This is a genomic window from Aeromonas sp. FDAARGOS 1411, assembly GCF_019047125.1.
Taxonomy (GTDB): Bacteria; Pseudomonadota; Gammaproteobacteria; order Enterobacterales; family Aeromonadaceae; genus Aeromonas; species Aeromonas veronii.
The window spans coordinates 2,358,211-2,415,200 of sequence record NZ_CP077214.1; the positions used below are offsets into that span (position 1 = coordinate 2,358,211).

The window sequence follows — 56,990 nt, forward strand, 5'->3', positions numbered from 1 at the left end:
GAATAATGCGCGAGAAGGCCTGAAACACGGCGATCTCCTCGGTACAGGGGGAGCGCAAGTCCTCCTCCAGCAGTGCCCGCCCCTGCTCGTCCAGGGCTGCTCCCTTGGTGGCCAGCACCTGGGCACGGTAACGTTCGGTCTCGGCATGGGGGTCGATGCGGCTCACCTCCAGATGGGGCAGACTAGCTGCCAGCGTCTCGCTCAGGTGCGCGGCGGGATCCGAGGTGGTGAGGTGCACCGGCAAACCGCGGCTCGCCAGTTCCACCGCCACGGCGGCAGCCAGGGTGGTTTTGCCTACCCCGCCCTTGCCCATCAGCATGATGAGGCCGTGACCATCGGCGGCCAGCTCGTCCACCAACGAACTCAACTCGGGCTGGGCTGGCTTGACAGTGGAGTGTGCTGTCGGGGATTGGGCGGCGCTTCCCTCTGATTGCAGCAACAGGCGCAAACTGTCGAGCCCCACCAGATTGGTGGCCAGCAGCGGGATATGATCCTGCGCCAGCCCCTTGATCCCCTGCGGCATCTGGGCGAGAGCCTGTTGCTCGCGCTGCCAGAGCGCCATTGCCAGCGGATCTCCGGCAATGGCGCCTTCGGGGAAGAGGCCATTGATCACCAGTTGCTGGTTCAACAAGCCGATGGCGGCCAGCTCCTCGTGGGTGCGAGCCACTTCCCGCAGAGTGGATTGCTGGGCCCGCGCCACCAGCACCAGCCTGGTGCGAGCAGCATCAGCCAGCGCAGCGACCGCCTCTGCATACTGGCTGCGCTGCTTCTCCAGCCCCGCTAGCGGGCCCAGGCAGGAGGCATCCCCCTTGCCCTGTTCCAAAAATTCGCTCCAGGCGCCCGGCAATTGCAGCAGCCGGATGGTGTGGCCGGTTGGGGCCGTATCAAAGACGATATGGTAATACTCGGCCAGCAGCGTTTGGTCGGTCAGCAGCGCAGTGAATTCGTCAAAGGCGGCGATCTCGGTGGTGCAGGCGCCGGAGAGCTGCTCCTCGATGCTGCGCACCACGCTCTCGGGCAACTTGCCGCGCACCGGCCCGACGATCCGCTCCCGATAAGCTTTGGCCGCCGCGGGGGGATCTATCTCCAGCGCCGACAAACCGGGCACAGCGGCGATGGCGGTGACGCGATTGCCGATCTCGGTGGCAAACACCTGCCCCACGTTGGAGGCAGGGTCGGTGCTGACCAGCAGTACGCGCTTGCCAATATCACAAAGAGCCACCGCACTGGCGCAGGCCAGCGAGGTCTTGCCCACCCCGCCCTTGCCTGTGAAAAAGAGAAACGGCGGTGGATTGGTCAGAAAATGGTACATAGCCTCTCCCGAATGGTGCGTCACGACTCAGCAGCAACCGCTGCCAGAGCAGCAGCCGCCCTTGACGATCCCCTTGATGGCCGCTTGCGGCGCAGGCAGCCCGGCATAACGGGCCAGCTCGCTGCGGTTCGGGTAACGGCCGGTCAACACCACCTGCCCCTCTACCAGCACCAGTGGCAACCCCTCCTCCCCGGCGTGGGTCAGAAAAGCGCTGACGGCAGGTGTCTCGGCAAATTGCATCGGCTGCTGGGCCAGATTGAAACGCTCGATGGCAACGCCCTGCTCCTTGGCCCAGGCAAGGTCGGATGCGAAGGTGACCAGTGCCTGATCAACCTCGGTACCGCAGACACCGCTGGAGCAGCAGAGGGCGGGATCAAAAATCTGAATGGAGGACATGGCATTACTCCTTGTTGCAGCAGGGCTGCGCAGGCAGAACATGGGGGGAGCAGGCTGACTCGGCACGCATCACGCCGCACGCCTCGGGATGACCGGCGCAGCACTCCTCGGTGAGGTAGGCGATCACATCCAGCATCAGGGGAATATTGGCGCGGTAGCGCAGAAAGCGCCCCTCCTGCTCCACCGACAGCAGACCAGTGTTGAGCATCGCCTTGAGGTGAAACGAGAGGGTATTGGGGGCAATATCGAGCTCGCTGGCCAGTTCACCGGCGACCCGCCCCTCCAGCCCGGCCTTCACCAGCAGCCGCCATACATCGAGCCGGATGCCGGATGCCAGCGATTCAAAGACCTTGGTGGCCATCTCTTTGTTCATCTTCACTCCCCTTGGTGCGACCTTTCACTTCAACTATACAAGAATTATTGAAATGATCAAGATATGTACCGAAGCGAAGATACGAGGTTCTGGCATCAAAGCGGGCCGACTGGAGAATCGACGAGTGAACAACAATCGCGGATGACCACACAGGGTTCATCGCAGATAAACAGACGCCCTCCAGAGGGAGGGCGTGTATCAGACAGTCAGAGCTGTCGGGGCAATCAGACGAACGCGTGCCTTACTTGGCAGCTGGCACAGCGTTGAAGGTGAGCAGGGCCGCCTTGTTGGCATCGCTCAGAGTCAGCTGGTTGCCGTTGATGGAGTAAGTTGCCACCTTCTCCAGCTTTTGCAGGAACTCGGTCTCTTTGTTCATGGCGTCGCCGATGCACATCATGCGAGTGGAGCCCATGGCACCCAGCGTCAAGACACCGTCACCCTGCTTGGTGATACCGCCAAAAAAGCGGTTGCAGCCGCCCTTGCCCGCCACCTTGCCGTCAACCACTTGCAGGGTGAAGGTATCGCCGGTGGCGCCTTGCAGCTGCCAGCTGGATGCTTGCAGTTGAGCCATGCTGGAACCTGTTGCCATTGCGCAGCCTCCCAGTGCCAGCGCGGCCAGCAGAGTCAGTTTCTTGTTCATGGATTCACCTCTTAATGATTAGAGCCATCAATACGGCAGCCTGTTTAACATGGCTGGCGCCCATGCCAAAGGATTTTATTGTGATCTCCCTTCACTTTACTACCAGCTGGCATGTGCCATGCTTAGGCTCAGTTCCGGACCCAGGGAGGGGAAACGAATGGTCAAATCACTCATCATCACACTGCTTGCAACCTGCGCCAGCATGGCTGTTCAGGCCGCCGACTGGGCAGTGGTTCAGCCGCAATCCAACCCGTCTCTCTATGTCAAAAGTTACTCGGGTGTGTTGCTCAATGGCCATAGCCATCACAGCGACAGTTTTGATCTCTGGCTGGTCAATAGCGGCTATCAATATCCGGTGGTGGATGATGTGACCCTCTTTATGGAAGCGGGCCCGGCGGTGGCGGATCAGAATCGCACATCCGGTTTCAATATGAGTTCGGGGGTACGCTACCAGCTCTCTCCGGCATTCAATATCGGCAGCCAGATCAAGCATCTCGATCTCAACAAGGCCAGCACCCTGCTGGAGCTCAACTCCAGCCTGCTGCTGACCCCCAGACTCTCCCTCACAGCCAACTACGGCGTCAGCGCCATCACTGCCGATCAGGCGCTGAGTCTGGGGGTCGGCTTCAATTTCTGATGATCACAACAGCGGCGTGGCGCTCACCACCACGCCGTTGCGATCCGCATAGACATAATCCCCTTCGTGGATGGTCACACCGGCAAAGCTGACCACAGCCCCAATCTCTCCCAATCCTCGCTTCTCGGTCTTGACCGGACAGGCCGCCAGCGCCTTGACCCCGAGCGCCAATGTCGCCAGGGTGCCCACATCCCGCGCCGCGCCGTGGATCAGGATCCCCTCCCACCCCTGCTCCACCGCCTTGACCGCCAGTTGATCGCCGAGCAGCGCACGGCGCAGCGAGCCGCCGCCGTCGATCACCATCACCTTGCCGTGACCGGGGCGGCTCACCAGATCCCGCACCAGACTGTTGTCTTCATAACAGGAGAGCGTTACGGCGCGACCATAAAAGAGGGCCTTGCCGCCAAAATCCTGAAACACCGGGTCGGCCACTTGCAGCAAGTCGCCATGTTGATCGCAGAGGTCGGGCAGGAGATCCAGCATGATTTGATTCCTTTCAGATATATGAAGGTGTTCATTCTTTCATCAGGCAAGGTTTCTGGCAATCCAGAAGGATTCAATATTGCCCAGACAAGCTGCTGATTTATCCGTCAATACTGGTGTCAGCCAGAGCTGGCCATCCTCCACCCAGTAGATAGCGTTCTGGCCAAAACGGGCAGCCAGCTGACAGGCTTGTGGCAGGGATAGCGCCACCGCCAGCGATGACTCCTGCCAGCGTTCGTCCGGGTCAGATCCCCAAAACGGCCCCACCACGGGCACCTGCAAATCCACGGTCAGATGGCGCCACAGCGCCCGTTCCCGCCGCATATTGTGTCGTTGTGTGACCCACTGGCTGGCCGGATTCCAGGCTGTGATGATGGCAAAGGCAGACCAGTCTGGTGGCTCAAATGGCGCGATAAAGCAGATTTTCTTGTAGTTTTCCCACAAATTCATGTCAATCACATGTTACATTCCATTACATTTTGTAGGGGCGAAAACCCGGTTCAGGCCAAGTATGATGCTGCTGTACCAGGGTTTGACCTATATCAAATCAGAGTTAAAAAGTTGCTATCTGACGGCAAAGAGTGTTGTTATGCTCCTGTTAACTGATAAAATGCGGCCACTTTCGTAATGGACGACCTTTCCAGGCTCTGCTCGACCAGACTTGTCGGGAACCTATAAGTGGCACAGGGATACTTGCCGGTACTGATGCCTAATTCGCGATATTCCGACCTGACTCTCATACCCAGGATGACGTAATAAATTTTCAGGATCAGTCAGGAAATCGGTTTGAAACGCCAAAGAGTGTTAAATTTAAGATAATTAACTGATAAGAATCTGGGAATACTCATGCAAACACCACACATTCTGATCGTCGAAGACGAGCTGGTCACACGCAATACCCTGAAAAGCATTTTTGAAGCCGAAGGCTACATCGTGCTCGAAGCCAACAACGGCGACGAAATGCATCAGGCCCTCACTTCCCACACCATCAATCTGGTGATCATGGACATCAACCTGCCGGGCAAGAACGGCCTGCTGCTGGCCCGTGAGCTGCGTGAGAACGACAACATCGCCCTGATGTTCCTGACCGGCCGTGACAACGAAGTGGACAAGATCCTGGGTCTGGAGATCGGCGCCGATGATTACATCACCAAGCCGTTCAACCCGCGCGAGCTGACCATCCGTGCCCGCAACCTGCTGAGCCGCACCATGAACGTGGCTGCCGGTGGCGAAGAGAAGAAGCTGGTTGAGCGCTACCTGTTCAACGGCTGGGCGCTGGATATCAACAGCCGCGCACTGGTCAGCCCGACTGGCGACATGTTCAAGCTGCCGCGCTCCGAGTTCCGCGCCATGCTGCACTTCTGCGAAAACCCGGGCCAGATCCAGACCCGTGCCGAGCTGCTGAAGAAGATGACAGGCCGCGAGCTCAAGCCCCACGACCGTACCGTCGATGTGACCATCCGTCGCATTCGCAAACACTTCGAAAGCGTCAACGATACTCCGGAGATCATCGCCACCATCCACGGTGAAGGCTACCGTTTCTGTGGTGAGCTGGAGCAGGAATAAGCTCCCGCGACGCTGTTGATCTGAAAAGGCGCCTTGGGCGCCTTTTCTGTCTCTGCGGTTTGCCTTAAAAGCTGAGAAACGGTGAGCGTGACGTCGAACGGCGCACAGGATAGATGAAAAACGAAAAGCCCACTCGCAGGAGTGGGCTTTTCGCTTTGAAGCTGGAGCGGGCAGCGGGAATCGAACCCGCATCATCAGCTTGGAAGGCTGAGGTAATAGCCATTATACGATGCCCGCCTGGCATCTGAAATTTGGAGCGGGTGATGGGAATCGAACCCACGTATGCAGCTTGGGAAGCTACCGTTCTACCATTGAACTACACCCGCGTCAGGGCTCCTACTATATGCATTTTGCCGCCGAGCGCAATGGCGCCTTTGCCACTTTTTTCAATAAATCAATCTGTTCGGACAAGGATTGAACAGACGGTTGCTTTTTCAATCAAACATTTTCAACACAGATAATTTACAAGGTTGCCAAGGCCAAACGGCAAGGATAGTCTTGCGCCACTCGACGCGAGGATGGTGGTAATGGATAAAAAAACGCAAAAACGTCTCTATGGCTGGTTGCGCAAGCAATCGAGTCACGGTCGCCGCTGGATCACGATATCCATCGCTTTTGGCCTTGGCCAGGGCATTCTGATGGTGGCGCAAGCCTGGCTGCTGGCGACCCTGTTGCACGGCTTTATCATCGAAGGCTCAACGCCTGAGCAATCCATCACGTTCTTTATTACCCTGCTGCTGGTGACGCTTGGCAAAGCGGCGCTGGCCTATGGCCGCGAAGTGGCCAGTTTCAAGGCGGGCAGCGCGGTGCGCCAGACCATCCGCCAGCTGGTGCTCACGCGCTTGAGTCGTCTCGGCCCTGCCTATATCCAGCGCCGTCCGGCCGGTAGCTGGGCCAGCCTGTTGCTGGAACAGATTGAAAACATGCAGGATTTCTTCTCCCGCTATCTGCCGCAGATGGCTATCGCCGTCTTTATTCCGGTGGTCATTCTGGTTGCCGTGTTCCCGGTCAACTGGGCGGCAGGTCTGATCCTGCTGGGCACTGCGCCCCTCATCCCCATCTTTATGATCCTAGTGGGTGTGGGCGCCGCCGATGCCAACCGCCGCAATTTTCAGGCGCTGGCCCGTCTCTCCGGCCACTTCCTCGATCGGCTGAAGGGGCTGCGCACCCTGCAACTCTTTATGCGTACCCAGGCAGAAGGTGACGCCATTCGCGACGCCTCGGAAGATTTTCGCGAGCGCACCATGGAGGTGCTGCGCCTGGCATTTTTGAGCACCGCCGTGCTGGAGTTCTTCGCCGCCATTTCAGTCGCGCTGGTCGCCGTCTACTTCGGCTTCTCTTACATCGACCATCTGAACTTTGGTAGCTATGGGGTCAAGGTCACCCTCTTTACCGGTCTGTTCGTGCTGTTTCTCGCCCCCGAGTTCTACGCCCCGCTGCGGGAACTGGGTGCCCACTACCACGCCAAGGCGCAGGCCATTGGCGCTGCCGAGCAGCTGCTGGAATTCCTCGAAGCCGAGGTGAGCGAACCGGCCGCAGGCACGGTGCCATTCCATGCCGACAGCCCGGTCAAGGTAGAAGCCAAAGGACTTGAAGTGCTGAGCGCCGAAGGCAAGGTGCTGGTCGGCCCCATCGACTTCACCCTGGAAGCCGGTTCACGCACCGCCCTCATCGGCGTCAGCGGCGCAGGCAAAAGCTCGCTGGTCAACGCCCTGCTCGGCTTTGCCCCCTATCGCGGTGAGCTCAAGGTCAACGGGCAGGAGCTTGCCACCCTCGACATGAGCCAGTGGCGCCTGCAACTGGGCTGGCTCTCGCAAAACCCGCAGCTGTTCCACGCCTCCTTGCGCGATAACCTGCTGCTGGCCAAGCCAACGGCCAGCGATGCCGAGCTGGAAGATGCCCTGAAACGGGCGCAGGCGTGGGAATTTGCCATGGAGAAGGGGCTCGACTATCCGGTCGGCGATCAGGCCGGCGGCCTCTCGGTCGGTCAGGCTCAGCGTCTCGCCCTGGCGCGCACCCTGCTCAAATCGACCCAGCTGATGGTGCTCGACGAACCGACCGCCAGTCTGGATCGCCACTCCGAGCGCGCCATCATGACCACCCTTGAGCAGGCGATGGCTGGCCAGACCCTGCTGATGATCACCCACCGCCTCGACCAGCTTACCAAGATGGACAAGATAATGGTGCTGGCCCGCGGCCAGCTGGTGGAGCAAGGCAGCTTCCAACAATTGAGTCAGGCGGATGGGCCTTTTGCCCGCCTGCTCTCCCAACGTTCCGGAGGTTCTCTCGATGAGTGATCTGTTGCCGTTTCTGCGCCTCTATCGCCAACACTGGCTCAGCCTCACCATTGGTTTGCTGCTGGCGCTGGTGACCCTGGCCGCCGGCATGGGGCTGCTCTCCCTCTCCGGCTGGTTCCTCTCCGCCGCCGCCGTGGCAGGGATGACAGTTGCGACGACCCATGCCTTTAACTACATGACCCCCGCGGGCGGGGTGCGCTTCTTCTCCATCGTCCGCACAGCCGGTCGCTGGGGTGAGCGGGTAGTGAGCCACGACGCCACCTTCAGGGTACTGACCCGACTACGGGTCTGGTTCTGGCAGAAACTCTCGCCGCTCTCCACCGGTACTCTGGCCGGTTTCCGTCAGGCGGATCTGCTCAACCGGCTGGTGGCCGACATCGATGCGATGGACCACGTGTATCTGCGGCTGATCACCCCCATAGGCGCGGCCCTGCTCAGCACCGCCGGACTGGTCTTCTTCCTGTCGTTTTTCGACAGTCGTCTCGCCCTCACCCTGGGTGCCATTCTGCTGTTTGGCATGATTGCCCTGCCGCTGGTGTTCTACTTCCTCGGCCGTCGCCCCGGTCAGGCGCTGATTGCCGAAAAATCGACCCTGCGTACCCGGATGGTGGACTATCTGGATGGTCAGGCCGAGCTGCAGATGTTTGCCGCGGCTCCCAAGGCGCTGGTTGAGCTGCAACAGGCCGAACAGGCGCTGCTCGCCGCACAGGCCCGGATGGCCAAGGTGAGCGGGCTGGCCAACTTCTCGGTGCAACTGCTGAGCGGCTGGACCCTGACCCTGATGCTCTGGCTGGCCGGCCATGGGGTGGCGGGTGCTGCGCCCGACCCCATGACCGCATTGATGGTCTTTGCCACCCTGGCAAGCTTCGAGGCACTGATGCCGTTGGCGGGGGCTTTCCAGCACCTCTCCACCAGCCTCACCTCGGCACGCCGCCTGAACGAGATCCTGCAAGAGGCAAAAGCCCCCGAGTGGGGCGACGAGCAGACCCACGCTACCGCTGGCGCGCTGCAGATCAATGACCTCTATTTTGGCTACCCCGGCAACCCCCAGCCGGTGCTGCGTGGCTGCACCCTGCAACTGCACGCCGGTGAGAAGCTGGCGCTGCTGGGCCAGACCGGCTGCGGCAAATCGACCCTGATGGGGCTGCTGACCCGGGAGTGGAGCCCGCAGGCTGGCAAGATCCTTCTCGATGGCAAGCCGCTCACCGACTATAGCGAAGGGGCGCTGCGCGCCTCCATCTCGGTGGTGAGCCAGCGGGTGCACCTGTTTGCCGATACCCTGCGGGGCAACCTCAAGCTGGCCGCCCCGACCGCCACTGACGAGCAGTTGATTGCGGTACTGACCCAGGTCGGACTGGCCAATCTGCTGGAAGATGAGGCGGGCCTCGACGCCTGGCTCGGTGACGGCGGCCGCCCCCTCTCCGGTGGTGAGCGTCGCCGTATCGGTATCGCCCGCGCCCTGCTGCACGATGCGCCGCTCTGGCTGCTGGACGAACCGACCGAAGGGCTCGACAGTCAGACCGAACGGGAGATCATGGATCTGTTGTTCAAGCTCGGGGCAAATCGCACCTTGCTGCTCATCTCCCACCGCCTGCTGGGGATGGAGCAGATGGACCGGATTGCCCTGATGGAAGAGGGACAGATCCGCCTCTGCGCCCCTCATGACAAGCTGCTGGCGGATGATTACTACCGCAGCCTCTATCAGCGGCTGGCTCCGGTTTGATATCAGGCTGATGGGGGTCACACCCTGACAACAGGGCGCAAAACGGGGCTGGTCGCCGCAGGCGGCTGGCCCCTATAATGTCCCCCTCATTATTCAACAAGATGCCGACATGGAGCGCCTGCGCATTTCTACTGTCCTCATCACCGACACAAGATACGAGACGATGAAACGCCTGATCCTGATGATGCCCCTGATTGCCTCCGGCTGTGCCAACTACGCCTTCAACAGCAATCTGGATAAAGAGAACTTCGACGAATACTTCAAACCCGGTAGCGTGCGCATCTATGAACAGGATGAGCTGGCTGACCTCAACTACCTCTACCTCGGCACCATCGAGGGTGAATCCTGCCAGGCCGATGCCAACCAGCCGGTGCCCAACGCCGGTGAAGCACGCACCCTGGCCCGCCGCCGCGCCGCCGACATGGGCGGCAACGGCGTCACCATCGACAAGTGCGCCGAGTTCAGCGACACCCCGGGCTGCCTGAAACAGGTGATCTGCTACGGGCAGGCGCTGAAAGTGGCCGAAGAGAAGTAACCGCTGTCATGGCCCTCGCTATCGTTCGCCTTGGCAGCCCGCGCCTGCCCGATGAGGGGCTGCGGATCGGCACGGTGCGCCGCCCGCCCCGCGGCGTACCCAAGAGCGAATTTGCCAGCCAGCATTGGTACGATGTCTGGTTCCCCAATCTGGCCCCCAGCAGCGAAACCATGAAGCTGGGGCAGGCAGCCGAGACACCCGCCCAATGGGCGGCGTTTGGCAAACAGTACAAGGCCGAGATGGCGCAACCTGCCGCCAGGCATGATCTGGCGCTGCTGGCCGCCCTCTCCCACACCACCAATCTGTCGGTGGGTTGCTACTGCGAGCAGGAGTCCCGCTGCCATCGCACAATTTTGAAAGAGCTGCTGGTAGCCGCGGGGGCCGCCATCCGCTAACTCGGCGAGCGACAGCGATGGGATGGGGAATCGCGTCAGCCTGTATTCGGCAACCATCAGACATTGGATAGAGAGAGAGGGCATCCCGCGGGCTGCCCTCTCTCGTTGTATTCACACCTGCCGCGCCACGCTTGGTAGCAGCGTCTCGATGCACCCTCTCTTATTGCAGACTGGGCTCCAGCAACTGCTGCCGTAGCGCAGTCTCCTCGGCCTGAGTCATGGCATGTTCCGCCACCTCGGCGGCAGGCTCGATGGCCAGCCAGTGGGCAAGATCGGCGGCGGTCTCCTCCAGCGGCCGGAAGTTCAACCCGTGGACGATGGCCGCCTCGGCGCTGACCGAACCATAACCGGCAAACTCCGCCTGCGCGCAGGGCAGCAGGGTGGGATAGCTCTGCCAGGGCTCGATACCGGCCGCCATAAGGGTCGACCAGGGCAACCACTCGGGCTGGATGGGGCGGGCGGGCTGCAACCGGGCGCTCAGCCGCTCCAGCCAGTCGCAGAGGGTAATGCCGGGCTTGAGCAAGTTGAATGTGCCCCCCAACTGCTGCTCGGCGGCCCGTAACACAAACTCGGCGCAGTCGCGCACATCGAGATACTGCAAGCGATCCTCGCCACTGCCCGGCAGCAACCAGGGCCCGCCCTGCTGCACGCGCTTAATCCACCAGGCCATGCGACCAGTGGGATCATGGGGGCCGCACAGCACGCTCGGGCGCAGGATGCAAAGCCGCTCGCCCCAGTGGGCGCGATACTCCTGCTCGCACAACACCTTGAGCGGGCCATAGTCAGTGGGCATTTCACCTTCGGGGATAGGGTGCAGCGGCGCAGACTCATCCATCCCGAGCAGTGAGAAATCGCGATAGACGCTGATGGTGGAGATAAAGATCAGCCGCGCGCAGCGCCCGAGCAAGGCGGCCGAGAGGCTTGCCGCCTGTTCGGGGCGATAGCAGCAGGTATCGATGACGAGATCCCACTGCAACCCGGCCCCTTGCAGGGCGCTCAGGCTCTTGTCCCTGTCGCCGGTGAGCTGCACCAGATCGCGCCAGTCCGGATGCTGGTGCAGGCCGCGGTTGAACAGAGTCACTTCATGGCCCCAATCCAGTGCCAGCGCGGTGAGGTGGCGCCCCAAAAAGCCGGTGCCACCGATAATCAGCAGTTTCATCCCTCTCCCTCCCCCTTCGGCGCGAGTGCGCACATTTCATCCTGACACGCCAGTTGCCTCCACCCTACGCAACTTGGCGCGCGGGCACAGCCCCCGACTGGCCGGGATGGGACAGGGATCACGGCAGCGCCGCAGAAAAGGGCGTATCGAGGCCAAGCCTGCGTTTTGGGGCTGTCTGTGCTAAATTGCCGGGGTTTTCAGTCAGGATCCGCCATGAAGTTCGAAATCGACACCCTCGGGATCATCCGCTCTCCCTACAAGGAGAAGTTCGCCATCCCCCGCCAGCCCGGTCTGGTCAAATCGGCCCGCGCCCGCCTCGAGCTGCTTCCCCCTTACGATCAGCCGGATGTACTGCGCGGCATCGAGCAGTTCTCCCATCTGTGGCTAAGCTTCGTGTTTCACCAGACCATGGCGCAGGGCTGGCACCCGACAGTGCGCCCGCCGCGCCTTGGCGGCAACGAACGGGTCGGCGTCTTTGCCACTCGCTCCACCTTCCGCCCCAATCCCCTTGGCCTCTCTGTGGTCGAACTGCACGGGGTCGGTCGCGAACGGGGCAAGCTGTGGCTGGAGCTAGGGGCGGTGGATCTGCTCGATGGCACCCCCATCATCGATATCAAGCCCTACATTCCCTATGCCGACAGCCTGCCGGATGCCCGTGGCGGCTTTGCCCCGGACGCGCCCACCCCGCCGCTGGCGGTGAGCTTCAGTGCCGAGGCAGAGCAGCAGTTGCAACCCTGGCTCAAGGCCCATCCCGAGCTGCGCCAGCTGGTGAGCGAAGTGCTGGCACAAGATCCGCGCCCCGCCTACAAGAAGGGCAAGCCCGATGAGAAGGAGTACGGGGTGCGGCTGTTTGACTGCAATGTCCGTTTTCGCATCAGCGAGCCGGATTGCGTGGTGCTGGCCATCGAGCCCGCCTGAACCTGGGCGGGCCGACATCACTGATGCTATTTCACGCCGTCTTCACGTCACAAGGGGCTTAATGAGCCTGTAAATTGTGTGGCATTGATCAGACTATCCCCCCGGTTACCAGTGATACCATGCAGACAGCAGAGGGCATCTCCTCTCTGACTGATGCCAGCGGCAGGCTATCGATGTATGGCAAGCATGGTAGCTCTGCTGTTGCCGCCAAAGGATCTGGCCTCGCCCCGACACGTTTGAGTGCGGGGATGCCACACGGATGTGACAGTACTTCGAAGGAACAAACCTATGCTGATGAACAGTGAACAACGTTACGGCACCCTGAATATCGGGCTGCACTGGCTGACCCTGTGGGCCATGATCGCCGTCTACGCCCTGATCGAATTTCGCGATATCTTCCCCAAAGGGGACCCTGGCCGGGATCTGATGAAGGAGTGGCACTTTATGCTGGGGCTGCTTATCTTCGCCCTGGTGTTTGTCAGACTGGCGCTGCGCTGGATGAGCCCGACACCCCGTATCGTGCCCGAGCTCTCCCCGGTCATGCACAAGCTGGCAAAACTGGCCCACCTCGCCCTCTACGGTTTTCTGATTCTCACCCCGCTGTTTGGCTGGCTGCTGCTAAGCGCCGCGGGCAAGCCCATCCCCTTCTTCGGGCTTGAGCTACCGGCCCTGCTCTCCCCCAGTCCGGACCTCAAGGGGCTGATCAAGGAGGTGCACGAGACGCTGGGTAATATCGGTTACGCCCTGATCGGCCTGCACACGGTGGCGGCCCTCTATCACCACCATATTCTCAAAGACAACACCCTCACCAATATGCTGCCGCCACGCCGCAGCTAACGGGTGACAGAGAAACGCAGAGGGGGCCATCGTGGCCCCCTCTCTGTTTTCCTGAACAGCACGCTGGCAAAGAGCATCACGCCTGCTTGACCAGCTCCTCGGTCGGCTTGCCTTTCGGCTCGTGCGGCAGCTTTTTCACATTGTTCTTGCTCTCCGGCTGCTTGCTCTCTGGCGATCGATTTTCAGACAAGGCTTGCAACACGGGATCGGCCTTGCCGGCCACGGTGGGCTGGGACTGGCCAACAAAGTTGCCGCCTTTGCAGATGGAGAGACTGCCCCCCTTGAAGATCCCCTGCATCTTGCCGCTCTCCAGGATCTCCACCTCGGCGGAGGTACAGGTGCCTTCCAGCAGACCATTTATGATCACGTGGGGCGCACTTACCTCCCCCTCAACGCTACCACCCTGCATGATGCGCAGCACACCACCGATGAGCTGGATGGTGCCATTGATCTGACCGCGCACCTCCAGATCCCCCTCAACCTGCAACTCGCCCTTGAAGCGGGCACCGGCTGCAATCACAGTGGCCCCGGCCGACCCAGTAGCCGCACCACCTTTGTTTCTTCCAAACATCCGTACTCTCTCCACCAACCACACAAGCAGAACCAGCGGCATCGGCGCCACTGGCCACAGAAAACAGGGCGACCCCAGCACGTAGAGCAGCAAGGCAGCCCCCCAGCAGAGCCAGACAATATAGAGGAGGTCGCTGCGCTCACGCTGTTGCAGTCGCGCCAGCAGCCTCCCGGCCATCTCTCTCATCACATCAAACCTTTTGCAGCATGGCTGCCGACCAGCATGCCATCGACAACCCGGACCATGGTTAAACGACCAGTTGGCGCGAACTCTGAAGTCCCACTGATTCAGTCCCGATACAGCCGGGATGCATTAGGATTCGAATTGACTCGAAGCGACATACACTTTCTAATTGACAGCTTGGATCCCTATGACCGCTCACATCATGAAAATTCTGTTGGTCGAAGACGACAAGCTGCTCAATCACCACCTCTCCTCTCTGCTGACTGAAGCCGACAATCAGGTCTACAGCACCGACCAGGCCGGGATTGCACTGCACTACGCCGCCGACTATCCCATTGATGTGGCCATCATCGACCTCGGTCTGCCCGATATGGACGGCCTGCAACTGATCCGGCAACTGCGCGAACGGCAGATCCCCTTCCCCATCATTGTGCTGACCGCCCGTGGCAACTGGCAGGACAAGGTCGAAGGACTGGAAGCAGGTGCTGATGACTATCTGGTCAAACCGTTCCAGAAAGATGAGCTGCTGGCCCGACTCAATGCGCTGGTGCGCCGCAGCGCCGGTTTTATCTCGCCCAAGGTGAAGGCCGGTGATTACGAGCTGGATCTCTCCCGCAAGGAGCTGACTATCGCCGGTGAAGTGGCGGTGCTCACCAGCTTTGAATACCTCATTCTGGAGTACCTGATGCGCAATGCCCGTCAGGTGGTCTCCAAGCAGCAACTGCTCGACCAGCTCTACGGCGACGGCGAAGGGGACCCCAACACCATCGAAGTGATGGTGAGCCGCCTGCGCAAGAAGCTGGATCCGGAAGGGACGATTCAACCCATCTCCACCATCCGGCGTCAGGGTTATATCTTCAACCTCTCCTGTAACTGATGCAGTTTCATCTGCCGCGCCCCATCAAGATGATCCGCAGCTCACTGCACATCAAACTGCTGCTCAGCTCGCTGCTGGTCATCGCGCTGATCATGGGGTTTGCCGTCTACGCCCTCTATCTTGGCCACGTCGAGGAGCAGACCCAGAAGGCCAGCGCCCGGATGCAGGAGAACCTGGCCAAGCTGTTTTCCTCCACCGAGCCGGATGACAAGGGGTCGAACGTCGAGCTGGGGCGGATATCCCGTGGTGCGGGGGATCGCAACCTCGATACCCTGATCTGCCGCGCCGATGGCGATCTGGTCTGGTCAAGCCTCCATATGCCGGAGGTGATCAAGGCCAAACAGACCATCTGCGGCGATCTGATGAAATATCTGGGGGGGATGGATCTCGACTACTTCTTCAAGAAGCACACCATCAAGAACGGCGAGAGCTACTTCGTCTACAGCCTGCGGTTTATCCGCAATCCCGGCAGCGGCACCACTGCCTACTACGTGGTGATGATCGACTCGGCCAAACGCTACCACGAAGAGTCCCGCACCTATCTCTACCAGACCGCCAAACAGGCGCTGCTCGCCTATATGCTGCTGGCCGGGCTGCTGCTGCTCACCACCTTCTGGAGCCTCAGCTCCCTGCGCACCATCGCCCGTCAGATCGACGATATCCGGGCCGGCAAGCGCGATGACCTCTCGAGCGATTTTGAGCGGGAGCTGGCCCCCCTGACCGACTCCATCAACCAGTTGCTGGAGAACGAACGCCAGCAGACCCAGCGCTACCAGCACGCCCTCAACGATCTCGCCCACAGCCTGAAAACCCGGCTGGCGCTGATCCAGATCACCACCCGCGAAGTGAAGCTGGGGCGGGAGATCCACGACAACATCAACGAGCAGATCCTCACCATGGATCAGATGATCCAGTATCAGCTCAGACGGGCAGTAACCGGCCGCCAGCGCCTTGCCAGCAAGGGTACCGAGCCGGTACCGCTGATTGAAAAACTGCTGGCCAGCCTGACCAAGGTCTATCGCCACAAAAAGCTGCAAACCCACTTCAAGTTCGATGATGACGCCCTCTTCCACGGCGAACAGGGCGACCTGATGGAGCTGATGGGCAACCTGCTCGACAACGCCTGCAAGTTTGCCATCAGCGAAGTGAAGGTGACGGTACGCCGCCATCTCGAGCGGCTGCGCATCGAAGTGGAAGATGATGGCCCGGGTATCGATCCGGCCAAATCGGAGCAGATCTTCCAGCGCGGCGTGCGGGCAGACAGTTCACCCGGTCAGGGCATAGGACTGGCGGTGGTGACCGAAATCGTCCACAGCTACGGCGGCCAGATCCGGGTCGATGAATCCCCCCTCGGCGGCGCCCGCTTTACCCTGGATCTGCCCTGACACCGGATAGGCCCGACCACGGGCCCTCTGCCACCCGCTGCACTGCCCTACCCAGGGTTAAAAACTCCTGCCTGACACCACCCAATTCAGCAATATGCTATCGAGATGCTTGAGATGTGAGGCATCTCGGTTAAGCTATGGCCGACTCGTTTGTTAACCATTTGATGGACCTGTAATCGCACTATGGAAAACATGTTTGAAAGATTGATGTACGCATCCCGCTGGATCATGGCCCCCATTTATCTTGGGCTCAGCCTCATACTGCTGGCACTGGGAGTGAAATTCTTTCAGGAGATCCTCCATATCCTGCCCAACATACTGGAGATGAAAGAGGTGGATCTGGTGCTGGTCACACTGTCGCTGATCGATATCACCCTGGTGGGGGGACTTATCGTGATGGTGATGTTTTCCGGCTATGAGAACTTCGTCTCGCGCCTAGATGTCGGGGATGAGAGCGACAAACTGGTGTGGCTCGGCAAGCTCGATGCCGGCTCCCTGAAAAACAAGGTCGCCGCCTCCATTGTCGCCATCTCCTCCATTCACCTGCTCAAGGTGTTTATGAATGCCGAAAACCTCCCCAACGACAAGATCAAGTGGTACCTGCTGATCCACATCACCTTTGTCCTCTCGGCCTTCGCCATGGGCTACCTCGACAAGCTGACCCGCAAATAGTAGCCAGCCTGCGATAGACGATATGCCCGATAACACGACATGGATCGGGCATATCGTGCGGCCACTCTTTACAGTCGAGGCCAATATGATCCGCCCATTATCTGCCACCGATCTGGATGCCGCCGTCGAGCTCTGGTATCAGGCATCGGTGCAGGCCCACGACTTTATTCCCGCCACCTTTTGGCGTGAGCAACAGGCAGCGATGCGCGATATCTACCTGCCCGCCAGCCAGCCAGAGCTGGGGCTATGAGGAGGATGGACTGCTACTGGGCTTTATCTCCTGGTATCAGGGGTCTGTTGCCGCCCTGTTTATCTCCCCAGATCACCAATCACACGGGCTGGGTCGCCAACTGATCGAACACCTCAAAGCCCAATATGATCGACTCGAGTTGACGGTCTACGCCGAAAATGAGCAGGCGCGGCGCTTCTATTCCCGCAACGGTTTCAAAGAGGGTGAGCAGTAGTTATGCGAGCATAGCGGCCACCCCGAGTTGGTGATGCATTGGCAACGGGATTAAGCGGGTTTCCCATAGCGATGGCGAGCACGCTTTGCCTGTTTTGTGGCCGCCTTGAATGCCATGACGGCATTCTCTACAATGACCCACTTTTTATTCATTTCGGGTTATATCGATGAGCGATACCAGCACCAAACCGGCTCTGCCGGATCACCTCTCCTGCAATCCCCGCAGCCCTCACTATGTGGCCGCCTGCTTCGAGCACCCGATCGGTATTCGCCTGAACGGCAAAGAGCGCACCGATGTCGAGGAGTACTGCATCAGCGAAGGTTGGGTAAAGATCCCCTCCCCCAAAGCGCTGGATCGCCGTGGTCAGCCCATCCTGATCAAGCTCAAGGGCACCGTTGAAGCCTTCTACAGCTAATCAGCGCGCTGCTGCTTGATAAACAATAAGGCCACCCTCGCGGTGGCCTTATTGTTTCCGGTATTGGTGTTGACGTCAGCGCTATCTAAGCGGCACCCACCAACCCACATTTCTCTCTGGGCAGCCCTTTATACCCCCAAGCGGTCGCGCAGGGTGTACCAGGCGGCGCCCGCGGCGGTGAAGGGGATGCGGAACAGGCGGCCACCCGGGAAGGGGTAGTGCGGCAGTTTGGCAAAGGCATCGAAGCGCTCCGCCTGACCGCTCAGCACCTCCGAGAGCAGCTTGCCCGCCAGATGAGTGCAAGTAACACCGTGGCCGCTGTAACCTTGCATGTAGTAGATGTTGGGCCCGATGCGACCAAACTGCGGCAGCCGCGACAGGGTGAGCAGGAAGTTGCCGGTCCAGGTGTACTCCACCTTGACGTCAGCCAGTTGCGGGAAGGTTTTGAGCATCTTGGGGATGATCAGCCGCTCGATATCCGCCGGATCCCGCGCGCCATAAACCACACCGCCGCCATAGAGCAGCCGGTGATCGCCGGAGGTACGGTAGTAGTCGAGCAGGTAGTTGCAATCCTCCAGACAGTAGTTTTGCGGCAGCAGTGAACGGGCCCGCTCCTCCCCCAGCACTTCGGTAGCGATCACCTGGGTGCCGCAAGGCATGCTCTTGCTGGCCAGTTCCGGCACCAGATTACCGAGGTAAGCGTTGCCCGCCACCACCACAAAGCGCGCCTTCACCGCTCCTTTGGCGGTCTTGACCAGCGCCGGCTGACCCGGAGTAATACTGGTGACGGCGGACTGCTCGAAGATCTGCCCCCCCAGCATGCGGATCGCTTCGGCCTCCCCCAACGCCAGATTGAGAGGGTGAATATGGCCGCCGCTCTTGTCGAGCAGGGCGCCGACGTAGCGATCGCTCGCGACCACCTCGCGCACCCCCTTGGCATCAAGCAGCTCCAGCTGGTCGTTGCCCCACTTCTGCCAGCGGGTGTATTGGGATTTGAGCTCGTGGAACTGTTTTTCGGTCTCGGCGGCAAAGACCCCCCCCTCCTGCAGATCGCACTGGATGTTGTAGCGCTTGATCCGCTCGCGGATGATCTGGCCCCCCTCAAACAACATGGAACCGAGCAGCCTGGCCTGATCCGGCGGGCAGTTCGCTTCTATGGTGTCGATGTCGCGGCTGTAGGAGTTGACGATCTGGCCGCCATTGCGGCCGCTGGCGCCAAAGCCGACTCGTGCGGCCTCCAGCACCACCACCTTGTAGCCCTTCTCTACCAGATGCAAGGCGCTGGAGAGGCCGGTATAGCCCGCCCCGATGACGCAGACATCGCACTCCAGCTGCTCGGTCAATGTCGAATAGGGCGCGTGTTTATTGGCGCTGGCTGCGTAGTAACTGTTTACATGTTCGGTCATGATCCCTGTTTCCTTACCGGTTCGGTTGCCAAACTACTGTCAGGATTAAAAGCTCGCCGGGGTGTGGGCGCTGACGATGCGACAGGTCTCCCCCGACGGATTGCTGAAGCTGTGGGGCTCGCCGGTGTCGATCACATAGCTGTCGCCCGCCTCCAGCGGATAACTCTGGCCCGCCACCGTCAGGATCACCGACCCCTCCAGCACGGTGCCGACCTCCTCCCCCTGATGGGTCACCTGACCGCCGGTGTCGGTGCCGGGGGGATAGGTCTCCAGCATAAAGCCGAGCTGGCGGCGGTTGTTGCCGTTGTGCACCAGCTTGAGGGAGACCCCCTGACTGCCCAGCTCGATCAGCTGATCAGCCTTGATCACCACCTCCGGAGTGCGGCTCTCCTCCTCGGCGAAGAAGCGCGACAGCGGCAGGCCGTAGATGGTGAGCAGCTTTTGCAGGGAGGCGACCGAAGGGCTCACCTTGTCCTGCTCGATCATGCAGATGGCGCCATGAGTCAGGCCACTCAACTCGGCCGCCCGCCGCTGGGAGAGCCCCAGCTGATGGCGTACCGCCGCCAGCCGTTCCCCCATGGTGCGCGCCCCGGCGTCAGTCCCACTCACCGGTCGAGCCACGCCCTCCCGGCTCTGTGGCCCGCTCATGAAAGGCCCCCTTCTGCGCCATGTCTGCATCCTTGCATCATCAGCCTCTCCTGCTTGCGCGTGATCGCATTGGATCAGGCGCAGCCCGTTTACCCTGCTGGTTAAAATAGCCGACCAGCTTTCCCTTGCCGTTCACTATGTTACACAGCGAAACCGTTCATTATTTTGCACACCTGATTTACCATCCCCCGGTCATCTGCCCACTTGCAGCCTGCCAGTGAACCGGAGAAAGCGCGCTACACAGCCCATTTTCTAGCATGGCGCCCCCCAGCAATTCAAATATATTTAACACTTGAAAAACATTTCAGCTCAAATTATGGTCTTCCTGTGCTTATTATTTTATACGGCAGCGGCGCAGGAAGGGCCGGCTCACTCCGGCAACCAGCTGCTCTGACCCACACTCGAGGCTTCTCATGTCAGGAACAACATCCCACTCCAGCTTGATCACATCCCGCGCCTATATAGATGGACAGTGGTGCGAGGCCGCCAGCGGCCGCATCTTCGAGGTCACCAACCCCGCCAGCGGTGCCGTCATTACCCAGGTGCCCGACATGGATGCCGAGGATACCCGCCGCGCCATCGCGGCCGCCCACGCGGCACAACCCGCCTGGGCGGTGCTGACCGCCAAGGAGCGCAGCAACAAGCTCTACGCCTGGTTTGCCGCCATCACCGCCCACAGCGACGAGCTGGCCCGCATCATGACCTGCGAGCAGGGCAAGCCGCTGGCGGAAGCAAAGGGCGAGGTGGCCTATGGCGCCAGCTTTATCCAGTGGTTCGCCGAGGAGGGCAAGCGCGCCTATGGCCGCACCATCCCGGGCTTTAGCGGCGATCGCCGGTTGGCCACCATCAAGCAGCCGGTGGGCGTGGTCGCCGCCATCACTCCGTGGAACTTCCCCATTGCCATGATCACCCGCAAGGCGGGCCCGGCTCTGGCCGCCGGTTGCACCATCGTCATCAAGCCTGCCGCCGAGACCCCGCTCTGCGCGCTGGCACTGGCGCTGCTTGCTGAGCAGGCGGGCATCCCCGCTGGTGTCATCAATATCGTCACCAGTCATCAGGCGAGCGCGGTGGGCAACGAGCTGTGCAGCAATCCGGTGGTGCGCAAGCTCTCCTTCACCGGCTCCACCCGCATCGGCAAGCTGCTGATGCGCCAGTGCGCCGACACCATGAAAAAGCTGTCGCTGGAGCTGGGTGGCAACGCCCCCTTTATCGTCTTTGACGACGCCGACCTCGACGCCGCGGTGGCCGGGGCGCTCGCCTCCAAATACCGCAACGCCGGGCAGACCTGTGTTTGCGCCAACCGCATTCTGGTGCAGGCCAGTGTCTATGACGCCTTCGCCGAGAAGCTGACCGCTGCCGTCAGCGCCTTCAAGGTGGGGGATGGCATGAGTGAGGGCACCCAGATCGGCCCGCTGATCAACCCCGCCGCCGCCAGCAAGGTGGCCGAGCTGGTGCAGCAATCAGTCGCTGCCGGTGCCGAAGTGCTGCTGGGGGGCGAAGCCCATCCCGCCGGTCCCCTCTTCTACCGCCCCACCATTTTGGGCAAGGTGGATAAAACCAACCCCATCCTGCAGGAGGAGATCTTCGGCCCGGTCGCCCCGCTGGTGCGCTTCGAGACGGAAGCCGAAGCCATCGCCATTGCCAACGATACCCCTTATGGCCTGGCCGCCTACTTCTATGGTCGCGATATCGCTCGGGTCTGGCGCGTCGCCGAGCAGCTCGAATACGGCATGGTCGGCATCAACGAGGGGATCATCTCAACCGAATTGGCCCCCTTTGGCGGCATCAAGGAGTCGGGACTGGGCCGCGAAGGGGCAGCCGAGGGGCTGGAGGAGTATCTGGAGACCAAATACCTCTGCTTTGGCGCCATTCGCTAGGGCAGCAACAGAGAGACAAGGCGCCGCCGAGCTGGCCCGATGGGCTGATCGGCGGTGATGGGCGCCAAAACGCCTGCCACATTTTCAGGGAATATCGGGGGCTGCGGCCCCTCAGGGAGGAAAGATGAGTCAGTCAGAATCAAACAAGGCGTGGCAAGCGCGCCGCGAAGCGGCCGTGGTCAACGGCGTTGGCACCCTGCTGCCGGTCTTCATCGACCGGGCGCAAAATGCCGAGCTGTGGGATGTGGAGGGCAACCGCTACATCGACTTTGCCTCCGGCATCGCCGTGCTCAATACCGGCCACAACCACCCCAAAGTGGTGGCGGCGGTGCGCGAGCAGCTGGAAAAGTTCAGCCACACCTGCTTTCAGGTCACCCCCTACCCTGGCTATATCGAGCTTGCCGAAAAGCTCAACGCCCTGGTGCCCGGCCCGACGCCGAAGCGCACCCTGTTTCTCTCCACCGGCGCCGAGGCGGTCGAGAACGCCATCAAGATTGCCCGCGCCCACACCGGTCGCAGTGGCACCATCGCCTTCAAAGGGGGCTTTCACGGCCGCACCATGATGGGCATGGCGCTCACCGGCAAGGTAGTGCCCTACAAGACCGGCTTTGGCCCCTTCCCGGGGGAGGTCTACCACATCCCCTTCCCCGCCGATTATCTCGGGGTAAGTGAAGAGGATGCCCTGCACGCCCTCGAGCTCTGCTTCAGCGCCGACATCGAGCCGAGCCGGGTTGCCGCCATCATTATCGAGCCGGTACAGGGGGAAGGGGGCTTCTATCCCGCCTCCCCGAGCTTTATGCAGAAGCTGCGCAGCGTCTGCGATCAGCACGGCATTCTGCTCATCTGCGACGAGATTCAGAGCGGCTTCTGTCGCACCGGCAAGACCTTCGCCACCGAGTATGCCGGCATCGAGCCGGACATCATGACGTTGGCCAAGAGTCTGGCTGGCGGCTTCCCCCTGTCGGCCGTGGTGGGCAAGGCAGAGATCATGAACTCGGCCAAGCCGGGGGGGTTGGGGGGTACCTATGCCGGTTCCCCCATTGCCTGCGCCGCCGCGCTGGCGGTATTGCAGGTGATCGACGAGGAGAAACTCAACCAGAAAGCGCTGGATCAGGGGGAGCAGATCAAGGCGGGGCTGGAACGCATAGCCGAGCGTTTTGACTGCATAGGTCAAATTCGCGGCCCCGGTGCCATGGTGGCCATGGAGCTGGTGAAACGGCGTGATGCCAGCCAGCCCGATCCCGACCTCACCAAACGTCTGGTGGCCGAGGCGGGCAAACGGGGTCTGGTCCTGCTCTCATGCGGGGTGCGCGCAAATGTCATCCGTTTTCTCGCCCCCCTGACAGCCCCTGCGGCAGTGATTGACGAGGGGTTGCAACTCCTTGAAAAATCACTGGAGGCCGTGCTGGCCTGACCAGCAGGAAAGTGACCACTCACCTGTGCAAATAAATGCAATTTTGCCCCCTTTTTTTCTTGTCAAGGGGGCCCTGCAAATGCACAATGCGCCGCCACTGAAAGAACCGATGTAAAACAATGGCATCGGTTCTTTTTTAGACAGTGAACAAACCCATAAACGAGGCCGGATCACCCCCGGAAAAGATAGCGAGATTGGCAGCAGTCTCCCGACACCAAGTCTAGTGAGGAACAACATGGGGCATCTCAATGCTTTCCAACCGGCCATGGCCGGTGTGCGCCGCCCTGGCGCCCTTGATTCCCGGGCCTCTCTCCCGGTTTCGTTGATGGACCGTGCCACTCTGGCACTGCGTGAGGAACATGCATAATGGCGGCCCAGCTGGTTGGTCTGAAAAAGACCCTCAAACTGTGGCAGGTCGTAGTTATGGGACTGGCGTACCTCACCCCCATGGCGGTGTTCGACACCTTCGGCATCGTTACCGAAATCACCGAAGGCCATGTGCCGACCGCCTACCTGTTTGCCCTCATCGGCATGCTGTTCACTGCCCTGAGCTACGGCCATCTGGTACGCAAGTTCCCGTCAGCCGGCTCCGCCTATACCTATGCCCAGAAGGTGTTTCACCCCTATGTCGGCTTTATGGTGGGCTGGACCTCCCTGCTCGACTACATGTTCATGCCGATGATCAACATGCTGCTGGCCAAGATCTATCTGGAAGCCCTCTTCCCGAACGTAGAGCCCTGGACCTATATTTTCGGTCTGGCGGCGGTGATGACCGCCCTCAACCTGCGCGGCATCAAGCTGGTGGCCAACTTCAACAGCCTGATCGTGGTGATGCAGTTCAGCATCATCGCCATCTTCATCGGCCTGATCGCCTGGGGCGTTCACAATGGTGAAGGGCTGGGGACCGTGGCCAGCAGCCGTCCCTTCTTCTCCGAGCAGATCCAGGTGTCACCGCTGCTGATGGGGGCCTCCATCCTCTGTCTGTCGTTCCTCGGTTTTGACGCCATCAGTACCCTGTCGGAAGAGACCCCGGACGCGGATCGGGTGATTCCCCGCGCCATCGTGCTGACGGCGCTGATCGGCGGTGTGCTGTTCGTCACTACCTCCTACTTCCTGCAGCTCTACTTCCCGGACATCTCCCGCTTCCAGCATCCGGATGCGGTATTGCCGGAGATCGCCCTCTATGTCGGTGGCAAGCTGTTCCAGGCGGTGGTGCTGGTCTGCACCACAGTAGCGGTGCTGGCCTCGGGGCTCGCCTCCCACGCCGGTGTATCGCGCCTGCTCTACGTGATGGGTCGTGATCGCGCCCTGCCCGCCCGCTTCTTCGGCTACATCCATCCGAAGTGGCAGACTCCGGCGTTCAACGTGCTGCTGGTCGGCCTGCTGGCCCTCTCTGCGGTGTCGCTGGATCTGGAGATGGCGCTGGCGCTGATCAACTTTGGCGCCCTAGTGGCCTTCACCTTCGTCAATCTGGCGGTGATTGCCCACTTCTATGTGAAGCTGGGCCGCAACAAGTGTCTCAAGGATCACCTGATGTACCTGCTGCTGCCGCTCTGTGGCGCTGCCTGCATCGGGGTGCTGTGGCTCAACCTCGAGCCCTCCTCCTTCGAGCTGGGGCTGATCTGGGCGGCGCTGGGGGCCATCTACCTGTTCCTGCGCCTGACTGTGTTCCGCATCCCGCTGCATACCGCCGACAAGGTGGAGATCGCCCAGTAACCGCTGGCGCCCCTCCCCCCGATAGCGAACAAGGAGCCTGCGGGCTCCTTGTTGTTTTTGCGGTGCTCTGGTGGCCAGCAGCACGGGTGGTCAGAAATGCGGTTTCTGCAGGAAGTGTGACTGATTTCAAATAACTACCCAGCCGGGCTGCTCGCCGTGCCATGGCCCGAGCCGCGTTGCCTTCTATCCTCAGTCATTAATGTGAATGGATATGCAATAGATCTTTTTCCACTTCCCCCCCTCCCATCCCCCGCCAGTCGGTAAGATCGCAGGACTCGAGCCCGGGGGAACGCCGCCAAATATGATCAGGATCAATGTTGAGGCGCTATGCACCCTGCAGCCCCGATTTGCCGATTTTTCATACGCCATGACAGGGTTCTGTTCCCCCCCGAAAAAGGGGGAGCGGCTCGGGGACGGCTGCAGGGGGCGAGTGACCACTTACCTGCCCCGTGCGTATGCAAAAAAATGCGTTAATCCGCCCTTTTTTGCTTGTCAAGGGGGCTGACCGAATGCACAATACGCCGCCAATAAAGGACCGATGTTCACTGCGACATCGGTTTTTGTATTTTTGAAGTGCAGTACAAACCCACCACAAGAGGCCGGAACGTTTCCGGAAGTGATATTCGAGATTGCCAAACAATCTCCCGACGTTGAGAGGATAACAATGGGGCGTTTTAATGCTTTCCTGCCGGTACAGCCCGGTATGCGCCTCCCCGGCGCCCTTGATGTACAGGCTTGCGAATCCATCGTATCCCTGCGCTCGTTGCAAGCATGTGCTGCGGCACTGATTGAGGAGAAAGCGTAATGGCATCGCAAAACGCCAAGCTGCTCAAGACCCTTACCCTGACACAAGTGATTGTGATGGGTCTGGCCTATCTGACCCCCATGGCTGTCTTCGACACCTTCGCCATCGTCGGTGACATCACCGATGGCCGGGTCGCCACCGCCTATCTGCTGGCTCTGGGTGGCATCCTGCTCACCGCTTTCAGCTACGGACATCTGGTACGCAAGTTCCCCTCTGCGGGCTCTGCCTATACCTATGCCCAGAAGGTGTTCAACCCCTACGTCGGTTTCATGGTCGGCTGGTCATCCCTGCTCGACTACATGTTCATGCCGATGATCAATATTCTGCTGGCCAAGATCTACCTGACCGCCATGTTCCCGGGCGTCGAGCCCTGGGTGTTCATCTTCGGTCTGGTGACCGTGATGACCTTCCTCAACCTGCGCGGCATCAATCTGGTCGCCAACTTCAATGGTCTGATCGTGGTGATCCAGCTGGCCATCATCACCCTCTTTATCGGCCTGATGGCGTGGGGCATCTACCACGGTGAAGGGGCTGGCACCCTGATGAGCAGCCGTCCGTTCCACTTCGAGTCAGCACAGCTGGTACCGCTCTTTACCGGTGCGACCATCCTCTGCTTCTCGTTCCTGGGCTTTGACGGTCTGAGCTCCCTCTCCGAAGAGACCCCGAATGCCGGCAAGGTGATCCCCAAGGCGATCGTGCTGACTGCCCTTATCGGCGGCATCATCTTCGTGGTGGTCTCTTACTGCCTGCAGCTCTACTTCCCGAGCCTCGCCCGCTTCCAGCATCCGGATGCGGTACTGCCGGAGATCGCCCTCTACGTTGGCGGCACCTTCTTCCAGTCCGTGGTGCTGGTCTGCACCACGGTCGCGGTACTGGCCTCCGGCATGGCGGCTCACGCCGGTGTGTCGCGCATCCTCTACGTGATGGGGCGTGATCGCATGATCCCGGAGCGGGTGTTTGGCTACATCCACCCGAAATACCGTACTCCGGCCATCAACGTGCTGATGGTGGGTGGTCTGGCCCTCTCCGCCGTGTCGTTTGATCTGGATACCGCACTGGCGCTGGTCAACTTCGGCGCACTGGTGGCGTTCAGCTTCGTCAACCTGTCGGTGATCGGTCAGTTCTGGGTGCGCGAGAAGCGCAACAAGACCCTCAAGGATCACATCATCTACCTGCTGATGCCGCTGCTCGGCGCCGCCACCATCGGTGCTCTGTGGATCAATCTGGAGCAGAGCTCGCTGGAGCTGGGCCTGATCTGGGCGGGCCTCGGCGCAACCTATCTGTTCCTGCGTCTGGCGGTGTTCCGCATCCCGTTCCGTCAGTACGAAGAGGCGGCTGACGCCTGATCCTTTGCGGATAACGGATAGACAGAAGGGGAGCCATGGCTCCCCTTTTGCTATTTGACGGGCTGAATATGGGGCTCGACTATTGCCACTCTCCCGCACTTGCTTGGTCGGCAAGGAACAGACAGGGCGGATGGCGTCACCAGCCATATTTCTCGCCATCCCCATCATCTATTAGCGAGCAAACCACCAAAGCAAGTCATAAAACCATCATAAAAGTGTCACCTTGTCATATTTCTGTCATTAACCACTGATTAAATGCGCGGGTCATCAACAACCCAAGACGGAACGACCGTCTCAAGAGGCTTTATGCAACACCATCACTCCTTGTCACAGCCGCCCGCGACCCGCGCCCTGTTCAACTGGATGAGTGTCATCGTACTGGTCTACCTGATCCTGGTTGCCGTGGGCGCCATCTCCCACGGCTTCAAAGATTTCTCCGGCGGCGCCGAGGGCGCAGCCCAGATCTTCGCCTTTGCCAACAACCCCTTTGTCGCCCTGCTGCTGGGTATTCTCGCTACCGCGCTGGTGCAATCCTCCAGCACCGTCACCTCGGTGATCGTCGGTCTGGTGGCTGGCGGCCTGCCCATCAGCATGGCCATCCCCATGGTGATGGGTGCCAACCTCGGCACCACCATCACCAACACCATCGTCTCCATGGGCCATGTGCGGGATCGCGCCGAGTTCCGCCGCGCCTTCGCCGCCGCCACTGTGCACGACTTTTTCAACCTGCTGGCGGTGTTCATCTTCCTGCCGCTGGAACTGATGTTCGGCCTGCTGCAACACAACGCCGAGTGGCTGGCCAACCTGCTGGTAGGCTCCGCCAATATGTCGATGAAGGGCATGGATTTCATGAAGCCGCTGACCGCACCGGCCCAGCAGCTGATTGACAGCGCTGTTTCCTTCCTACCGGGCAAGGGTGCCGCCATCGCCACTATCGTCATCGGTATCCTGCTGATCCTCGCCTGCGTCACTTATCTCGGCAAAGTGCTGCAACAGGTACTGGTTGGCCGTGCCAAAGAGGTGCTGCACAAGGCGCTGGGCCGTGGCCCGCTGACCGGCATCACCTCCGGTGCGCTGGTGACCATCATGGTGCAGTCCTCCTCCACCACCACCAGCCTGATGATCCCGCTGGCCGGCGGCGGCGTGTTCAGCACCCGTCAGCTCTACCCCTTCACCCTGGGGGCCAATATCGGGACCACCATCACCGCCCTGCTGGCTGCCACCGCCATCAGTGGAGCCGGTGCCCAGCTGGCCCTGACCATCGCGCTGGTCCACGTGCTGTTCAACCTCTTTGCCGTGGTCATCATCTATGGTATCCCCTTCCTGCGCGACCTGCCGGTACGCGCCGCCGAGGGGCTGGCCCGGGTAGGCAGCGAGAACAAGCTGCTGGCTCTGGGTTATGTGACGGGTCTCTTCTTCGCCCTGCCCGCCCTGATGATGGTGGCCGCCAAGTAAGCGCCGCCGCCATGACAAGGGGCGAGTCACCGACTCGCCCCTTTTTGCGTCTGCGTCTCCGAGCTTTGCCTGCCCGCTCACATCCTCCCGCCCTGTGGCTCGCCATCAGGAGCGGTGCGCGATAAGATGGCGCCCTCATTGCACTTTTTACATTTCATGGAACAGGAAAAACCGATGAAATTCATACTGATCGCGCTGCTCATCGCCGGTGTGGCCTACTACTTCTACTCCAGCAGCAACAACAAGAAGCTGGCGGCTGACAACGTGCGGATTGGCGCCGAGTTCCTCGCCAGCAACAAGGAGAAGCCGCTGGTGACCACCACCGCCTCCGGCCTGCAGTACGAAGTGCTGACCCCGGGCACCGGCACCGTTCACCCCACCGCCACCAGCAAGGTGAAGGTGCACTACGAGGGCAAGCTGCTGGACGGCACCGTCTTTGACAGCTCGGTCGCCCGTGGCGAGCCCATCGAGTTTGGCCTCAATCAGGTGATCGCTGGCTGGACCGAAGGGGTGCAGCTGATGGTGGAAGGTGAGAAGACCCGTTTCTACATCCCTGCCAACCTCGCCTACGGCGACCGTGCCGCTGGCAAAATCCCGCCGGGATCAGTCCTGATCTTCGACGTGGAACTGTTGGGCATCCAGTAAGCGCACCATCAGCAACAAGGCCAGCATTATGCTGGCCTTGTTGCTATGGAAACCTCACTCCCCCTTGGCGATCCCTTCCCGGCGCGGATCCGCTGCGCCAAACCAGCCGCCAGCGTTGCGCTCAACCCCTTGCAGGCCGGAGGTTTGCTCGTTCAGTACCACCTCATGTCCCCTCGCCTTCAATCCCTCGACCACCGACATGGGGGTGCGTCCCGCTTCCAGCTCGGTGGGGCCGTTGCGGCTGCCAAAGTTGGGCAGGTTGATGGCCTGTTGCAGGTTCAGGCCCCAATCCTGGGTACCGAGCAGGGTCTTGCCCACGTAGTTGATGATGGCGGAGCCCCCCGGCGAGCCCAGCGTCATGGTCAGCTCGCCGCTTGGCTTGTCAAACACCAGCAAGGGTGACATGGAGGAGCGGGGCCGCTTGCCCGGCTCCACCCGATTTGCCACCGGCAGACCGGCGGCATCCACCGAGGTGAAAGAGAAATCGGTGAGCTGGTTGTTGAGCAGGTAGCCGTTGACCATCTGACGCGATCCGAAACCATCCTCAATGGAGCTGGTCATGGAGATAGCCATCCCCGCCTTGTCGACAATCGAGACATGGCTGGTAGAGGGGAGTTCCGGGGTCGCATCCTTGCCGCGTGCCAGCGCCAGTGGCGGCGTACCGGGCTTGGCAATCCCCATGGAAAGCTGACCGACAAGCTTGCCGCGCTCGGCCAGATAGCCCTTGTCCAGCAGCCCCTGCACCGGCACGCTGACAAAATCGCTGTCGGCGACGTACTGGTTGCGATCGGCGAAGGCCAGTCGCGCCGCTTCGCTGTAGAGGTGGATAGCCTCGCTGGAGGCTGCCAGCCCCCCTTCTTTCGTGGTGATCGGCTTGAGGGCCGCCATATCGCGGCTCTCCAGCATGCCGAAGATCTGGCCGAGCGCCAGGGTGCCGGATGAGGGAGTGGGGAAACCGCAGATCTTGCTCTGGCGATAGTCAAAGCAGAGGCCATCCCGCACTTTGGCCTGATAGCTGGCCAGATCGGTGGCCGCCAGTACCCCGGGGTTGGTGGGATGTTGGCGTACCTTGGCCACCATGGCATCCGCCAACGGCCCCCGATAGAAGGCATCCGCCCCCTCTGTGGCCAGAGTGCGCAGCACCTTGGCCAGCGCCGGGTTGGTCAGCCGGGTGCCTGCCATTTTGGGGCTGCCATCCGCCTGATAGAAGTAGGCACGCGCCTGCGGATCCCGTGCCAGATAGGGATCCTTGGCCAGCAATGTGGCCAGCCGTGGACTAATCATAAATCCTTGTTCTGCCAGCGTGATGGCAGGCTCGAACAGCGCAGCCCAGGGCAACTTGCCATAACGCTGATGGGCCAGTGCCAGAGCGCGCAGGGTGCCGGGAACGCCGACCGAGCGGCCCCCCACCACCCCGTCATAAAACGCCAGCGGCTTGCCATCTTGCATAAACAGCTGGTCGGTGGCAGCGGCCGGCGCCGTCTCGCGGCCATCCACCGCACTCACCTTGCGGCCATCCCACACCAGCAGCAGCGTTCCGCCACCGATACCGGAGGATTGCGGCTCCACCAGCGTCAACACCAGCTGCACCGCAATGGCGGCATCGACGGCACTGCCACCGGCCTTGATGATCTGGTAGCCCGCATCCACCGCCAGCGGGTTGGCGGCCGCCACCATGAAGTCATGGCCCTGCCAGCCCTGCTTGTCGGTCCAGCCACTGGCCGCCTCCGGCGCGATCAGGGTCTGGGCTGGCGGGGTGTAGTGAAAGCCGCTGTCACTGGCACAACCGGCCAGCAGGGCAAGGGCGACAGCCAGCCCCAGAGGTTTGCGCAACATGACACTCTCCTTGTCTGTTTTATGACCATGAAGAGGGACTATGTCACGATTGGCGCTGACAGCTCAAGTTATTGAACAAGATCAATATCTTACTCATCTATCAATAATGGCTATCCGCAATAGGTATAAAAAAACCGCCCGAAGGCGGCTTTTACGATGGGATGGCAGAGGCCAAACAGGCGCATGTCCGGTTAGATGGACTGCTCTTCGCCACCCAGGGCGGCAAACAGCGCCGGGATAAACTGGGACAGCTCGGCGGTGACCAGCGCGAAGTCGGCATCCAGACGGGCGGCCGGATCTTCGCTGGTGACGTCGTCGTTCTGCTCGCGCAGCTCTTCGCTGAATTTCAGACGCTTGATGGAGAGATCATCCCCCAGCACGAAGCTGACTGTCTCGCCCCAGTTGAGGGCCAGCTTGGTCACCAGCTTGTCGTTGGCCAGGTGGTTCTTGATTTCATCCGTCATCAGATCCTGCTGCTTGCAGCGGATGATGCCGCCGTGCTCCATGGCACTGCGCAGCTCAGCTTCATCTTCCAGAGTGAAGGAGGCAGGCAGATTGCCCTCGTTCAACCACTCGGTCATGGTGATCTCGGGCGGGTTCTTGAGAGCCACCGGCACCACCGGCAGGGAGCCGATGGATTTGCGCAGCAGCGCCAGCAGATCGTCCGCCTTCTTGGCAGAACCTGCGTCCACCACCATCAAATTGTCGGCCGGATTGATCCAGGCGAAGGTCTGGCTGGTACGACTGAAGGCACGGGGCAGCAGGGTGTGGAGGATCTCCTCTTTCAAGGCTTCCTTCTCTTTCTTCTTGAGGGCGCGTCCCTGTTCGAACTCGATCGCCTCTACCTTCTCGGCCAGCATCTCCTTGACCACGGTACCGGGCAGCATCTTCTCCTCTTTGCGGGCGCAGATGAGGATGTGGCCGGAGGCAGAGTGGGTCAGGGTTGAGCCGAATTTGCCAAGGGGCTTGACCCACCCGAAACGGGAGATGTCCTGACTGCCGCAAGGGGTGAAGGCACAGGCTTCCAGCTGGGTTTCCAGCTGATCCACGGTCAGGTCAAAGGGGCGGGTAAAGCGATAAATCTGCAGGTTTTTAAACCACATGGCGTCCTCGGTCTCTAGATTGTCCGGCGGGCATTGTACTAGAGAGGCGCTTTGTGATCAGCCAATCATTCTCGCTAAATAAAGGGCGATCGACCTCACAGGGTCTCATTTATGTCACCTGTTTGTTCATCAAGTTCTCCTAGACTGCGAAAGTAAATTGTTAATAAGGATGAAGGTATGTTGCGGCCCAGTCGCCCGGAAGACATGGAAGAGATCGTCGAAATCTGGTTGCTGGCCTCCCTGCAGGCCCACGATTTCGTCGATGCCTCCTGCTGGTGGCAGGCCCAGGAGGATCTGCGTACCCGCTATCTCGATCGCGCCGCCATCTGGGTGTTCGAGGAGCGCGGCGATCTGCTCGGTTTCATGGCACTGGTGGACAACTATCTCGCCGCCCTGTTCGTACGCCCCGACCGTCAGGGCCGCGGCGTCGGCCACGCCCTGCTGCAGGAGGCCAAGCGTCAGGGGGCGTCGCTCCACGCCCGGGTCTTTGTCGAGAATGATCAGGCGGTGCGTTTCTATCGTCGCCACGGCTTCGTTATCGAGGCCGAGGAGTCCGATCCCCTTACCGGCCACCCCCAATACCGGATGTGCTGCGAACCTGCCTGAATCGATGCCAGCCCCCTGTTTTACTTGAAAAAAGCACGGGGCATCCTCATCTTGTCACCATCGGGTGCCACAGGCACCGTCCCTGCAACCGGGCTGCTTTCCAATGAAAATCCTCCATACCGCCGACTGGCACCTTGGCCACCAACTTCATGGTCATGACCGCCGTTTTGAACACGATGCCTTTCTCGACTGGCTGAGCGACACCCTCAAGGCGCGCGAGATTGACGCTCTGCTGGTAGCGGGTGATCTGTTTGATACCGCCAATCCCCCCGCCAGCGCCTGGCAACAACTCTACCGTTTTCTGGCGCGGCTGCGCGCCGAGATGCCCCACCTCAACATGGTGCTGATCGGCGGCAACCACGACTCCCCCTCCAAGCTCGATGCCCCCCACGAGCTGCTGCGCGCCTTTGATCTGCATCTGGTGGGCAGCATCAGCCGCGACAGTGAGGGCAAGCTCGAGACCGACCGTCTGCTGGTACCGCTGCAAGACCGGGAGGGCAAGATCGCCGCCTGGTGCGCCGCAGTGCCGTTCCTGCGCAGCAGCGATCTGCGGGTAGAGTCGTTGGAAGAAGGACAAGACAGGCTGATCGAAGGGGTTCGACAGGTCTACGCCGAGGTGCTGGCCGAAGGGCGCGCTCGCTGCGGGGAGGCGCTGCCGCTCATCGCCATGGGCCACGCCTATCTGGCGGCGGGCCAGCTCTCGGAGCTGTCGGAGCGGCGGGTACTTGGCGGCAACCAGCATGCCCTGCCCGCCGAACTCTTTGCCGGTGCAGACTACACGGCGCTCGGCCACCTCCATCTGGCCCAGAGCCCGGCCGAGGGGGTGCACTACAGCGGTTCGCCACTACCGCTCTCGCTTGCCGAAGCCAACTACAACCATCAGGTGCTGGAAGTGACCTTTGCAGAAGGCAAACTGACCGGATTGGAGCGGATCCCGGTGCCCCGCGCGGTGGAGATGATCCGCCTGCCCCAGAGCACCCTCGACGACACGCTGAACGCCATCGCATTGCTCGACCTGCCTGCTTGTCCACAAGAGGCACAACCCTTCCTCGAAGTGCGGCTGCTGCTGCCCAAGCCCGAGGCGCGCATCCGCGAGCGGATTCTCGCCGCCATCGCAGACAAACCGGTGCGTCTGGCCCGCATCAGCACCCAATATCAAGGCTCCGGTGAAGGGCTGGCCGATGGCCGCGAGCGGCGCAGGCTCGATGAACTCTCCCCCACCGAGGTGTTTCGCCTCTGCTATCAGCGCCAGTTCGAGGGGGAACCCGAGGCTGGGCTGGTTGCCTCGTTTGAAGAGATCCTGGAGCAGGTGAAGGAGTCAAACCAATGAAAATCTTGTCTCTGTCAGGTGAGAATCTGGCCAGTCTGACTGGCCCCTTCACCATCGACTTTACCAGGGGGGCGCTCGGCGCTGCGGGTCTGTTTGCCATCACCGGCAACACTGGCGCGGGCAAGAGCACATTGCTCGACGCCATTTGTCTGGCCCTCTACGACAGGATGCCGCGTCTGATGGGAATGCGTCAGAATGTCGAAAAAATTGGTCGTGCCGATGAAGACGAAAAAGAAAAATTAACAGCGAATGACGTTAAAAATATCCTCAGCCGCGGCCACGCCAGCGGCTTTGCCGAGGTGCAGTTTCGTGGCTGCGATGGCCGCATCTGGCTGGCCCGCTGGGCGGTGCGCCGGGCGCGAAACCGCTCGGAGGGGCGTTTTCAGGCGCAAGAGCGCACCCTGACCGATGTGGAGTCCGGGCAAGTTTTCTCCGGCAGCAAGCGGGAGCTGCAAGATCGCATCGACGAGTTGGTGGGTCTCTCTTGGGAGCAGTTCCGCCGCGCGGTGATCCTGCCGCAGGGGGAATTTGCCGCCTTCCTCAAATCGGATGCCAACGAGCGCTCCGCCCTGCTCGAACGGATGACCGGTACCGAACTCTACTCTGCCATCTCCATCCAGACCTATGAACGGGCGCGGGAAGAGCAGCAGAAGCTGGCCACTATCGCCCAGCGCCTCGGCGACGTGGCGCTGATGGATGAAGCGACCCGCGAACAGTGGGTAAGCCAGCAGGTGAGCCTCTCCACCACCCTCAAGCACGAGCAGCAACAGCAGCTGCTGATGCAGGACTTGCGCGACCTCAACAGCCGCATTGCCGCCCAGCTGCAGGGCTGCGCCGAGGGACAGGCGGCGCTCGATGCCGCCCTGCAGGCCCACGGCGCCGCGGCCCCCGAGCGCGAGGAGTTTGCCCGTGCCGAACAGGCCCAAGTAGCCCGCGCCGATCACGACGAGCTGGCCCGCCTCACTCTGGAAGTGCAGCAGCAGGAGAAGGTGATCGCAGAGCTTGGGCCGGAGCTTGCCAAACTCGAGGAGCAGACCCAACAGAGCGCGCTGACCGAGCAGCAGCTGCTGGCGGAGAAGATCGCCGCCGAGCGGGAATGGGGCGCCCTGCAACCCGAACTCAAGCGGGCACAAGAGCTCGATACCCGCATCCGGGAGAAAGTGCAGCAGTTGCAGAAGATCCAGCAGGAGGGGGCGCAGGAGCGAGAAGTGCAACTCACGCTGGAGCAGGGCTGGCGCGAGCAGAGCCGACAGGTAGAACTGCTCAAGCAGCAGCATCAGCAGTGGGGACTCTGGCTCGAAGAGCACAAGGAGCTGGCACCGGTTGCTCGCCAGTGGCAGCCCCTGCTCACCGCCATGCAGGATTGGGCCGAGGATGCCGACAAGCTGCAGCAACTGCTCACCCTGCGGGATCACAAGCTGCGCGCCCTGCAACAGTTGCAGCGCCAGCTGGAGCAAGGCCAGCAAGAGCGCGACTACTGGCAACATGAACAAGCTCGGCTGCAACAGCAACAGAACGAGCTGCAGGAGCAGCAGTGGGAGAGCCGCCTCGCCAAGGCGCAGGAGCAGTGGCAGCAGCAAACCGAACAGCTGGGCCAGCTGCGCCAGCTGCTGGAGCTGGCCGATTATGGCCGCAACCACGGCGAACAACATGGCCGCTTGCAGCAGGAGATTGCCCAGCTGGAGCAAGCGCTGGGCAAGCTCGCCACCCTTGGCGAAGAGCTGGCCCCCGCCCGCGAGCGGCTCGCCCTGCAGCGGGATGAGGCGCGCCACGCGTTGGAGCAGTCCCGCGCCATCGCCAGCTTCGAGCAGTATCGCCATATCCTGAGCGATGGCGAACCTTGCCCGCTGTGCGGTTCAGGGGAGCACCCCTACAGCCAGAGCCAGCCCCAGGTGGCGGGGATCCTGGGTCAGCTGGCGGAGCGGGTCAGAAGCCTCGAACTCGAATGGGATCGGCTCAATCATCAATACATCCAGTGCGAGAGCGAGCGTCAGGAGCTGGCCCGCCAGCTGGCGGTGCGTCAGCAACATCTGCCGGAGCTGGAAGCCCGCGCCGAGCAGCTGACCCAGCGCTGGCAACAGCTGGGGGGCGATACCCTGCTGGGTCATCCGCTGCCGCTGCGCCAGAGCCCCATTGAGTGGAACGAGCTGATGAGCACATTGCTTGGCCGTGGCCAGGCGCTGGAGCAGGGGCTGGCCCAGAGCCAGCAGCAGCTGCGTCAGGCCCAGCTTGGTCAACAACAGCTGCAAGGGGTGCGTCAGCAACTGAGCCAACTGGCTGCCCAGCACCAGCAGTTTGACCAGCAGTGGCAAGAGGCCGATCGCCAGCGCATCGCGCTGGAAGGGGAAGTGAAGGGGATGGGCGAGCAGGAAGCGACCCTGCGCCAGCGCCTCGAACAGGGCGCCCACCGCCTCGACGAACAGATGGGCGGCCAACCGTGGCGCCAATGGCTCGGCAGCCAGCAGTGGCACGAGTGGCAGCGAGCCTGCGAAGCCTGGCTGCACGGCCAGAGCGAGTGGGAGCGGCTGGCCAGCGAGATCGCCAGCCTCACCCCCGCCCTGAGTGCGCAGGAGGCGCGCCTGCAGACCCAGCGCGAGCTGCTGCACAAACTCGAGCGGGACTACAAGGAGCACGAGCAGCAGCGGCAGGGGCTGCTCACCAGCCGCGCCGCCTGTCTGAATGGCGAGGAGATCCCGCTGGTCGAGAGCCGCTGGCAACAGCGGCTGCAACAGCTCGCCAGCGAACTGGAGCTGATGCAAAGCAGCGCCCGCGTTCTGCGGGAGCGGCAGACCGAACTCAAGACCCGTCTCACCCATGTGGAGCAGGAAAAGCAGACCAGCAGCCGCCGCAAGCGGGAGGTGCTGGGGCGCTGGGCTGCCCACGCCAGTACCCTCGGCATCGCCGAATACGACCTGCGCCGTCTGCTCGCCATCAGCCCCGATGAACTCAAGGCTCGCCGCACTGCCCTGCAAGGGCTGGAGGATGCGGTTGGCGAGGCGCGCACCCGCCTTGCCGAGCGGCAACGGGCACTGGCACTGGAGGAGAGCAAGCGGGATCGCTATCGCGAGCATCACCCCGAGCTGGCTGCCCTGCCGGATGCAAAGCTGAGCGATCAACTGGCGGCACTCGATGCCCGTTGTCGCGCCCTTGAAGAGCAGCTGTTCGAGTGCAAGAGCAAGCTGGCACAGGCCGAAGCCGCCGCTCTCAAGGCCGGTAGCCTGCAACAGGAGCTGGCCGCCCAGCAGGCAGTGGCCGACCACTGGCAGCAGCTGTGCGATCTGATCGGGCAAGCCAACGGCGCCAAGTTCCGCACCTTCGCCCAGAGCCTTACCCTCGAGCGTCTGCTGCTGGAGGCCAACGCCCAGCTCGCCGAACTATCACCGCGCTACCGGCTGGAGCGAGTACCCGGCACCGATCTGGCACTGCAGGTGGTGGATCTCGACATGGGGGATGAGGTGCGCTCGGTGGACTCTCTCTCCGGCGGCGAGAGTTTTCTGGTGTCGCTGGCGCTGGCGCTGGCCCTCTCCAGCCTCTCGTCACGGCAGACCCTGGTCGAGTCGCTCTTTATCGACGAAGGGTTTGGCACCCTGGATCCGGACAGTCTGGATCTGGCGCTCGCCAGCCTAGACTCCCTGCAGGCCGCCGGTCGCCAGATCGGGGTCATCTCCCACGTCCAGACGCTGGTGGAGCGGATCGGCGTGCAGATCAGGGTCGAAGCCCTCGGCGGCGGCGAGAGCCGGGTGGTGGTCCCCTGAGTAGCATCAGTTCCATCACCAATACCATCGGCTCCCCCCCACGCCGTAAACAACAAGACCCCGCCAATTGGCGGGGTCTTGTTGAGAGGTTATCAGCCGAAGCGGTAGGCGCCCATATAGAGGCTGCCGCCATCCCAGCTCTCGTGCAGCCGGGTGGGCGCCACACCATCGGCCGCCCCCAGCGCCACAAAGAGCGGGCGCAGGTGGTCATCGTGGGGATGAGACTCCACCGCTCCGGGGGCCTGCTGGCGATAGTCGAGCAGCGCCAGACGATCCTCGTCGGCCATCTTCTGCTCCAGCCAACCGACAAACTGGCTAGCCCACTCCGGTACTGGCGAGCCTTCCTGTGCCAGCGCCCGCAGGTTGTGGGTGATGGCGCCGGAGGCGAGGATGCCAATCCCCTGACTGCGCAGCGCCCCCAGCACCTCCCCCAGTTGCCACAATTGGGCCGGGGTGAAGCTTGCGGGGATGGAGATCTGCACCAGCGGGATCTCGCTCTCAGGGTCTATCAGGGAGAGGGGCGACCAGACCCCGTGATCCAGCTCGCGCCGCACCGGGGTGGCGGTCAGTCCGGCCAGCGCCAGCTGGTCGCTCACCCCTTGTTGCAGCCACTCGGGGCTGCTGGCAGGCCAGCGCATCCGGTAGAGTGGCTCGGGGAAGCCGTAAAAGTCGTACATCAAGGCCGGTTTGGGCTCGACGTTGATCTGCAACTCGCGGCTGAACCAGTGGGCGGAGATGACCACCAGCCCCTTGAGCTCACCCAGACGCAGGGTTCGCAGAAAGCGGGTGGCGGATTGCTCACGCAGCACCAGATCCGGTGCGCCGTGAGAGATAAACCAGACGGGGGCGAGGGACATAAAGCAGACTCCAACAAAGTATCAGGGGGCGATACCGGAGAGATATCGCTGTTGGAATCGATTATCCCCCCGCCATTAAAGGTGAACAATCCAGCAAAATAGATAAGAACTATCAACTAATGGTTGATAATTTCACGCCTTCACGACCGGTAAGCAGCAATCGATATCAAGGCTGCGGCGCTTCCGGCAGCGGTCGTGCTACGCGAAGCGCCATCCGGGTCGCTGCACTGTGATCCTGCCACTCTCGCCACGCCAATCCCTCGGCGGCCGCCTCCCCTTTCACCGGATGGGAGAAGAACGCCAGCAGTCGCGCATTGCCAGGCCAGTAGCGGGCTGGCAGCGTCTGAACCAGCAGCAGGGCGGCACCCAGCAAGAGCAGAGCCCATCCGGTTTCATGGCTGTTTTTCATCCCGGCCTCCTTCACCCGTGCGCCAATGAGCTAACATTTTTGCGCAAGCCGGTGACAAGACGGTGACAAGACGGTGACAGCGGACGGGTGGTCATTTTACAACATCTGAACCTCAACCCGGCCAAACAACCACAGATGGCAACATTTGTATCCCTTCAGCCCGAACCTGTGGCCGTATGCTCTAAAATGTGACTCACAGGAAAACGTTATCCCTGAAAAGAAAACGTTATCTGGTCAAAACGTTGTTTCTGGATCATAAAAAGATTCCAAAAACTGGTGTATATTGCTCGGCGGAAATTCCTTAACCATGAAGATTGACATGAAAAAGACCAAAATTGTCTGCACCATCGGTCCGAAGACCGAATCCAAAGAAATGCTGGCCAAAATGCTGGACGCCGGCATGAACGTCATGCGCCTGAACTTCTCCCACGGTGACTACGCCGAGCACGGCAGCCGCATCAGCAACCTGCGCGCTGTAATGGCCGAGACCGGCAAGCACGCAGCTATCCTGCTGGACACCAAGGGTCCGGAAATCCGTACCATGAAGCTGGAAGGCGGCAACGACGTCGCGCTGGTCGCTGGCCAGACTTTCACCTTCACCACCGACCAGACCGTGGTTGGCAACAAAGACAAAGTGGCCGTGACCTATGCAGGTTTCGCCAACGATCTGCGCGTCGGCAACCGCATCCTGGTTGATGATGGCCTGATCGGTCTGGACGTTATCGAAATCACCGAGCGCGAAGTTATCTGTAAAGTGCTGAACAACGGTGACCTGGGCGAGAACAAAGGCGTTAACCTGCCGGGCGTCTCCATCAAGCTGCCGGCCCTGGCCGAGAAAGACAAGCGCGACCTGATCTTCGGTTGCGAGCAAGGCGTTGATTTCGTTGCTGCGTCCTTCATCCGTAAGAAAGAAGACGTTCTGGAAATCCGTGAGCACCTGAAAGCCCACGGTGGCGAGAACATCCAGATCATCTCCAAGATCGAAAACCAGGAAGGTCTGGACAACTTCGACGAGATCCTGGCTGTTTCCGACGGCATCATGGTTGCTCGTGGCGACATGGGTGTAGAGATCCCGGTTGAAGAAGTTATCTTCGCCCAGAAGATGATCATCGCCAAGTGCAACAAAGCCCGCAAAGTGGTTATCACTGCCACCCAGATGCTGGACTCCATGATCAAGAACCCGCGTCCGACCCGCGCCGAAGCTGGTGACGTGGCCAACGCCATCCTGGACGGTACCGACGCAGTGATGCTGTCCGGTGAATCCGCCAAGGGTAAGTACCCGCTGGAAGCCGTGACCATCATGGCCACCATCTGCGAGCGTACCGATGCCGTGATGCCGTCCAACCTGTCTGCTGCCAACGACAGCAACAAGCTGCGCATCACCGAAGCCGTATGTAAAGGCGCCGTAGAGACCTCCGAGAAGCTGGACGCCCCGCTGATCGTGGTTGCTACCGAAGGCGGCAAGTCTGCCAAGGCCATTCGCAAGTACTTCCCGAAAGCCTGGATCCTGGCTATCACCACCAACAAGAAAACTGCTGCCCAGCTGGTTCTGACCAAGGGTGTGGTTGCTCACGTGGTTGACAGCATCGCCTCTACCGACGATTTCTATCGCATCGGTAAAGAAGCCGCGCTGGAAATCGGCATGGGTCTGAAAGGTGACGTGGTTGTGATGGTCTCCGGTGCTCTGGTACCGAGCGGCACCACCAACACCGCTTCTGTTCACGTTCTTTAATCAGAGCTGAACGAGTTGAAAACGGCGCCTGCGGGCGCCGTTTTTTTTGTCCCTCCCCCCTGCTTACCTGACAAGCCCGGTGTTAGAATCCACGCGAATTTAATCTATGCGGGAAATCTCCCGAATATCGCGTAATAACCCGGAAGTTATATGCCCTCAATACGTTTTAAAAGAGTCTCGGCCACCCTGTTGCCGCTGCTCTGTCTCCTCGCCAGCCTCTGCGTCCCGCAAGCCATGGCGCAAGATGTCCCCTCTCGCAACGCAGTTCAGCGAGCGCTGGATGGTCTGGGTAAATCAGAGACCCTGACCGTCAGTCAGCAAGCGGATCAGAAGTTGCTGACCGAAACCCTCGGCCTGCTCGACAGCATCGACAAGGAAGAGGCGAAGGCCAAGACCCAGGCCCAGCGGATCCGCAACCTGCCCACTGAACTCAGAGAGATCAGCGCCAAGCTCGATGCCCTGACCAAGGGCAAGAGTGCCGAGCAGATCAAGAGCGAATACGCCAGCATGAGTCTGGCAGAGCTCGACAGCCGTCAGCCGGAAGTGCTGGCAAACATGCAAGCGGCCCAGGAGGCCCTCGGCGCCATCGGCAGCCAGCTCACCAGCTTGCAGACCCTGCCGGAGCGGGCCCAGGCCAGCATGAGCCGTGCCTACCAGCGCAGTCAGGAGATCCGTACCCGCCTCAACGCAGGTGAAAGCGTCTCCAGCGCCGAGAAGATGAAGCTCGGTGCCGAGCTGGCCCTGCTCGACCTGCAACTGGCCCATCTGCAAAAGGAGCTGGATAACCGTACCAGCATGCAGGATCTGGCGATCAAGCAGCGCGACTACCAGAGTGCCCGTCTCGCCAGCGAAGAGCAGAAACTGCAGCTGTTGCAGGATCAGAGCAGCGCCAAGCGCCTCGGCGACACCGAAAAAACCGCCGAGCAGACCGGTGAACTGGTGGCGACCGAAGACAGCCCGCTGGTGCAAAAAGAGCAGGAGCTCAACCACCAGCTCAGCCAGCAGCTCATCGGTGCCACCACCAGCCTCAACTCGCTGGTACAGAAAAACCTGCAAGCCAAGAGCTGGCTGGAGCGCGGCATCCAGACCGAGCGCAACCTCAATGAACAGGTGCAGATGCTCAAGGGCAATCTGCTGCTGTCGCGCATCCTCTATCAGCTCTATCAGCAGCTGGAAGCGGCACCCACCATCGCCGTCAAAAACCTGGAAGAGCAGATTGCCGATCTGCATCTGGCCCAGTTTGAACTGAGCCAGCAGCGTGACCAGCTGTTCCAGAAGAACCTCTATCTGGACAATCTGATCGCCGGCAGCAAGGATCCGGTCAGCGAGGAGGACAAGGAGAGCCTTGCCAAGCTGCTCGATACCCGTATCAATCTGCTCGATCAGCTCAACCGCCAACTCGACAGCCAGCTCACCAACGCCATCAGCCTGCAGCTGACCCAGCAGCAGCTGGCGCGGGTCTATGCCTCTATCGAATTTACCCTGCAGCAACACATCTTCTGGGTAAGCAGCAACAAGCCCATCGACAGCAAGTGGTTTATCAGCTGGCCCGCCCAGGCCTACAAACAGGCATCCGACTGGGTATTGAAACCGGACTGGAAACGCTGGCGCGAAGAGCTCTTGGGGATCTCCCTGCTCGCCTTCCCGCTGCTGCTGATCGGCGGCCTGCTGGTCTGGAAACGTCCGGCGCTGGTTGAGCGCGAGAAGAAGATCACCAAGGACCTTGGCCGTTTCCGTCAGGACAGCCAGTGGCACACCCCGCGCGCCCTGCTCTATACCGTGCTGCAACGCCTGCCGGGCAGCATGTTCATTCTGGCTGGCGGTCTGCTGCTCACCTACTGCGGTCTGCTCAGTCCCAAGCTGATGTTCCAGATCACCCTGAACCTCGCCCTCGGTTATCTAGTGTTCAGCGTCTATCTGGCGGTGATGCGCCCGGGCGGCATCGCCGAAACCCACTTCCGGATCCCGAAAGCGGAGCTGCAGGCCAAGCGCAACAGCATGCGCTACATCTGGTTGCCACTGCTGCCGCTCATCATGCTCGCAACCAAGGCGGTGGTTGAACCCTCCACCCTGGGCAACGACGTGATCGGTCAGGCCATGACCCTGACCCTGCTGGGGCTGGCCGCCTATCTGGTGTTCCCCATCTCCCGCGCCCGCATCAAGGGCGAGGCGAGCATGCAGAAGTCACTGATCGCCATCGCTCTGGCGCTGGCGCCGGTGGCGCTGATCGTGCTGGCGGTGCTCGGTTACTACTACACCGCGCTGAAGCTGACCGGTCGCCTGATCGAATCCTTCTACCTCATCATCATCTGGAGCCTGGTCTACCGCACCGCTCTGCGTGGTCTGGAGCTGGCGGCCCGTCGTCTGGCCTACCGCCGTGCGGTGGCCAAGCGTGAGCACAAATCTTCGGAAGATGCAGAAGGTGGCGAGTCCATCGAAGAGCAGCCCATGGATCTGGAGGATGTCAGCCAGCAGTCCCTGCGTCTGACCCGTACCGTGCTGATGCTGATCTTCGGCGTCGCCTTCTACTGGCTCTGGTCCGATCTGGTCGCGGTCTTCTCCTACCTCGACAGCATGGTGCTGTGGCACCGCAGTGAAGGCACCGGCGCCAACGCCGTGCTGTTCCCCATCAGCCTCAGTGACGTGCTGATCGGATTCCTGCTGCTCGGCGGTGCCTGGTCACTGGCGCGCAACCTGCCGGGCTTGCTGGAGGTGCTGGTGCTCTCCAAGCTCAACCTGGCTCAGGGGACCGCCTACGCCATCACCACCATGCTCAACTACGTACTGATCGGCTTTGGCTCCCTCACCGCTCTCTCCATGATGGGCGTGCAGTGGGACAAGCTGCAGTGGGTAGCGGGTGGTCTGTCAGTCGGTATCGGTTTTGGCATGAAGGAGATCCTCTCCAACTTCGTCTCCGGCATCATCATCCTGTTCGAGCGTCCGGTGCGGATCGGTGACACCGTCACCATCGGCTCCTTCTCCGGTACCGTCTCGCGGATCCGCATTCGCGCCACCACTCTGACCGACTTCGACCGCAAAGAGGTGATCATCCCCAACCAGCAGCTGATGACAGAACGGCTCATCAACTGGTCGCTGAGTGACACCGTCACCCGGGTGATCGTACGGGTGGGCGTGGCGTATGGTTCGGATCTGGAACTGACCCGCACCCTGCTCAAACAGGCGGCCGACGAAAACAGCCGGGTACTGAAAGACCCGGCTCCCATCGTCTACTTCCTCACCTTTGGCGCCAGCACCCTGGATCACGAGCTGCGCTTCTTCGTGAGCGAACTGGGGGATCGCAACCCGGCGGTGGACGAGTTGAACCGCAAGATCGACCAGCTGTTCCGCGAGAACGGCATCGAGATCGCCTTCAACCAGATGGATGTCTACATCAAAAACATGCAGGGCGAAGAGCAGAAGGTGGAGTCCAACTCCGCCGCTCTGCCGCCGCCCGCGGAAGATGGCAAGCAGCCAGCCTGATAGCGAACTGCACTGATCTGATGGCAACAGCCGCTCACCCAGATGAGCGGCTTTTTTATGCCCGGTTTAGGAAGATAGAGACGGCTATCCACCGCCAGCATGGCTGGCCGCAGCACAACAGGAAGCCATCACCCTTGATAAAATATAAAGAGAAATAAAAATTTAAAAAAACAAACACTTACCCCACACTGCTACTTAACGCATGGATGAAACCTGCGCCCTTCTCCCCTCACCGCGCCCCCCATAGCGCGCTCGCCCTGGCTCCCGGACTTTTATAACTTTTTTTAATTTTATTTGAGTGTCCTCTTCATCCTGTCCATTGCAAAGTGGCGCCATTCCAGCGCCGGGCACTGTGACCACCACCCTGCTGACACCGACTTGCTCATTTGATAATTGAAAGGATCCGAGAGATGAAACACCCGATGAAACACCCCTTGATGGTAATGGGAATAGCCGCCTGTCTGGCATTGAGCGGCTGCCAGAATATGGACACCAAGAAAGTCCTGATAGGTGCAGCTGCGCTGGGTGCCATCGGCGCTGCTGGCTATTACGCCGGAAAAAAGCACAGCGATAACAAACACGAGCATGATGGCCAGCATGACGATAGCGATGACCAGCATATGGCCACCAGCAAGATGCCCCGTTACTGCTCGGGGGAAGCAGCCAGCAAATTCCATGTCTCCCCGCACGATATCACCACCGAGCCGGCAGAAGAGAGCGGCCACAGATACAAGGTCTATGGCCAGTACGAGACCGACGATGATGCGGTCGACTTTACCTGCACCTTCAATCACGACGGTCGCTTCCTCTCGGTCGTTAGCAGCTGATTGGCCAGCGGGTATAGCCAATTCACTACTGGCACCACATACAGGACACACAAGATGAAACAGCAACGCAGCATGATCGCCAGCCTCATTGCGCTGGCCCTGCTCGGCCTCGCGCCATGCGCCGGTGCCGCCAGCGGCCACTCCGGGGTGGATCTGGCCAACATGGATAACAGCGTGCGCGCGGCGGACGATCTGTTTCGCCACGTCAACGGCAACTGGCTGGCACAGACCCGGATACCGGATGACATGCCGGGGGAGACCATCGGCAATCTGCTGGCGGACAAGTCGCTGAAGGATCGCAAGGGGTTGCTGGAGGCGCTGCTCAAGCGCCCGCAACAAGCCGGAACTCCTCGCCAGCAGATCGCCGATCTCTACGCCAGCTATCTGGATCAGGCCGGGCGGGATGCCAAAGGGCTGACGCCCATTCAACCACTGCGCGACGAGATCATGGCCATCCATGATGGCGCCTCGCTGGCCACCTACTTTGCCCGTGTTAACAAGCTGGGGGGCGGAGCTCCCTTTGGTATCGGGATCATGGCCGACAAGAAGCAGCCTGACAGCTACGGGATCTACCTGCAGCAATCCGGTCTCGGTCTGCCGGATCGGGACTACTACCTGAAAGAAGATGCCGCCAGCAAAGCTCTGCGGGCCAGCTACGAGCAGTTCATTACCGCCCTGCTCAATCATGCCGGCGTCGAGGGGGCGAGCGAACAGGCTCATCGCATTCTGGCGCTGGAGACCCACCTCGCCAGCCTGCAGTGGGATAGAGTCAAGCGGCGGGATGACAACCTCACCTACAACAAACTGCCCATCGCCCGCCTCAGTCAGTTGCTACCCACTCTGGATTGGCAACGCTACCTGACAGAGGCCGGTATCGCCGGGGAAGCGGAGATCATCGTCAGTGAGCCGGACTATCTGGAGAAGCTGACCGCCGTGATGCAGGAGACCAGCATCGCGCAGTGGCAATCCTACTGCCTGTTCCATCTGCTACGCACTTATGCGCCCTATCTCGACAGCCAGAGCAATGCCCTGCACTTCGCTTTCTACGGTACGACCCTGAGCGGCATCCCCCGGCAGCGGGAGCCCTGGAAGCAGGCCATGGAGGTGCTGGACGACTATCTGGGTCAGGCGGTGGGTAAACTCTACGTGGAGCGCTACTTCCCGGCCGAAGCCAAGGCACAGATGGCGACCATGGTGCACAATCTGATCACCGCCTATCGCCAGGAGATCGGTGGGCTCGACTGGATGTCTGCCCCGACCAAACAGCAGGCGCTGGCGAAACTGGAGAAGGTACGGGTCAAGATCGGCTATCCCGACCAGTGGCAGGATTACAGCACAATCGAGATCCGTCCCGATGATCTGGTCGGCAATGCCCAGCGCGCGGCCACGGTGCGTTACAACGAGCACCTTGCCCGCCTCCATCAACCGGTGGATCAGGAGGAGTGGTTCGACAATCCGCAGACGGTGAACGCCTACTACAACCCGAACAACAACGAGATTGTCTTCCCGGCAGCCATACTGCAACCGCCCTACTTCGATCTGAAGGCGGATGATGCGGTCAACTATGGCGCCATCGGCGCGGTCATCGGTCACGAGCTGAGCCATGGTTTCGATGATCAGGGGGCCAAATTCGATGGCAACGGTGCCTTGCACAACTGGTGGGCGGCGACCGATCTCAAGGAGTTCACCGCCAGAGCGCAAAAACTGGCGAAACAGTACGACCGTTTCGAGCCCATCAAGGGGGAGCATGTCAATGGCCAACTGACCCTTGGCGAGAACATCGGCGATCTCGGCGGCTTGACCATCGCCCACAAGGCGTACCAGCTCGCCCTGGGCAACCACCAACCAGCGGTGCTCGATAGCTTTACCGGCGAGCAGCGATTCTTTATCGGCTGGGCACAGGTGTGGAAAGGGAAGTACCGGCCCGAGCTCGCTGCCGTTCTGCTCAAGACAGATCCCCACTCGCCGCTGGAGTACCGGGTCAACGGCGTTGTCGTCAATATGCCGGCCTTCTATAGCGCCTTTGCCATCAAGCCGGGAGACAAGCTCTATCTGCCACCTTCCGAGCGCGTGAAGATTTGGTGACCACCAGCAGGGGCCCTGGCCCGAAAAGCTCCAGCAGATGGACCACCTCCACCTGAGCTGAAGATGACCGACACAGGGAGTGTCTGTTTTACCCTGCCTGGTTTTTCCCGACCCACATGTGCCTGACCATGTGGGTTTTTTTGACCCTTTTGCCCCGCCGCTTCTCCTCAGCCTGCCCAGCTTTCACCCGATACGGCCACGGCAAACAACTCCGTCGTTTTCTCGCCTTTGCCATTGGCTGAAAAACCGGCGGCGTAACCGCCATAAATCGGTTTACCACCACACTGGTCTGACCTATGGTAAAGCATATAAAAGATGCATCGTGGAGCTGCTTTTCCTATGAATGACCGAGAACTGCAACAGATCCTGTTTCGCTCCTTCGATGTGATCCCGCTGCCTATTCTGGTGTCAGAATCCATTGCCCGTCACGATGGCAGCTCACCCGACATGATCCCGCAGCGGCGCCACCGCTTCCTGAATAAAGCCTTCATTGAGCAGCTGGGCTACAACCTTGACGATCTGCCGGACATGGCCTCCTGGTTTCAGGTCGCCTACCCGGATGAAGGGTATCGCCGCACCATCATCGACTCCTGGCACTCCCAGGTAGAACAGAGCTTGTCGCAAGGGCTGGAGGTCGCCGAAATGCCTGCACTGATCCGCTGCAAGAGCGGTCAGTCGCGCTGGTTTATCGTCACTGCCCAGCTGGGGGCCGATGCCATCCCGGATGGCCATATCGTCACCTTTCGCGATATCCACGACCTGCAGTGCATGGTGGAAGAGGTGAGCCGCCTCTCCTGCACCGATCCGCTCACCGAACTGACCAACCGACGGGGCGCCCAGCAACAATTGCAGGCCCTTTGGTTGCAGGGGGAGCCCCTCTCGGTGGTACTGGGAGATATCGACCATTTCAAGCAGGTCAATGACCGCTACGGCCACCCTGCGGGTGATGCCGCGCTCTGCGCCGTCGCCCACGCCATGGCGAGCCAGCTGTTGCCGGGGGAGAGTCTGGCCCGTTGGGGCGGAGAGGAGTTCCTGCTGATCCTGCCTGGTTGCGATATTGAACAGGCGGCACGGCGCGCCGAACAGCTGCGCCAGCATGTCAGTACCACCCGCTTGCCATGGCAAGGGACGCAGCTATCCCTCACCATCAGTCTGGGGTGTGCCAGCATGAAGGGGCAGGAGGGCATCGACTATCTGCTGATGATGGCCGACCGGGCCCTTTATCAGGCCAAGGATCAGGGCCGTAACCGGGTTGTCATTTCGACAGAATAGAGTAATAACCAGAAAGGAAAGCCGACTCGCGGCCATAAAAAAACCGAAGCACAAGGCTTCGGTTTTTTACTGCGCAACTGGCGTGAGCCAGCCGGGCATTACTTCTTGATACGGATAACCGGGGTCTCGCCCACAGTCACGGCACCAGTCATTTTGATCAGCTCTTTGATCTCGTCCATGTTGGAGATGACAACCGGAGTCAGGGTAGACTTGGCTTTCGCTTCCAGAACGGCCAGATCGAACTCGATGATGGTGTCGCCGCGCTTGACCTGCTGGCCTTCCTGAGCGATACGCTTGAAGCCTTCGCCTTTCAGTTCAACGGTGTCGATACCGAAGTGAACGAACAGCTCGATACCGGAGTCGGATTCCAGAGAGAACGCGTGGTTGGTCTCGAAAATCTTGCCGATGGTGCCATCGCACGGCGCAACCATCTTGTTGCCAGCCGGCTTGATGGCGATACCGTCACCAACGATCTTCTCGGCGAAGACAACGTCAGGCACATCTTCGATCGGCACGATTTCGCCAGACAGCGGAGCAAAGATTTCGATGCCGCCGGTGTCAGAGCTATCGTCGGAAACCAGTTTCTTCAGTTTATCAAACAGACCCATATAAAGCTCCTAGAGATGATTTGTCGCTGTTTGCAGCCGATCTTAGCAGACTGCCTTCTGCTTAATAAAGTTATCTACGCATGCTTCGATTTCAGCGGCGGTGGCAAAGCTCAGTGCTTGATCAGCCATTGCCTTCACATCTTCGAAGTTGGTGTTGCGGATAAGCTTCTTGATACGCGGTACAGAGATGGCGCTCATGGAGAACTCATCCAGACCCATACCCAGCAGCAGCAGGGTAGCGCGCTCGTCACCAGCCAGTTCACCACACATACCGGTCCACTTGCCTTCGGCGTGGGACGCATCGATAACCATCTTGATCAGGGTCAGGACGGAGGGTGACAGCGGGTTGTACATGGCGGAGATCATCTCGTTACCACGATCGACAGCCAGGGTGTACTGGGTCAGGTCGTTGGTACCGATACTGAAGAAATCCACTTCCTTGGCCAGATGATGAGCCATCACGGCAGCGGCCGGGGTCTCGATCATGATACCCACTTCGATGGATTCATCAAAGGCTTTGCCTTCGGCACGCAGTTCGGCTTTCAGCGTCTCTACGGTGGCTTTCAGGCTACGGAACTCTTCGACAGAGATGATCATCGGGAACATGATGCGCAGTTTGCCGAAGGCAGAGGCGCGCAGAATGGCCCGCAGCTGAGCATGCATGATGTCTTCGCGGTCGAAGAAAATACGCACGGCACGCCAGCCCAGGAAGGGGTTCATCTCTTTCGGGAAATTCATGTACGGCAGCTCTTTGTCGCCGCCAATGTCCATGGTACGCACGATGATCGGCTGATCCGGCATCGCTTCGGCCACTTCTTTGTAGGCTTTGAACTGCTCTTCTTCGGTCGGCAGCGCGTCACGGTCCATGAACAGGAACTCGGTACGGTACAGACCTACGCCTTCGGCGCCATTGCGGATGGCACCTTCGGTATCCTTGACGGTACCGATGTTGGCGCACACTTCGACCTGGTGACCATCCAGCGTGATGGCAGGCAGATCTTTCAGCTTGGCCAGCTCATCTTTCTCGGCCTGGAACTGAGCCTGGAACTTCTTGGCTTCGGTCAGCTGTTCAGCGGTCGGATTGATGATGATCTGGTTGTTGATCGCATCCAGCACCAGCATGTCACCGTTCTTGACTCGCTCGGTGATGTCGTTGGTGCCTACCACGGCCGGCAGCTCCAGGGAGCGGGCCATGATAGAGGTGTGAGAGGTACGGCCACCGATGTCGGTAACGAAACCCAGCACATATTTCAGGTTGATCTGAGCGGTTTCAGACGGGGTCAGGTCTTTGGCGACCAGGATCACCTCTTCGTCGATGGTGCTCAGGTTGACAACGGCGATGCCCAGTACGTTCTTGACCAGACGGGTACCGATGTCACGGAAGTCGGTAGCGCGTTCGCGCAGATAAGGGTCATCCAGCTCGGCCATCATCTTGGCGTACTGTTCGATCACCTCATAGATGGCTTTGTCAGCGGAAGCCTTGTTGTCTTTGATGAAGGATTTGATATCCCCTTCCAGCTCCTCATCTTCGAGCAGCATGATGTGGCCTTCGAAGATGGCCTCTTTTTCCTCACCGAAGGTGCGACCGGCCATCTCTTTGATGGCTTCCAGCTGGGCAGCTGACTTGGTACGAGCTTCGAGGAAACGGTTGATCTCGACATCAATCTGGTCAGCAGAGATTTTGCCCTGATTGATAACGATTTCATCTTCTTTAAGAAGAAGCGCCTTACCGAATGCGATACCGGGGGACGCAAGAATGCCAGATATCATAATCCTTCCTATTAAAACGACTGTGGGGGAGGAATCTAAAGCTGGATTACTCCAGCTCGTCCATCAGGGCAACCAGCTTCTCAACAGCTTGCTGAGCATCCGGGCCATCAGCCTGGATAGTTACGTTGGTACCCTTGGTCAGGCCCAGGGTCTGCAGCTTGAACAGGCTCTTGGCGCTGGCGGACTTGCCACCGGAGACCACAGTGATCTCGCTTTGGAATTCTTTGGCTTCTTTCACGAACTGAGCTGCCGGACGGGTGTGCAGGCCGTTTTCAGCAGTAATAACAACAGACTTCTCGTACATGGTTTCACCCCATATTATTGATATTTTTTGGTGGATTGGTCGTTTTTGAAGCAACCTGACCCACCGTGTCAGTATGGATATGTTGTAAAGTAACGAAAGCAGACCCGCAATGGTTTAATCCAGGTCAAGTTTCTGTGCAGTAATCGGCGCGCTGGTTGGCAATTTTCAGTTATTGGGCTACAAGCCGCATCAGGACTGGCCTGAAATTATTTTATAACGAAAAATAACACTTTGTTACTTTGTGATACCCAGCCAGCAAACACCGCGTGACGCCGCACAGGATATGAGATTTAGAGCGGATTGTCTGCTTTTTTTCTCACTCCGGAACTTGTTATTTTACCCCAAAAAATAAGGATCAAGTGACACTAACAGGGGTTGAGTCTAGCCCATAAAGAAGCGGCGCTCCTGGGAGCGCCGCTGTTTTGAAAGATTCCGATCAGTTACTGCTGCAGCTCCTGCTCGCTGAACACCCCGGCAAACAGGGCGCTGGAGAGGTAACGTTCCGCCGCGCTCGGCAGGATGACCACTATGGTTTTGCCTGCAAATTCCGGCAGCTCGGCCAGACGGCCGGCTGCCACCACCGCAGCACCGGAGCTGATACCAGCCAGGATCCCCTCCTCCTCCATCAGGCGACGGGCCATCTCGATGGCTTCATCGCTGGTTACCTTCTCCACCCGATCGATAAGGGAGAGGTCCAGGTTGCCAGGGATAAAGCCGGCGCCGATCCCCTGGATCTTGTGGGGGCCCGGTTTGATCTCTTCACCGGCCAGCTTCTGGCTGATGACCGGCGACTCGGCCGGTTCGACCGCGACAGAGACCACCGCCTTGCCCTGAATCTTCTTCAGATAGCGGGAGACGCCGGTAATGGTGCCACCGGTACCGACCCCGGCCACGAACACATCCACCTCACCGTCAGTGGCATCCCAAATCTCTGGGCCGGTGGTCTTTTCGTGGATCTCCGGGTTGGCCGGGTTTTCAAACTGTTGCAACAACACATACTTGCCCGGCTCGGACTCGAGGATCTCGTTGGCCTTGGCAATGGCCCCTTTCATGCCGAGCGGCCCTTCGGTCAGCACCAGATTGGCCCCGAGCGCCTTGAGCAGCTTGCGCCGCTCCAGGCTCATGGTGGCCGGCATGGTCAGGGTAATGGGATAGCCGCGAGCAGCCGCGACAAAGGCCAGAGCAATACCTGTGTTGCCGCTGGTGGGCTCGATGATCTCCTTACCCTTGGTCAGGATGCCGCGCTTCTCGGCATCCCAGATCAGGTTGGCACCGATCCGGCACTTGACGCTGAAGCTGGGGTTGCGGCTCTCGATCTTGGCCAGCACGCGGCCTTTGGTAACACGGTTGAGACGAACCAGCGGGGTGTGACCGATAGTCTGGCTATTGTCCTCAAAAATTTTGCTCATGGTGCTATCCCTGTGTTTGTTACGACGATGAAACAAGATTACCCTGTGGTTTCTGAATGAGAAGTGACTATTCGTTATAACCATATGGTATTACAACATATAGAGCTTATTCTCTCTGGCCCCTGACTCCGGGAGCCAATCGTCAAAGGAACCGACGTTATGGGATTTTCAGGAAGCAGCCAGTATCTCGCCTCCGATGCATTGAAGATGGCGGTCAATGCCGCCATCACCCTCGAAAAACCGCTGCTGATCAAAGGGGAGCCGGGCACCGGCAAGACGGTGCTGGCGGAAGCGGTCGCCGACCATCTCGGCACCGATCTCATTGCCTGGCATATCAAGTCCACCACCAAGGCCCAGCAGGGACTCTACGAATATGATGCGGTAGCGCGGCTGCGCGATTCCCAGCTCGGCGACCCCAGAGTGGCCGATATCAGCCACTACATTCGCCAGGGCAAGCTGTGGCAGGCTTTTAGCGCCGAGCAGCGACCGGTGCTGCTGATCGACGAGATCGACAAGGCCGACATCGAATTCCCCAACGATCTGCTGCTGGAGCTGGATCGAATGGAGTTCGATGTTTACGAGACCGGCGAGCGAGTCAGGGCTCGCCAGCGGCCGGTGGTCATCATCACCTCCAACAATGAAAAAGAGCTGCCGGATGCCTTCCTGCGCCGCTGCTTTTTCCACTACATCCGCTTCCCCGACAAGGCCGAGATGCAGGCCATCGTCAAACTCCACTACCCCGACCTCAAGGAGAGCCTGCTTGGGGAGGCAATGGATCTCTTCTTCGATCTGCGCGAGGTTGAGGGGCTGCGCAAGAAGCCCTCCACTTCGGAGCTGCTGGACTGGATCCGCCTGCTCCTGGCCGACGATATCGCCCCCGAGGCGATGCGCGCCCGCGAGCCCGGCAAGCTGGTGCCCGCGCTATATGGCGCTCTGCTCAAGACCGAGCAGGATCTGCATCTCTTCGAGAAGCTCGCCTTTCTGGCCCGGCGCGGCAGCTGACCCATGCTGATCGACTTTTTTACCCACCTGCGCCGCCACAAGCTCCCTTGCAGCCTGCGCGAGCTGCTGGACTTGCACGCCGCACTGGCTGCCCGGCTGGTCGCTGTCGATATGGACGAGTTCTACCAACTCTCCCGCTGCCTGCTGGTAAAAGACGAGGCTCACTACGATCGCTTCGATCGCGCCTTCGCCGAATACTACGAGGGACTGGAAGCCATTCCCCTGCTGCCGGAGAGCCTGCCCGAGGAGTGGCTGCGCAAGGAGTTCGAACGGCTGTTGAGCCCAGAGGAGAAGGCGTTGCTCAAATCCCTCGGCGGACTCGACAAACTGCTGGAGACCCTTAACCAGCGATTACGCGAGCAGAAAGAGCGCCACGCCGGTGGCAACAAGTGGGTAGGGACCGGTGGCAACAGCCCGTTTGGCCACGGCGGTTTTCACCCCGAGGGCATCCGCATGGGTGGAGAGGGGCAGCACGGCAAGGCGGCCAAGGTATGGGAGGCCCGTCACTATCGCAACTTCAGCGACGACTCGCCGCTCGGCCAGCGCGCCATCCAGCTGGCACTGCGCAAACTCAGACGTTGGGTGCGCAAAGGCAATCCCGACGAGCTTGATCTCGACGACACCATAAAAAGTTCTGCCCGCCAGGGTTGGCTCGATGTGAAGTTGCGGCCCGAGCGCCACAACGGGGTGAAACTGTTGGTCTTTTTCGATGTGGGAGGCTCCATGGATGCCCACGTGGCCGAGGTACAGCGCCTCTTCTCCGCGTTGCGCCACGAGTTCAAGCATCTGGAGTACTTCTATTTTCACAACTGCCTCTACGACTTCGTCTGGAAGGATAACGCCCGCCGCTTTGAGGAACGGTTCGATACCCTGCGGCTGCTGCGCACCTACGGCAGCGACTACAGGGTGATCCTGGTGGGGGATGCCACCATGGGCCCCTACGAGATCACCTGGCCGGGCGGCAGTGTCGAGCAGTGGAATGAGGAGTCGGGTCAGGTGTGGCTCACCCGCTTGCAGCAGCACTTCCCAAAACTGGTGTGGATCAACCCCACCCCGCGACGGGAGTGGCTCTGGCACCCCTCCATCAAGCTGATGAATGACGTGGTTGGCGGACGGATGCATCCGCTGACTCTGGCGGGTCTCGCTGCGGCGATCGACCAGCTGTAACCCTCTCTACCCTATAAACCGACAAGCCGGGAACGCACCCGGCGAGGAGCAAAGATGACCTCTATCGTGATCAGTGGCTCAGGCCTCTATACCCCACCCTTTGCCGTCAGCAATGAAGAGCTGGTGGCTGCCTTCAACCAGTATGTGGATCTCTACAACGAGGAGAACGCCTCTGCCATCGACGCCGGCCAGCTCCCCGCCAAGCAGCACTCCAGCTGCGAGTTCATCGAGAAGGCCTCCGGCATCAAGAGCCGTTATCTGGTGAGCCGCGAGGGGGTGCTCAACCCCGATATCATGCAGCCGCTGCTGGCGGAGCGGCCCGATGAGATGCCCTCCATCATGGTGGAGATGGCGGTGGCCGCCGCCGAGCAGGCGCTGATCGCCGCCGGTCGCGAGCCCGGCGAGATCGATCTGGTGATCGTCGCCGCCTCCAACATGCCGCGTCCCTATCCAGCGCTGGCCATCGAGCTGCAGCATTATCTGGGGGCGAGCGGCATGGCCTTTGACATGAACGTGGCCTGCTCGTCCGCCACCTTCGGCATCAAGACAGCCGCTGACATGCTGGCGGCTGGCACCGCCCGACTGGCGCTGGTGGTCAATCCGGAGATCTGCTCGGGGCACCTCAATTTTCGCGATCGTGATAGTCACTTTATCTTCGGCGATGCCTGCACCGCGGTGCTGCTGGAGCGGGAGACCGATTGCAAGGTGGCCAATCCGTGGCAACTGGTGGCCAGCAAGCTGGTGACCCAATACTCCAACAACATCCGCAACAATTTTGGCTTTTTGAACCGGCTGAGCCCGCGTACCCGCTACAGCGACGACAAGCTGTTCCGCCAGCAGGGGCGCAAGGTGTTCAAGGAGGTGTTGCCGCTGGTGTGCGAGCAGATAGCCAACCAGCTCGATGAGCAGGGCTGGCCTGCCGAGAGCCTGAGCCGGCTCTGGCTCCATCAGGCCAACCTCACCATGAACCAGTTCATCGGCCGCAAGCTGCTCGGTCACGATGCCAGCCAGCAGGAGGCGCCGGTCATTCTCGATAGCTATGGCAATACCAGCTCGGCGGGTTCCATCATCGCGTTTCATCTGTACAATCGCGACCTCCCTGTCGGGGCGCGCGGCGTCCTCTGCTCGTTTGGCGCCGGCTACTCTATCGGTAGCCTGCTGCTGCAACGATGCTGAGCATGAAATACGTGCCGCGGCGGCCATAACAACAAAAACGCTGTTCAGGTGAAATCATGATGAGAATCTCGGGGCGCTGCGCCCTGCACTACGGGGTAACCCTGTCACTCTTTTGTCTCTATGGCTGGCAGGTTTGCCCGTTTCTTGAGAGCCTCACCCTGCCCCAGCTGCTGGGGCCGACGCTGGTGACGTTCGCCATCATGTTCGCCGTGCGCAACCGGCTGCTCTCAAGGTGGCCCCTGCCGCGTAACGGGCTGGACGGGTTTGGACTGGAGGTGGGTTTCTACCTGCTGGGAGCGCTGCTGCTCTCTGGCTACAACGCCCTGACCCACAACTTCCCGCTGGAGAGTCACCTCAAGGTGCTGCTGGGGATGACCACCCTCGGCTTTCTGGTGGCAGCCGACCTGACTCTGGAGCGGGACTTGCATCGGGCCAGAGCACGGCAAGCCGAGCAAAGCCTGGCACTGAGCCACCCGCTGGCCATGCCGCTGCCACGCAAGTTCACCCTCTTTACCCTGGCGACCCTCACCCTGCTGGGGGGCGTCTTCTTCTTGCTGTTCAACAAGGATCTGGAGTGGCTGGTGACGGTGGAGCGCAGCCTGCCGAGGGTCGATGCCCAGCACTACATCCTCTGGGAGATCGCCTTCGTAATGACGGTGACCTTCTGCTATCTCGCCCTCATTATTCACGGTTATGGTCGCAATCTCGGCCTATCCCTGCGCCAGCAGACCCGCACAATGGCCAGAGTACAGTGTGGTGACTTCGACGCCCGAGTGCCGGTCACCCGGGATGACGAGTTCGGCCTTATCGCCGCCAGCACCAATCAGATGATCGGTGAGCTGAAATCCCGCAGCGACGAGCTCAACCTGACCCGCGACGTGGCCATCCTTGGCCTCGCCTCGCTGGCGGAGACCCGGGACAACGAGACCGGCGCCCATATCATCCGCACCCAGCACTATGTGAAGGCGCTGGCGCAATACCTCAGTCGCAGCGACTGGGATCGCTATCCGCTCGATGACGCCACCATCGATCTGCTGTTCAAATCGGCCCCGCTGCACGATGTGGGCAAGGTGGGCATTCCCGACGCAATCCTGCTCAAGCCGGGCAAGCTA

General features: G+C 60.5%; 50 protein-coding genes and 2 tRNA genes (2 of these 52 only partly in view). 32 read left to right on the plus strand and 20 right to left on the minus strand.

From position 1 onward, the window contains the following. The 4 genes from arsA to I6L41_RS10410 form a co-directional block, all read right to left on the minus strand. Positions 1-1,312 carry the 5' portion of an arsenical pump-driving ATPase gene (arsA, locus tag I6L41_RS10395; protein WP_216958630.1) on the minus strand. Its footprint begins 452 nt before the window's first position, so the window shows 1,312 of its 1,764 coding nt (coding positions 1-1,312); the start codon lies at positions 1,310-1,312; its stop codon lies beyond the left edge, outside the window. 27 nt (positions 1,313-1,339) lie between these two features. Further along, positions 1,340-1,708 carry an arsenite efflux transporter metallochaperone ArsD gene (arsD, locus tag I6L41_RS10400; protein WP_216951431.1) on the minus strand — a complete coding sequence of 123 codons (369 nt, stop codon included), beginning with the start codon at positions 1,706-1,708 and terminating at the stop codon, positions 1,340-1,342. 4 nt (positions 1,709-1,712) lie between these two features. Next, positions 1,713-2,081 (minus strand): helix-turn-helix transcriptional regulator, encoded by a 369-nt coding sequence (locus I6L41_RS10405; RefSeq protein WP_005338181.1) that lies wholly within the window; start codon positions 2,079-2,081, stop codon positions 1,713-1,715. A 241-nt stretch (positions 2,082-2,322) separates the two neighbouring features. Continuing rightward, complete coding sequence (locus tag I6L41_RS10410) at positions 2,323-2,721, minus strand: META domain-containing protein (RefSeq protein WP_216958634.1); 399 nt, start codon at positions 2,719-2,721, stop codon at positions 2,323-2,325. A 157-nt stretch (positions 2,722-2,878) separates the two neighbouring features. Here I6L41_RS10410 and I6L41_RS10415 point away from each other — a divergent pair, with 157 nt between their 5' ends. Next, a complete protein-coding gene (locus tag I6L41_RS10415; protein ID WP_005350173.1) occupies positions 2,879-3,358 on the plus strand; it encodes a hypothetical protein in 480 nt (159 codons plus the stop codon). Between the two features lie 3 nt (positions 3,359-3,361). Here the strand turns inward: I6L41_RS10415 and I6L41_RS10420 are convergent, their stop codons facing one another. After that, entirely contained in the window at positions 3,362-3,841 is a 480-nt protein-coding gene (locus I6L41_RS10420; RefSeq protein ID WP_216958637.1) for a putative 4-hydroxy-4-methyl-2-oxoglutarate aldolase, read from the minus strand. A 42-nt stretch (positions 3,842-3,883) separates the two neighbouring features. Beyond that, positions 3,884-4,291 (minus strand): DUF3293 domain-containing protein, encoded by a 408-nt coding sequence (locus I6L41_RS10425; protein WP_216958641.1) that lies wholly within the window; start codon positions 4,289-4,291, stop codon positions 3,884-3,886. Positions 4,292-4,687: 396 nt separating this feature from the next. On the opposite strand from I6L41_RS10425, the gene arcA reads away from it, so the two are divergent. Next, the gene (gene arcA / locus I6L41_RS10430) at positions 4,688-5,407 is read left to right on the plus strand and encodes a two-component system response regulator ArcA (protein WP_005338193.1); all 720 of its coding nucleotides are present in this window, start codon (positions 4,688-4,690) and stop codon (positions 5,405-5,407) included. A 162-nt stretch (positions 5,408-5,569) separates the two neighbouring features. Here arcA and I6L41_RS10435 read toward each other — a convergent pair. Then, positions 5,570-5,644: transfer RNA gene (locus tag I6L41_RS10435), tRNA-Gly, on the minus strand. Positions 5,645-5,659: 15 nt separating this feature from the next. After that, a tRNA-Gly gene (locus I6L41_RS10440) sits at positions 5,660-5,733 on the minus strand. A gap of 201 nt (positions 5,734-5,934) precedes the next feature. Here I6L41_RS10440 and cydD point away from each other — a divergent pair. The 4 genes from cydD to I6L41_RS10460 all read left to right on the plus strand — a co-directional run bounded on the left by cydD (position 5,935) and on the right by I6L41_RS10460 (position 10,357). After that, positions 5,935-7,704: a cysteine/glutathione ABC transporter permease/ATP-binding protein CydD gene (gene cydD / locus I6L41_RS10445; RefSeq protein ID WP_216958644.1), complete on the plus strand. Its 1,770-nt coding sequence runs from the start codon at positions 5,935-5,937 to the stop codon at positions 7,702-7,704. Continuing rightward, positions 7,697-9,427 carry a cysteine/glutathione ABC transporter ATP-binding protein/permease CydC gene (cydC, locus tag I6L41_RS10450; RefSeq protein ID WP_216958648.1) on the plus strand — a complete coding sequence of 577 codons (1,731 nt, stop codon included), beginning with the start codon at positions 7,697-7,699 and terminating at the stop codon, positions 9,425-9,427. Before cydD ends, cydC begins: the two co-directional genes overlap by 8 nt. Positions 9,428-9,590: 163 nt before the next feature. Next, entirely contained in the window at positions 9,591-9,962 is a 372-nt protein-coding gene (rcsF, locus tag I6L41_RS10455) for an Rcs stress response system protein RcsF (protein WP_013723982.1), read from the plus strand. 8 nt (positions 9,963-9,970) lie between these two features. After that, positions 9,971-10,357, plus strand: coding sequence for a DUF488 domain-containing protein (locus I6L41_RS10460; protein ID WP_005338205.1), 387 nt, complete (start codon positions 9,971-9,973; stop codon positions 10,355-10,357). 160 nt (positions 10,358-10,517) lie between these two features. Here the strand turns inward: I6L41_RS10460 and I6L41_RS10465 are convergent, their stop codons facing one another. Then, positions 10,518-11,516, minus strand: coding sequence for an NAD-dependent epimerase/dehydratase family protein (locus I6L41_RS10465; protein WP_216958651.1), 999 nt, complete (start codon positions 11,514-11,516; stop codon positions 10,518-10,520). Positions 11,517-11,729: 213 nt separating this feature from the next. Between I6L41_RS10465 and tsaA the strand changes: the two genes are divergently transcribed. After that, positions 11,730-12,434, plus strand: a complete 705-nt coding sequence (gene tsaA, locus I6L41_RS10470; protein WP_216958654.1) for a tRNA (N6-threonylcarbamoyladenosine(37)-N6)-methyltransferase TrmO — start codon at positions 11,730-11,732, stop codon at positions 12,432-12,434. A 288-nt stretch (positions 12,435-12,722) separates the two neighbouring features. After that, a complete protein-coding gene (locus I6L41_RS10475) occupies positions 12,723-13,271 on the plus strand; it encodes a cytochrome b (RefSeq protein WP_064341216.1) in 549 nt (182 codons plus the stop codon). Between the two features lie 76 nt (positions 13,272-13,347). On the opposite strand, the gene I6L41_RS10480 is transcribed toward I6L41_RS10475, so the two are convergent. Then, entirely contained in the window at positions 13,348-14,028 is a 681-nt protein-coding gene (locus I6L41_RS10480) for a polymer-forming cytoskeletal protein (RefSeq protein ID WP_201991693.1), read from the minus strand. A 199-nt stretch (positions 14,029-14,227) separates the two neighbouring features. On the opposite strand from I6L41_RS10480, the gene I6L41_RS10485 reads away from it, so the two are divergent. The 6 genes from I6L41_RS10485 to I6L41_RS10505 all read left to right on the plus strand — a co-directional run bounded on the left by I6L41_RS10485 (position 14,228) and on the right by I6L41_RS10505 (position 17,838). Beyond that, positions 14,228-14,902: a response regulator transcription factor gene (locus tag I6L41_RS10485; RefSeq protein WP_040066247.1), complete on the plus strand. Its 675-nt coding sequence runs from the start codon at positions 14,228-14,230 to the stop codon at positions 14,900-14,902. After that, positions 14,902-16,287 (plus strand): ATP-binding protein, encoded by a 1,386-nt coding sequence (locus I6L41_RS10490; protein ID WP_005338217.1) that lies wholly within the window; start codon positions 14,902-14,904, stop codon positions 16,285-16,287. Before I6L41_RS10485 ends, I6L41_RS10490 begins: the two co-directional genes overlap by 1 nt. Before the next feature lie 183 nt (positions 16,288-16,470). After that, entirely contained in the window at positions 16,471-16,959 is a 489-nt protein-coding gene (locus tag I6L41_RS10495; RefSeq protein WP_040065876.1) for a TIGR00645 family protein, read from the plus strand. Between the two features lie 85 nt (positions 16,960-17,044). After that, on the plus strand, positions 17,045-17,209 hold the full coding sequence (locus I6L41_RS20785) for a hypothetical protein (protein ID WP_254203296.1): 165 nt from the start codon (positions 17,045-17,047) through the stop codon (positions 17,207-17,209). Continuing rightward, a complete protein-coding gene (locus I6L41_RS10500) occupies positions 17,145-17,423 on the plus strand; it encodes a GNAT family N-acetyltransferase (RefSeq protein ID WP_254203298.1) in 279 nt (92 codons plus the stop codon). Before I6L41_RS20785 ends, I6L41_RS10500 begins: the two co-directional genes overlap by 65 nt. Positions 17,424-17,589: 166 nt before the next feature. After that, entirely contained in the window at positions 17,590-17,838 is a 249-nt protein-coding gene (locus I6L41_RS10505) for a DUF3297 family protein (RefSeq protein WP_005338226.1), read from the plus strand. A gap of 128 nt (positions 17,839-17,966) precedes the next feature. Here the strand turns inward: I6L41_RS10505 and I6L41_RS10510 are convergent, their stop codons facing one another. After that, positions 17,967-19,244, minus strand: a complete 1,278-nt coding sequence (locus tag I6L41_RS10510) for an FAD-binding oxidoreductase (RefSeq protein WP_216958657.1) — start codon at positions 19,242-19,244, stop codon at positions 17,967-17,969. Positions 19,245-19,289: 45 nt separating this feature from the next. Next, positions 19,290-19,892 (minus strand): HTH-type transcriptional regulator PuuR, encoded by a 603-nt coding sequence (gene puuR, locus I6L41_RS10515; protein ID WP_216958660.1) that lies wholly within the window; start codon positions 19,890-19,892, stop codon positions 19,290-19,292. Positions 19,893-20,305: 413 nt separating this feature from the next. On the opposite strand from puuR, the gene I6L41_RS10520 reads away from it, so the two are divergent. The 6 genes from I6L41_RS10520 (at position 20,306) to I6L41_RS10545 (ending at position 29,150) form a co-directional block, all read left to right on the plus strand. Further along, positions 20,306-21,769, plus strand: coding sequence for an NAD-dependent succinate-semialdehyde dehydrogenase (locus I6L41_RS10520; protein WP_216958663.1), 1,464 nt, complete (start codon positions 20,306-20,308; stop codon positions 21,767-21,769). Positions 21,770-21,893: 124 nt separating this feature from the next. Then, complete coding sequence (gene gabT / locus I6L41_RS10525) at positions 21,894-23,183, plus strand: 4-aminobutyrate--2-oxoglutarate transaminase (RefSeq protein WP_047440593.1); 1,290 nt, start codon at positions 21,894-21,896, stop codon at positions 23,181-23,183. 366 nt (positions 23,184-23,549) lie between these two features. Continuing rightward, positions 23,550-24,899, plus strand: coding sequence for an APC family permease (locus I6L41_RS10530; protein ID WP_216958668.1), 1,350 nt, complete (start codon positions 23,550-23,552; stop codon positions 24,897-24,899). 804 nt (positions 24,900-25,703) lie between these two features. After that, positions 25,704-27,050, plus strand: a complete 1,347-nt coding sequence (locus I6L41_RS10535; RefSeq protein ID WP_216958671.1) for an APC family permease — start codon at positions 25,704-25,706, stop codon at positions 27,048-27,050. Positions 27,051-27,356: 306 nt separating this feature from the next. Next, a complete protein-coding gene (locus I6L41_RS10540; protein ID WP_216958674.1) occupies positions 27,357-28,505 on the plus strand; it encodes a Na/Pi cotransporter family protein in 1,149 nt (382 codons plus the stop codon). Between the two features lie 174 nt (positions 28,506-28,679). Further along, positions 28,680-29,150, plus strand: a complete 471-nt coding sequence (locus tag I6L41_RS10545; protein ID WP_005347462.1) for an FKBP-type peptidyl-prolyl cis-trans isomerase — start codon at positions 28,680-28,682, stop codon at positions 29,148-29,150. Positions 29,151-29,204: 54 nt separating this feature from the next. On the opposite strand, the gene ggt is transcribed toward I6L41_RS10545, so the two are convergent. Then, positions 29,205-30,986 (minus strand): gamma-glutamyltransferase, encoded by a 1,782-nt coding sequence (ggt, locus tag I6L41_RS10550; protein WP_216958676.1) that lies wholly within the window; start codon positions 30,984-30,986, stop codon positions 29,205-29,207. Between the two features lie 191 nt (positions 30,987-31,177). Next, positions 31,178-32,089 carry a recombination-associated protein RdgC gene (rdgC, locus tag I6L41_RS10555; protein WP_005347467.1) on the minus strand — a complete coding sequence of 304 codons (912 nt, stop codon included), beginning with the start codon at positions 32,087-32,089 and terminating at the stop codon, positions 31,178-31,180. Positions 32,090-32,266: 177 nt separating this feature from the next. Here rdgC and I6L41_RS10560 point away from each other — a divergent pair, with 177 nt between their 5' ends. The 3 genes from I6L41_RS10560 (at position 32,267) to I6L41_RS10570 (ending at position 37,780) form a co-directional block, all read left to right on the plus strand. Next, complete coding sequence (locus I6L41_RS10560) at positions 32,267-32,695, plus strand: GNAT family N-acetyltransferase (protein ID WP_005338252.1); 429 nt, start codon at positions 32,267-32,269, stop codon at positions 32,693-32,695. Positions 32,696-32,798: 103 nt separating this feature from the next. Continuing rightward, positions 32,799-34,025 (plus strand): exonuclease SbcCD subunit D C-terminal domain-containing protein, encoded by a 1,227-nt coding sequence (locus I6L41_RS10565; RefSeq protein WP_216958678.1) that lies wholly within the window; start codon positions 32,799-32,801, stop codon positions 34,023-34,025. Then, positions 34,022-37,780, plus strand: a complete 3,759-nt coding sequence (locus tag I6L41_RS10570; protein WP_216958680.1) for an AAA family ATPase — start codon at positions 34,022-34,024, stop codon at positions 37,778-37,780. The genes I6L41_RS10565 and I6L41_RS10570 overlap by 4 nt, the downstream gene beginning before the upstream one ends. Before the next feature lie 92 nt (positions 37,781-37,872). Here the strand turns inward: I6L41_RS10570 and I6L41_RS10575 are convergent, their stop codons facing one another. Together I6L41_RS10575 and I6L41_RS10580 are read right to left on the minus strand one after the other, a co-directional pair. Next, entirely contained in the window at positions 37,873-38,637 is a 765-nt protein-coding gene (locus tag I6L41_RS10575) for a class III extradiol ring-cleavage dioxygenase (protein ID WP_216958682.1), read from the minus strand. 166 nt (positions 38,638-38,803) lie between these two features. Beyond that, positions 38,804-39,046, minus strand: a complete 243-nt coding sequence (locus I6L41_RS10580) for a hypothetical protein (protein WP_216958684.1) — start codon at positions 39,044-39,046, stop codon at positions 38,804-38,806. 319 nt (positions 39,047-39,365) lie between these two features. Here I6L41_RS10580 and pykF point away from each other — a divergent pair, with 319 nt between their 5' ends. From pykF to I6L41_RS10605, 5 genes are all read left to right on the plus strand, one after another. After that, entirely contained in the window at positions 39,366-40,778 is a 1,413-nt protein-coding gene (gene pykF / locus I6L41_RS10585; protein ID WP_031227651.1) for a pyruvate kinase PykF, read from the plus strand. 150 nt (positions 40,779-40,928) lie between these two features. Continuing rightward, on the plus strand, positions 40,929-44,258 hold the full coding sequence (mscK, locus tag I6L41_RS10590) for a mechanosensitive channel MscK (protein ID WP_005359039.1): 3,330 nt from the start codon (positions 40,929-40,931) through the stop codon (positions 44,256-44,258). A gap of 410 nt (positions 44,259-44,668) precedes the next feature. After that, positions 44,669-45,085 carry a hypothetical protein gene (locus tag I6L41_RS10595; protein WP_254203301.1) on the plus strand — a complete coding sequence of 139 codons (417 nt, stop codon included), beginning with the start codon at positions 44,669-44,671 and terminating at the stop codon, positions 45,083-45,085. Positions 45,086-45,139: 54 nt separating this feature from the next. Further along, positions 45,140-47,170, plus strand: a complete 2,031-nt coding sequence (locus I6L41_RS10600) for a M13 family metallopeptidase (RefSeq protein ID WP_216958686.1) — start codon at positions 45,140-45,142, stop codon at positions 47,168-47,170. Positions 47,171-47,509: 339 nt separating this feature from the next. Beyond that, positions 47,510-48,442 carry a sensor domain-containing diguanylate cyclase gene (locus I6L41_RS10605; RefSeq protein ID WP_216958690.1) on the plus strand — a complete coding sequence of 311 codons (933 nt, stop codon included), beginning with the start codon at positions 47,510-47,512 and terminating at the stop codon, positions 48,440-48,442. A gap of 98 nt (positions 48,443-48,540) precedes the next feature. On the opposite strand, the gene crr is transcribed toward I6L41_RS10605, so the two are convergent. The 4 genes from crr to cysK all read right to left on the minus strand — a co-directional run bounded on the left by crr (position 48,541) and on the right by cysK (position 52,533). Further along, positions 48,541-49,050: a PTS glucose transporter subunit IIA gene (gene crr, locus I6L41_RS10610; RefSeq protein WP_005338264.1), complete on the minus strand. Its 510-nt coding sequence runs from the start codon at positions 49,048-49,050 to the stop codon at positions 48,541-48,543. Positions 49,051-49,092: 42 nt separating this feature from the next. Continuing rightward, the gene (ptsI, locus tag I6L41_RS10615; protein WP_204383759.1) at positions 49,093-50,820 is read right to left on the minus strand and encodes a phosphoenolpyruvate-protein phosphotransferase PtsI; all 1,728 of its coding nucleotides are present in this window, start codon (positions 50,818-50,820) and stop codon (positions 49,093-49,095) included. A gap of 46 nt (positions 50,821-50,866) precedes the next feature. Continuing rightward, on the minus strand, positions 50,867-51,124 hold the full coding sequence (locus tag I6L41_RS10620) for an HPr family phosphocarrier protein (RefSeq protein WP_005338266.1): 258 nt from the start codon (positions 51,122-51,124) through the stop codon (positions 50,867-50,869). Positions 51,125-51,564: 440 nt separating this feature from the next. Then, positions 51,565-52,533 carry a cysteine synthase A gene (gene cysK / locus I6L41_RS10625; RefSeq protein WP_216958693.1) on the minus strand — a complete coding sequence of 323 codons (969 nt, stop codon included), beginning with the start codon at positions 52,531-52,533 and terminating at the stop codon, positions 51,565-51,567. Between the two features lie 159 nt (positions 52,534-52,692). Here cysK and I6L41_RS10630 point away from each other — a divergent pair, with 159 nt between their 5' ends. The 4 genes in view from I6L41_RS10630 to I6L41_RS10645 are tightly spaced (at most 56 nt apart) and all read left to right on the plus strand, a layout consistent with a single transcriptional unit that may run on beyond the window. Continuing rightward, positions 52,693-53,535 (plus strand): MoxR family ATPase, encoded by an 843-nt coding sequence (locus I6L41_RS10630; RefSeq protein WP_216958696.1) that lies wholly within the window; start codon positions 52,693-52,695, stop codon positions 53,533-53,535. A 3-nt stretch (positions 53,536-53,538) separates the two neighbouring features. Further along, positions 53,539-54,702, plus strand: coding sequence for a VWA domain-containing protein (locus I6L41_RS10635; RefSeq protein WP_216958700.1), 1,164 nt, complete (start codon positions 53,539-53,541; stop codon positions 54,700-54,702). Positions 54,703-54,756: 54 nt separating this feature from the next. Next, complete coding sequence (locus I6L41_RS10640) at positions 54,757-55,878, plus strand: beta-ketoacyl-ACP synthase III (protein WP_216958703.1); 1,122 nt, start codon at positions 54,757-54,759, stop codon at positions 55,876-55,878. 56 nt (positions 55,879-55,934) lie between these two features. Then, positions 55,935-56,990, plus strand: the 5' portion of a protein-coding gene (locus I6L41_RS10645; protein ID WP_216958708.1) for an HD domain-containing phosphohydrolase. Its footprint extends 390 nt past the window's final position; the window shows 1,056 of its 1,446 coding nt (coding positions 1-1,056); its start codon is at positions 55,935-55,937; the stop codon falls past the right edge of the window.

Excerpts from the sequence above, each read along its gene's own strand:
- I6L41_RS10565 (WP_216958678.1), top strand. The coding sequence starts at position 32,799 with ATGAAAATCCTCCATACCGCCGACTGGCACCTTGGCCACCAACTTCAT.
- I6L41_RS10605 (WP_216958690.1), top strand. The coding sequence starts at position 47,510 with ATGAATGACCGAGAACTGCAACAGATCCTGTTTCGCTCCTTCGATGTG.
- I6L41_RS10505 (WP_005338226.1), top strand. The coding sequence starts at position 17,590 with ATGAGCGATACCAGCACCAAACCGGCTCTGCCGGATCACCTCTCCTGC.
- I6L41_RS10410 (WP_216958634.1), bottom strand. The coding sequence starts at position 2,721 with ATGAACAAGAAACTGACTCTGCTGGCCGCGCTGGCACTGGGAGGCTGC.
- I6L41_RS10545 (WP_005347462.1), top strand. The coding sequence starts at position 28,680 with ATGAAATTCATACTGATCGCGCTGCTCATCGCCGGTGTGGCCTACTAC.
- I6L41_RS10595 (WP_254203301.1), top strand. The coding sequence starts at position 44,669 with ATGAAACACCCGATGAAACACCCCTTGATGGTAATGGGAATAGCCGCC.
- arcA (WP_005338193.1), top strand. The coding sequence starts at position 4,688 with ATGCAAACACCACACATTCTGATCGTCGAAGACGAGCTGGTCACACGC.
- I6L41_RS10420 (WP_216958637.1), bottom strand. The coding sequence starts at position 3,841 with ATGCTGGATCTCCTGCCCGACCTCTGCGATCAACATGGCGACTTGCTG.
- I6L41_RS10540 (WP_216958674.1), top strand. The coding sequence starts at position 27,357 with ATGCAACACCATCACTCCTTGTCACAGCCGCCCGCGACCCGCGCCCTG.
- I6L41_RS10560 (WP_005338252.1), top strand. The coding sequence starts at position 32,267 with ATGTTGCGGCCCAGTCGCCCGGAAGACATGGAAGAGATCGTCGAAATC.
- ggt (WP_216958676.1), bottom strand. The coding sequence starts at position 30,986 with ATGTTGCGCAAACCTCTGGGGCTGGCTGTCGCCCTTGCCCTGCTGGCC.
- I6L41_RS10640 (WP_216958703.1), top strand. The coding sequence starts at position 54,757 with ATGACCTCTATCGTGATCAGTGGCTCAGGCCTCTATACCCCACCCTTT.
- I6L41_RS10465 (WP_216958651.1), bottom strand. The coding sequence starts at position 11,516 with ATGAAACTGCTGATTATCGGTGGCACCGGCTTTTTGGGGCGCCACCTC.
- tsaA (WP_216958654.1), top strand. The coding sequence starts at position 11,730 with ATGAAGTTCGAAATCGACACCCTCGGGATCATCCGCTCTCCCTACAAG.
- I6L41_RS10630 (WP_216958696.1), top strand. The coding sequence starts at position 52,693 with ATGGGATTTTCAGGAAGCAGCCAGTATCTCGCCTCCGATGCATTGAAG.
- arsD (WP_216951431.1), bottom strand. The coding sequence starts at position 1,708 with ATGTCCTCCATTCAGATTTTTGATCCCGCCCTCTGCTGCTCCAGCGGT.
- I6L41_RS10535 (WP_216958671.1), top strand. The coding sequence starts at position 25,704 with ATGGCATCGCAAAACGCCAAGCTGCTCAAGACCCTTACCCTGACACAA.
- I6L41_RS10485 (WP_040066247.1), top strand. The coding sequence starts at position 14,228 with ATGAAAATTCTGTTGGTCGAAGACGACAAGCTGCTCAATCACCACCTC.
- I6L41_RS10460 (WP_005338205.1), top strand. The coding sequence starts at position 9,971 with ATGGCCCTCGCTATCGTTCGCCTTGGCAGCCCGCGCCTGCCCGATGAG.
- cysK (WP_216958693.1), bottom strand. The coding sequence starts at position 52,533 with ATGAGCAAAATTTTTGAGGACAATAGCCAGACTATCGGTCACACCCCG.
- I6L41_RS10635 (WP_216958700.1), top strand. The coding sequence starts at position 53,539 with ATGCTGATCGACTTTTTTACCCACCTGCGCCGCCACAAGCTCCCTTGC.
- rdgC (WP_005347467.1), bottom strand. The coding sequence starts at position 32,089 with ATGTGGTTTAAAAACCTGCAGATTTATCGCTTTACCCGCCCCTTTGAC.
- I6L41_RS10495 (WP_040065876.1), top strand. The coding sequence starts at position 16,471 with ATGGAAAACATGTTTGAAAGATTGATGTACGCATCCCGCTGGATCATG.
- gabT (WP_047440593.1), top strand. The coding sequence starts at position 21,894 with ATGAGTCAGTCAGAATCAAACAAGGCGTGGCAAGCGCGCCGCGAAGCG.
- I6L41_RS10425 (WP_216958641.1), bottom strand. The coding sequence starts at position 4,291 with ATGAATTTGTGGGAAAACTACAAGAAAATCTGCTTTATCGCGCCATTT.
- I6L41_RS10520 (WP_216958663.1), top strand. The coding sequence starts at position 20,306 with ATGTCAGGAACAACATCCCACTCCAGCTTGATCACATCCCGCGCCTAT.
- I6L41_RS10510 (WP_216958657.1), bottom strand. The coding sequence starts at position 19,244 with ATGACCGAACATGTAAACAGTTACTACGCAGCCAGCGCCAATAAACAC.
- cydD (WP_216958644.1), top strand. The coding sequence starts at position 5,935 with ATGGATAAAAAAACGCAAAAACGTCTCTATGGCTGGTTGCGCAAGCAA.
- I6L41_RS10570 (WP_216958680.1), top strand. The coding sequence starts at position 34,022 with ATGAAAATCTTGTCTCTGTCAGGTGAGAATCTGGCCAGTCTGACTGGC.
- I6L41_RS10415 (WP_005350173.1), top strand. The coding sequence starts at position 2,879 with ATGGTCAAATCACTCATCATCACACTGCTTGCAACCTGCGCCAGCATG.
- pykF (WP_031227651.1), top strand. The coding sequence starts at position 39,366 with ATGAAAAAGACCAAAATTGTCTGCACCATCGGTCCGAAGACCGAATCC.
- I6L41_RS10475 (WP_064341216.1), top strand. The coding sequence starts at position 12,723 with ATGCTGATGAACAGTGAACAACGTTACGGCACCCTGAATATCGGGCTG.
- I6L41_RS10620 (WP_005338266.1), bottom strand. The coding sequence starts at position 51,124 with ATGTACGAGAAGTCTGTTGTTATTACTGCTGAAAACGGCCTGCACACC.
- ptsI (WP_204383759.1), bottom strand. The coding sequence starts at position 50,820 with ATGATATCTGGCATTCTTGCGTCCCCCGGTATCGCATTCGGTAAGGCG.
- crr (WP_005338264.1), bottom strand. The coding sequence starts at position 49,050 with ATGGGTCTGTTTGATAAACTGAAGAAACTGGTTTCCGACGATAGCTCT.
- I6L41_RS10580 (WP_216958684.1), bottom strand. The coding sequence starts at position 39,046 with ATGAAAAACAGCCATGAAACCGGATGGGCTCTGCTCTTGCTGGGTGCC.
- I6L41_RS10490 (WP_005338217.1), top strand. The coding sequence starts at position 14,902 with ATGCAGTTTCATCTGCCGCGCCCCATCAAGATGATCCGCAGCTCACTG.
- I6L41_RS20785 (WP_254203296.1), top strand. The coding sequence starts at position 17,045 with ATGATCCGCCCATTATCTGCCACCGATCTGGATGCCGCCGTCGAGCTC.
- I6L41_RS10480 (WP_201991693.1), bottom strand. The coding sequence starts at position 14,028 with ATGAGAGAGATGGCCGGGAGGCTGCTGGCGCGACTGCAACAGCGTGAG.
- I6L41_RS10575 (WP_216958682.1), bottom strand. The coding sequence starts at position 38,637 with ATGTCCCTCGCCCCCGTCTGGTTTATCTCTCACGGCGCACCGGATCTG.
- I6L41_RS10600 (WP_216958686.1), top strand. The coding sequence starts at position 45,140 with ATGAAACAGCAACGCAGCATGATCGCCAGCCTCATTGCGCTGGCCCTG.
- I6L41_RS10530 (WP_216958668.1), top strand. The coding sequence starts at position 23,550 with ATGGCGGCCCAGCTGGTTGGTCTGAAAAAGACCCTCAAACTGTGGCAG.
- rcsF (WP_013723982.1), top strand. The coding sequence starts at position 9,591 with ATGAAACGCCTGATCCTGATGATGCCCCTGATTGCCTCCGGCTGTGCC.
- cydC (WP_216958648.1), top strand. The coding sequence starts at position 7,697 with ATGAGTGATCTGTTGCCGTTTCTGCGCCTCTATCGCCAACACTGGCTC.
- mscK (WP_005359039.1), top strand. The coding sequence starts at position 40,929 with ATGCCCTCAATACGTTTTAAAAGAGTCTCGGCCACCCTGTTGCCGCTG.
- I6L41_RS10405 (WP_005338181.1), bottom strand. The coding sequence starts at position 2,081 with ATGAACAAAGAGATGGCCACCAAGGTCTTTGAATCGCTGGCATCCGGC.
- puuR (WP_216958660.1), bottom strand. The coding sequence starts at position 19,892 with ATGAGCGGGCCACAGAGCCGGGAGGGCGTGGCTCGACCGGTGAGTGGG.